The sequence below is a fragment of the Dyadobacter sp. AC419 genome, assembly GCF_979253085.1.
Map to the genome: position 1 here is coordinate 1 of NZ_CEEDCD010000003.1, position 57,671 is coordinate 57,671.

38 protein-coding genes and 4 pseudogenes are annotated in these 57,671 nt (G+C 46.9%); 28 read left to right on the forward strand and 14 right to left on the reverse strand.

The features are described from left to right. Positions 1-116: 116 nt before the first annotated feature. From AC0IYG_RS00330 to AC0IYG_RS00360, 7 genes and pseudogenes are all read left to right on the forward strand, one after another. A pseudogene (locus AC0IYG_RS00330) lies at positions 117-440 on the forward strand (hypothetical protein); the annotation flags it as partial. A gap of 51 nt (positions 441-491) precedes the next feature. Beyond that, positions 492-1,056, forward strand: a pseudogene (locus AC0IYG_RS00335) (DUF3748 domain-containing protein). A gap of 68 nt (positions 1,057-1,124) precedes the next feature. Then, entirely contained in the window at positions 1,125-1,817 is a 693-nt protein-coding gene (locus tag AC0IYG_RS00340) for a TolB family protein (protein WP_471709049.1), read from the forward strand. Between the two features lie 56 nt (positions 1,818-1,873). Next, positions 1,874-3,071, forward strand: a pseudogene (gene uxuA, locus AC0IYG_RS00345) (mannonate dehydratase). 41 nt (positions 3,072-3,112) lie between these two features. Next, positions 3,113-3,901, forward strand: coding sequence for an SDR family NAD(P)-dependent oxidoreductase (locus AC0IYG_RS00350; RefSeq protein WP_471709050.1), 789 nt, complete (start codon positions 3,113-3,115; stop codon positions 3,899-3,901). A 45-nt stretch (positions 3,902-3,946) separates the two neighbouring features. Continuing rightward, complete coding sequence (locus AC0IYG_RS00355; RefSeq protein WP_471709051.1) at positions 3,947-4,783, forward strand: ThuA domain-containing protein; 837 nt, start codon at positions 3,947-3,949, stop codon at positions 4,781-4,783. 27 nt (positions 4,784-4,810) lie between these two features. After that, positions 4,811-6,247 carry a Gfo/Idh/MocA family protein gene (locus AC0IYG_RS00360; RefSeq protein ID WP_471709052.1) on the forward strand — a complete coding sequence of 479 codons (1,437 nt, stop codon included), beginning with the start codon at positions 4,811-4,813 and terminating at the stop codon, positions 6,245-6,247. A 236-nt stretch (positions 6,248-6,483) separates the two neighbouring features. Here AC0IYG_RS00360 and AC0IYG_RS00365 read toward each other — a convergent pair whose 3' ends face one another. Further along, complete coding sequence (locus AC0IYG_RS00365) at positions 6,484-7,344, reverse strand: AraC family transcriptional regulator (RefSeq protein ID WP_471709053.1); 861 nt, start codon at positions 7,342-7,344, stop codon at positions 6,484-6,486. A 371-nt stretch (positions 7,345-7,715) separates the two neighbouring features. Here AC0IYG_RS00365 and AC0IYG_RS00370 point away from each other — a divergent pair, with 371 nt between their 5' ends. From AC0IYG_RS00370 to AC0IYG_RS00390, 5 genes are all read left to right on the forward strand, one after another. After that, positions 7,716-8,057, forward strand: a complete 342-nt coding sequence (locus tag AC0IYG_RS00370) for an META domain-containing protein (protein ID WP_471709054.1) — start codon at positions 7,716-7,718, stop codon at positions 8,055-8,057. A gap of 212 nt (positions 8,058-8,269) precedes the next feature. Continuing rightward, positions 8,270-9,097, forward strand: a complete 828-nt coding sequence (locus AC0IYG_RS00375; RefSeq protein ID WP_471709310.1) for a sugar phosphate isomerase/epimerase family protein — start codon at positions 8,270-8,272, stop codon at positions 9,095-9,097. Positions 9,098-9,278: 181 nt separating this feature from the next. Further along, the gene (locus tag AC0IYG_RS00380) at positions 9,279-11,753 is read left to right on the forward strand and encodes a TonB-dependent siderophore receptor (RefSeq protein ID WP_471709055.1); all 2,475 of its coding nucleotides are present in this window, start codon (positions 9,279-9,281) and stop codon (positions 11,751-11,753) included. A gap of 27 nt (positions 11,754-11,780) precedes the next feature. Beyond that, positions 11,781-12,032: a PepSY domain-containing protein gene (locus tag AC0IYG_RS00385; protein ID WP_471709056.1), complete on the forward strand. Its 252-nt coding sequence runs from the start codon at positions 11,781-11,783 to the stop codon at positions 12,030-12,032. Next, the gene (locus AC0IYG_RS00390; protein ID WP_471709057.1) at positions 11,983-12,957 is read left to right on the forward strand and encodes a PepSY-associated TM helix domain-containing protein; all 975 of its coding nucleotides are present in this window, start codon (positions 11,983-11,985) and stop codon (positions 12,955-12,957) included. Before AC0IYG_RS00385 ends, AC0IYG_RS00390 begins: the two co-directional genes overlap by 50 nt. Before the next feature lie 621 nt (positions 12,958-13,578). Here AC0IYG_RS00390 and AC0IYG_RS00395 read toward each other — a convergent pair. Together AC0IYG_RS00395 and AC0IYG_RS00400 are read right to left on the reverse strand one after the other, a co-directional pair. After that, complete coding sequence (locus AC0IYG_RS00395; protein WP_471709058.1) at positions 13,579-15,024, reverse strand: glycoside hydrolase family 125 protein; 1,446 nt, start codon at positions 15,022-15,024, stop codon at positions 13,579-13,581. 62 nt (positions 15,025-15,086) lie between these two features. Then, positions 15,087-15,638, reverse strand: a complete 552-nt coding sequence (locus AC0IYG_RS00400; RefSeq protein WP_471709059.1) for a GNAT family N-acetyltransferase — start codon at positions 15,636-15,638, stop codon at positions 15,087-15,089. A 162-nt stretch (positions 15,639-15,800) separates the two neighbouring features. Between AC0IYG_RS00400 and AC0IYG_RS00405 the strand changes: the two genes are divergently transcribed. From AC0IYG_RS00405 to AC0IYG_RS00480, 16 genes are all read left to right on the forward strand, one after another. Then, positions 15,801-16,928 (forward strand): Gfo/Idh/MocA family protein, encoded by a 1,128-nt coding sequence (locus AC0IYG_RS00405; protein ID WP_471709060.1) that lies wholly within the window; start codon positions 15,801-15,803, stop codon positions 16,926-16,928. Between the two features lie 28 nt (positions 16,929-16,956). Continuing rightward, the gene (locus AC0IYG_RS00410; RefSeq protein WP_471709061.1) at positions 16,957-20,721 is read left to right on the forward strand and encodes a PVC-type heme-binding CxxCH protein; all 3,765 of its coding nucleotides are present in this window, start codon (positions 16,957-16,959) and stop codon (positions 20,719-20,721) included. 10 nt (positions 20,722-20,731) lie between these two features. Then, positions 20,732-21,013 (forward strand): hypothetical protein, encoded by a 282-nt coding sequence (locus AC0IYG_RS00415; protein ID WP_471709062.1) that lies wholly within the window; start codon positions 20,732-20,734, stop codon positions 21,011-21,013. Further along, positions 20,901-21,704 (forward strand): family 43 glycosylhydrolase, encoded by an 804-nt coding sequence (locus AC0IYG_RS00420; protein WP_471709063.1) that lies wholly within the window; start codon positions 20,901-20,903, stop codon positions 21,702-21,704. Before AC0IYG_RS00415 ends, AC0IYG_RS00420 begins: the two co-directional genes overlap by 113 nt. 18 nt (positions 21,705-21,722) lie before the next feature. Next, on the forward strand, positions 21,723-22,601 hold the full coding sequence (locus tag AC0IYG_RS00425; RefSeq protein ID WP_471709064.1) for an AraC family transcriptional regulator: 879 nt from the start codon (positions 21,723-21,725) through the stop codon (positions 22,599-22,601). Positions 22,602-23,161: 560 nt separating this feature from the next. Continuing rightward, positions 23,162-27,010 (forward strand): hydantoinase B/oxoprolinase family protein, encoded by a 3,849-nt coding sequence (locus AC0IYG_RS00430; protein WP_471709065.1) that lies wholly within the window; start codon positions 23,162-23,164, stop codon positions 27,008-27,010. 13 nt (positions 27,011-27,023) lie between these two features. After that, a complete protein-coding gene (locus tag AC0IYG_RS00435) occupies positions 27,024-28,187 on the forward strand; it encodes an NRAMP family divalent metal transporter (RefSeq protein ID WP_471709066.1) in 1,164 nt (387 codons plus the stop codon). Between the two features lie 201 nt (positions 28,188-28,388). Continuing rightward, positions 28,389-30,710, forward strand: a complete 2,322-nt coding sequence (locus tag AC0IYG_RS00440; protein ID WP_471709067.1) for a S9 family peptidase — start codon at positions 28,389-28,391, stop codon at positions 30,708-30,710. An 84-nt stretch (positions 30,711-30,794) separates the two neighbouring features. Then, positions 30,795-34,313, forward strand: a complete 3,519-nt coding sequence (locus AC0IYG_RS00445) for a PVC-type heme-binding CxxCH protein (protein ID WP_471709068.1) — start codon at positions 30,795-30,797, stop codon at positions 34,311-34,313. A gap of 67 nt (positions 34,314-34,380) precedes the next feature. Continuing rightward, positions 34,381-37,371: a SusC/RagA family TonB-linked outer membrane protein gene (locus AC0IYG_RS00450; RefSeq protein ID WP_471709069.1), complete on the forward strand. Its 2,991-nt coding sequence runs from the start codon at positions 34,381-34,383 to the stop codon at positions 37,369-37,371. Positions 37,372-37,394: 23 nt separating this feature from the next. Further along, positions 37,395-38,978, forward strand: a complete 1,584-nt coding sequence (locus AC0IYG_RS00455) for a RagB/SusD family nutrient uptake outer membrane protein (protein ID WP_471709070.1) — start codon at positions 37,395-37,397, stop codon at positions 38,976-38,978. An 84-nt stretch (positions 38,979-39,062) separates the two neighbouring features. Then, positions 39,063-40,448 (forward strand): aminopeptidase P family protein, encoded by a 1,386-nt coding sequence (locus tag AC0IYG_RS00460; protein ID WP_471709071.1) that lies wholly within the window; start codon positions 39,063-39,065, stop codon positions 40,446-40,448. 65 nt (positions 40,449-40,513) lie between these two features. Then, positions 40,514-40,975 carry a DUF6934 family protein gene (locus AC0IYG_RS00465; RefSeq protein WP_471709072.1) on the forward strand — a complete coding sequence of 154 codons (462 nt, stop codon included), beginning with the start codon at positions 40,514-40,516 and terminating at the stop codon, positions 40,973-40,975. Next, positions 40,972-41,112 carry a hypothetical protein gene (locus AC0IYG_RS00470; RefSeq protein ID WP_471709073.1) on the forward strand — a complete coding sequence of 47 codons (141 nt, stop codon included), beginning with the start codon at positions 40,972-40,974 and terminating at the stop codon, positions 41,110-41,112. The genes AC0IYG_RS00465 and AC0IYG_RS00470 overlap by 4 nt, the downstream gene beginning before the upstream one ends. A gap of 674 nt (positions 41,113-41,786) precedes the next feature. Further along, positions 41,787-42,029, forward strand: a complete 243-nt coding sequence (locus AC0IYG_RS00475; RefSeq protein WP_471709074.1) for a type II toxin-antitoxin system TacA family antitoxin — start codon at positions 41,787-41,789, stop codon at positions 42,027-42,029. 61 nt (positions 42,030-42,090) lie between these two features. After that, positions 42,091-42,543 (forward strand): GNAT family N-acetyltransferase, encoded by a 453-nt coding sequence (locus AC0IYG_RS00480; protein WP_471709075.1) that lies wholly within the window; start codon positions 42,091-42,093, stop codon positions 42,541-42,543. A gap of 14 nt (positions 42,544-42,557) precedes the next feature. Here the strand turns inward: AC0IYG_RS00480 and AC0IYG_RS00485 are convergent, their stop codons facing one another. The 11 genes and pseudogenes from AC0IYG_RS00485 to AC0IYG_RS00535 form a co-directional block, all read right to left on the reverse strand. Continuing rightward, positions 42,558-43,511, reverse strand: a complete 954-nt coding sequence (locus AC0IYG_RS00485) for a M61 family metallopeptidase (protein ID WP_471709076.1) — start codon at positions 43,509-43,511, stop codon at positions 42,558-42,560. A 32-nt stretch (positions 43,512-43,543) separates the two neighbouring features. Beyond that, positions 43,544-44,104, reverse strand: coding sequence for a M61 family metallopeptidase (locus tag AC0IYG_RS00490; RefSeq protein ID WP_471709077.1), 561 nt, complete (start codon positions 44,102-44,104; stop codon positions 43,544-43,546). Positions 44,105-44,119: 15 nt separating this feature from the next. After that, positions 44,120-45,670 (reverse strand): M20/M25/M40 family metallo-hydrolase, encoded by a 1,551-nt coding sequence (locus AC0IYG_RS00495; protein ID WP_471709078.1) that lies wholly within the window; start codon positions 45,668-45,670, stop codon positions 44,120-44,122. A 177-nt stretch (positions 45,671-45,847) separates the two neighbouring features. Further along, complete coding sequence (locus tag AC0IYG_RS00500; RefSeq protein WP_471709079.1) at positions 45,848-47,275, reverse strand: APC family permease; 1,428 nt, start codon at positions 47,273-47,275, stop codon at positions 45,848-45,850. A gap of 50 nt (positions 47,276-47,325) precedes the next feature. After that, positions 47,326-49,113: a DUF885 family protein gene (locus AC0IYG_RS00505; RefSeq protein ID WP_471709080.1), complete on the reverse strand. Its 1,788-nt coding sequence runs from the start codon at positions 49,111-49,113 to the stop codon at positions 47,326-47,328. A gap of 59 nt (positions 49,114-49,172) precedes the next feature. Further along, on the reverse strand, positions 49,173-50,435 hold the full coding sequence (locus AC0IYG_RS00510; protein ID WP_471709081.1) for an NAD(P)/FAD-dependent oxidoreductase: 1,263 nt from the start codon (positions 50,433-50,435) through the stop codon (positions 49,173-49,175). A gap of 15 nt (positions 50,436-50,450) precedes the next feature. Next, positions 50,451-51,453 (reverse strand): annotated as a pseudogene (locus tag AC0IYG_RS00515) (4-hydroxyproline epimerase). Continuing rightward, on the reverse strand, positions 51,453-52,928 hold the full coding sequence (locus AC0IYG_RS00520; protein WP_471709082.1) for an aldehyde dehydrogenase (NADP(+)): 1,476 nt from the start codon (positions 52,926-52,928) through the stop codon (positions 51,453-51,455). The pseudogene AC0IYG_RS00515 and the gene AC0IYG_RS00520 overlap by 1 nt, the downstream one beginning before the upstream one ends. 91 nt (positions 52,929-53,019) lie before the next feature. Beyond that, positions 53,020-53,958 (reverse strand): dihydrodipicolinate synthase family protein, encoded by a 939-nt coding sequence (locus AC0IYG_RS00525; protein ID WP_082217070.1) that lies wholly within the window; start codon positions 53,956-53,958, stop codon positions 53,020-53,022. Positions 53,959-54,080: 122 nt separating this feature from the next. After that, positions 54,081-56,021 carry a DUF3857 domain-containing protein gene (locus AC0IYG_RS00530; protein ID WP_471709083.1) on the reverse strand — a complete coding sequence of 647 codons (1,941 nt, stop codon included), beginning with the start codon at positions 56,019-56,021 and terminating at the stop codon, positions 54,081-54,083. Positions 56,022-56,025: 4 nt separating this feature from the next. Then, the gene (locus AC0IYG_RS00535) at positions 56,026-57,648 is read right to left on the reverse strand and encodes a hypothetical protein (RefSeq protein ID WP_471709084.1); all 1,623 of its coding nucleotides are present in this window, start codon (positions 57,646-57,648) and stop codon (positions 56,026-56,028) included. Positions 57,649-57,671: the final 23 nt, after the last annotated feature.

Genomic DNA, 57,671 nt, shown 5'->3' on the forward strand with positions numbered 1-57,671 from the left:
ATGTTTTTTTACTTCGTTCAGTTATCAGAAGCCGATATTAACCAGAGCCTCTCATTGTCCGTTCTCTAGTTTTCGCATTTATCGTGAAACGCTTTCTCGCGTTTTTCGTGCGCCGCTTCACCGCATTGACAGGTGTTAAAGACTTTGATTTGAAAGAAGCGGTTTGGTATTCGCAAGAGCACCCGCTCGACCTCATCGATTGGAACATTAAGAACAGTCATCGGAAAGATATCGACTTCATCGCTCCGAATTTCCGCAGACAGACCACCAAAAAAGTGCTTCCTCCCGACGAGCGTCCGATTCAGCGTCATAATGCGAACATGTTCGGTCTCGACAGGGCTGAAAAAGAAGGTGATTCGGAATATAGTGCAGGTGATATCTGGCTTTTGCCTTACTGGATGGGACGCTATCTCGGCGTCATCAGTGGTTCTCAAAAGTAGCCATATGCACATTCAACGTTATTTTTACTTTTTCTATTAATGTTTTTGCCCATGCTTTCTTGCCAAGAAGAGTCTGTTCAGGAAAAACAGATCACGCACGATTACGATTACCATCACGATCTGGATAATAACGACAATTTTTCACCCGACGGAAAATGGCTCGTCTATGACACCAGAACCGATAGCGGAGGCATTGCAGCATCTGCAAAAATTGAGAAAGTAAACATTGAAACCGGCGAGAAAAAAGTACTTTTTGAGATAAAAAACAATCGGATCTGGGGACCCGGAGCGGGAGCGGTAAGCTTCAGTCCAACTGAAAATGCGGTCGTTTTTATTCATGGTCTGGCGAGCAGCACAAAGGAAAACCCTTACCAGCAATGGCGCCGAACGGGCGTAATTATCCAGGATAAGAATCCGAATGTGCCTATTTTCATGGATGCGCGGGATGTAACATTCCCATTTACGCCGGGGGCGTTACGGCGGAACGCACCGGCACGAATGGAGCGGCGATGGAAACTGGATTGGTTTTACTTATAATGATGCCGTTTTAAAAGCATTGGAAGATAAAACCGGGCAAAAACGAAACCTCCGCACAATCGGCGTTTCAGAAAAATAGAGCCCGTTATAGTTGATCAAAATGAGGAAAATATCTCCGGTGAATGGTTTAGCGCACTGGTCGTCCGCGTGGTTCCCAATCCTGAACCGGGAAGCGATGAGATCAGTCATGCGGCGGGTGACAGTTGGGTGGGAAGAGATGGCTATTTGCTCAAAAATGGTCAAAAACAGATTGCGAGGGCATTTATCGGCGTCGTGAAGGACAAAAACGGGAAAGATGTCAATGAAGTTTTTATTGTGGACATTCCCGAAGACATTACGCAACCCGGAGACGCTGGCCCGCTGGAAGGAACAAAAGACGACTTTCCGATGCCGCCAAAAGGTGCTGTTCAACGAAGGTTAACATTCACGTCAGAAACCAAATATCCCGGCTGCACAGGCATCGTGCGCGCATCGCCTGACGGAAACGCGCTCGCTTATTTTGGAAAAGACGGAAACGGCATTGAACAAATATTTCTGATTTCGCCATTCGGAGGCAAGCCGCAACAGCTTACGATGCACGATTCCAATGTTTCAGGGAACATTCGCTGGCGACCGGATGGGAAATCGGTGAGTTACGTGCACGAAGGCAGCATTACATTATGCAAAACCGGGGATGCGCCTTTTGAGCAAAGGATAACAAAACTCACGCAACCCACGAGCCCCGCTCCTACAAATACAGTTTGGTCACCAGACGGCAAGACATTAGCATTCAACCGTTTGATTCAAAAAGAAAGCAAAGCGCCGTCTCAGCAAATCTTTGTCATTGAAGTGAAGATGTAGGGGAAACCGTGAGCAATTGCGTCTGCATATTTATAACTTAATATGCAAATTTTCCTATGATTCATACCATGCGCTGGTTCGGGCCGAATGATCCGGTTTCGCTGATGGACATTCGTCAGGCCGGCTGCTCCGGAGTCGTCAGCGCGCTGCATCAGATTCCTGTCGGCGATGTCTGGTCGACCACGCAATTGCAGAACATAAAGCGCTTATCGAAGCTGGCAATGCACAATTCTCGAAGCTTGAATGGCTTGTGATTGAAAGTCTTCCGGTTCACGAACACATTAAAAAAGGCCTCCCTACCCGCGAACTTTACATTGAAAATTATAGGGAATCATTAAGGAATCTGGCCGCATGCGGAATAAAAACCGTTTGCTATAACTTCATGCCCGTTCTGGACTGGTCGCGCACGCAGCTCGACTACACCATGCCCGAAGGACAAAAAACCCTTCGCTTCGTTTGGGAAGATTTTGCCCTGTTCGACTTATACATTCTGCGCAGACCCAATGCTGCCTCGGATTATGAACCGGAAATCCAGCAATCGGCATTGGACAAATTTGAAAAAATGTCTAAGGATGAGCTTTCAGTTTTAACCAACACCGTTTTATTGGGCTTACCTGGCTCCGAAGAGGCTTTTGATCTCGCTCATTTTCAAAGTTATCTGGACGCATATGCGCACATTGACGACAAACAGCTGCGCGAAAACCTATATTATTTTATTAAAGAAGTCGCCCCGGTTGCCAGGATCTTGGCATCAATTTATGCATTCACCCCGATGATCCGCCGAGATCGTTGCTCGGTTTGCCAAGAGTTGTCAGCACCGAAGCTGATCTGGAAGAACTAATGCAAGCGAGTCCTGTGCGGGCAAATGGAATTACTTTTTGCACCGGATCCCTCGGCGTAAGGGCTGATAATGATCTGGTTAAAATTATAGACCGTTTCGGTGACCGCATTCATTTCGTGCATTTAAGAACGACCAAAAGGGAAGACGGAACGCGGAATTTCCATGAAGCGCCTCATTTGCATGGTGACGTGGACATGTACGCCGTAATAAAAGCATTACTAACCGAAGAAACGAAGCGAAAAGGAGCAGGTTATCCGGACAATGAGCTCCCGATGCGCCCGGATCACGGTTTCCAAATGCTCGACGACCTGCACAAACGGACTTATCCCGGATATTCAGGAATCGGCCGCTTAAAGGCATTAGCAGAATTACGCGGTCTTGAAATGGGCATTAAACGCGCATTAAACATTTAAAACGACATTATTTCCGTTAAAGAACTTACGATTATATAGCAATGCCTGAAATTGACAATAATAATATAGCTTCATTGAATGTCTTTTCACTTGAAGGAAAACGCGCGCTCATAACTGGCGGAGGAAGCGGAATTGGCTTTTACATTGCACAAAGCATGGTTCAGGCCGGTGCAAAAGTGGTGATTACCGGTCGTCGTGAAGCTGTTTTGCAAGAAGCAGTGGAGCAGCTCGGTGCGAATGTGAGTTATTTCGTAAACGACATTACGCAATTGAGCACCATTCCTGGCTTGATCGCAGACATTGAAACCGCACACGGCCCGATTGACATTCTGGTCAACAATGCTGGGATCAACATGAAAAAACATGCGATTGAAGTCACAGACGAGGATTTTGACCGTGTTATTCAAACAAATTTACATGCAGTTTTTGCCGTAACAAGAGAAGTCGGCAAACGCATGATCGAACGCAGGAAAGGCTCCATCATCATGATCACATCCATGGCCGCATTATACGGAATTGACCGCGTAGTGGCTTACACGGCTTCCAAATCCGCAGTCGGGGGCATGGTTAAGGCGCTCGCCACGGAATTTTCCCCCTACAATGTAAGGATAAATGCCGTTGCGCCGGGTTTTATAGAAACGCCCATGATGCTGACCGCCATGAACGGCGATCCGTCACGCCGCGACAAAGCCATGGACCGCACGCCCATGGGAACCTGGGGAAAACCCGACGACATCGGCTGGGCCGCCGTATTCCTTGCCTCCCCCGCCGCCAAATTCATCACCGGCGTCTCGCTGCCCGTGGACGGCGGGAATTCGATTGGGTTTTAAAAATTTAACAAATAGTAACCGACACATTCTCCAAATCCAAGATCCATGAAAAGCATCCGCTTGATTAAACCAATTTCCCTTCTTTTACTCCTGACATTCTTCCTGTTGGCGGAAACGCACGCCCAAAAAATCAAGTGGAACAAAGTGAAAATCCTTGTTTATACTAAAAATGGAAAGGGTTACGTGCATGATAACATTGCGGCTTCGGTGACGGCTATGCAGGCGCTGGGGAAGCAGCATGGATTTGGCGTTGATGTGAGCGATGATCCTGCGAAGTTTACGGATGAAAATCTGAAACAATATGATGCGCTGGTTTTTTCAAACACGAATAATGATGTGTTTGACACGGATGCACAACGCGTTGCATTGATGCGTTACATCCAGGCGGGCGGCAATTTCGTTGGCTTGCACTCGGCTTCCGGCACGGAGCGCAAATGGCGTTGGTTTAAGGATATGCTCGGCGGAACCTTTTTCTGGCATGAACCCGGACAGAGTTTTACGGTGAATATTTTGGATGCCAAAAATCCATCATTAGCACATTTGCCAGCCAAATGGGAGCGCAAAACGGATGAATTTTATTTTGTAAAAGAAATGGGCGTAAATCTGAATGTGTTGGCAGTTAATGATCATTCCACCATTCAAAAACCAGCTGGAAAAGCGCTGGACACATTTGGAACCGTGTTTCCTTCGGTTTGGTGGCACGAGTATGACGGCGGCCGTGCGTTTTACACTTCGCTGGGGCACCAGAAAGAAGATTACGAACAGGAAGATTTGAGAAAACACATTCTCGGAGCCATTGAATTCGCCATAGGCCCGCAAAAGGCCAGAAATTACAGTAAGGCTTATGCGACGAGCCCTAATGATGCAGTGCGTAAACAGTAACATTCAACATTACAAATCCGGGCTTCTATGAAAAATTTAACCGAAGAAAATAATCAGGACAGAAGATCTTTCCTGAAAAGTGCAGCCACCGGAACAGCAGGAATCATTGCAGCTTCAATGTTCCCCGCGATCGTTCCGGCAAGTGTTTTTGGCAAATATGCGCCGAGTAACCGCATTAATATTGGCCAGATCGGCATTGGCCGTATTGCAACCGGACATGATTTGCCGGAAGTTTTGAAAAACGAAGTTGCGCACGTTATGGCCGTTGCTGATCTGGATAAAAACAGATTGGCACAAGGTAAAAAATGGATTGAAAAAAAATACGCAGATAAAACGGGCAAAGCTAATTACGTCGATGTGAAGGCTTATGACGACTATAAAGAGCTTTTGGCCAACAAAGAAATTGATGCGGTGATCATTAGCACACCCGATCACTGGCATGCGCAGCCTGCGATGGAAGCGGCTGTTGCTGGTAAGCACATTTATATGCAAAAACCGACTTCGCTAACGATCAAAGAAGGCCGCATGATGGCTGAAATGATCAAAAAGAAGAAAGTGGTTTTCCAATTGGGCAGTCAGCAGCGGTCGATGAATCCTTGGCCGCAGTTTAAAAGAACTTGCGAACTCGTGCGTAATGGTCGCATTGGCCAGCTGAAAAAGGTTTACGTGGGCTTGCCCGGCGATCCGGCTGGTGGTAACACGGAGAAAATGCCTGTTCCGGCAAATCTGAACTACGATATGTGGCTCGGTTCAACGCCGGAAATCTATTATACATTGGACCGCGTGCACTCGCAAACCGACATTAACGACCGTCCGGGATGGCTGCGTTTAGAGCAGTTCGGTGCGGGAATGATCACGGGCTGGGGCTCCCACCACATCGACATTGCGCATTGGGGCATGGACACAGAGCTTACCGGGCCGATCGAAATCGATGGAAAAGCGACTTTCCCGGCTGCGGGCTCTGGCCTCTGGAATGTCCACGGCGACTTTTTGGTCAATGCAAAATATGCCAATGGCATTGAAATGGAAATCGGGGGCACCAATCCAAACGGGATCAAGTTTGAAGGAACCGACGGCTGGATCTTCGTGTCACGTGGCAATGTGGGCGTAACAGCCTCCGATCCGGTTGCTGCGGCTTCGGCAGCAGAAAATAAGGCGTTTTATGCGAGTGATGCCAAAATCCTGGGCTCCGTGATTCAGCCCAACGAAATTCACTTGTATGAAAGTCCCGAGCAGCATCAAAACTGGCTTGAAAGCATTCAAAATGGCAAACAAACAATCAGCCACGCTGAAATTGCGCAACGCTCCTGCTCAGCATGCCTCATCGCACATACGGCCATGAAACTCGGCCGCAAGCTGAAATGGGATCCAAAAAAAGAAGAATATATCGGCGACAAAGAAGCTAATGCAACCCTGTCAAGGCCGCAGCGCGGCCCATATGGAACTAATTATGTAAAAGGATAGCATCTCTTTTTCTCCTTTGCCCCGGGCTTAAGCCCGGGGCAATAGTTTTAAGATAGAATCTTATTTTATCATCAATTTCTAAGATTGCCCTGGGCTTAAGCCCAGGGCAAAATGATTTAAGATAGAATCTTATTTTTATCATCAATTTCTAAAATTGCCCCGGGCTGAAGCCCGGGGCAATTGATTTATCATTATATCTTGATTTTAGTTATGTCAATTTTCATCAGTCACTATAACTAATAATTCCCTTTATATTCTCTCGGAGTGTGCCCGATATATCTTTTAAAATTCCTGTTGAAATTGGATAAAGAATCAAATCCGCTGTCATAGGCAATCTGGGCGATCGTCCATTTATCTTCCAAAAGCAGCTTACACGCATGTCCAATGCGGATTTCGTTTACAAAATCAATAAAGGTTTTGTTAGATCTGGCTTTGAAATATCTGCAAAAAGCCGCCTCCGTCATGCCCGCCAGCGATGCCACATCGCCTAATCTGATCTCCTGAGAAAAATGCTGCAGCACATAATTATGGACTTTGTGCATCCGCTCCGTCTCGGAAACTTTATAAGTATTGACGTAGCCGTAACTCGAAATAGGCGAACCGCCGGTTTCATGCGCGAGCTTGTCCAATAGGGTAAGCAGTTGGAGAATGGTCTGAAAACCCTCTGAATGCATGATCGACATCAATTCCGAGCGGATATGGCTGCGCAATTCGCCTTTATATTCAATGCCCCGTTTGGAATCAATGAGCAACTGCTTCAATGCGAGCATTTCCGGTTTATCCAGAAAATCCTTTCCCAGAAAATCCTCCTGAAAGTACAAAACAACGCCATGCGTATGCAATGACGAACCGGTGTCGAAATACGCAGCATCACTTCGCCAGAGGTGGGGAACGTCGGGCCCGAGGAAAACCGTATCACCAGGACCGAACGTTTGCACGGAATCCCCGATCAGCCGCTTGCCGGTTCCTTCCAGCACGGTGAAAAGTTGGTAATGCGGATGAAAATGCCAGTTAGGATCAAAATGCGGTGCTTTCAGCTCTTGTATGGTCACCGTCCTGACCTGGCTTTCAATATTCTTATGGATTGGTGCCTTCATCGACTTGCCTAATTTTACCTTTCAAACATGTAAAAATAGGATATATGCGTCAAAATACGATCAATCACTGATTCTACTTATCTTTTTGACCTTTAAATTCAATTAGCAAACGGTGAAAGAAATGGCTGAACATGCCGTTGTATTAATGCAGAGCGGTAAACGCTAAGGGAAGAATGTATTGTAATTGGCATAATTTTTTAATAAAAAAGCGTTCCGGAAACCCATTCCAATCTTTTCAGTATAGTGCTGTTCTCAGTTATTAATAAAGAAGCATTTTAGCAATTATGAAGAATTTCGTCCCTCTATTAACCCTAATTTTTGCGCATTTTATGCTGTCGAGTTGTGGAAAAACGACCACAATCAACAGTAATATGGAATTGACCGGCAAATGGGAATTACAAAGTATAGTACAAAACGCTGACACCATCCAGAAGCCGGCCCTGGCCAAAGGACAAATGCCCGTTGTGCTCAATTTCAAGGACAAAGGTGAACTGGAAGGCACCTCGTCAACCAACATTCTCACAGGATTTTACGAAACCGCGCAGCAGAACACCATTCAAATGGGCGGCGGCGGAACAGAACGCGCAGAAACGCAATGGGGCAACCTGTTCGTGAACGCATTGCCTAACGTTAATCTTTACGACCTGAAAATGAACCGGTTGATCTTATATTATGAGAATAACAATCAGATGATTTTCAGCAGAGTGCAGTAATTTCATTTTTAAGAACATACAAAAGGCAGCTTGATTATCAGATCAGGCTGCCTTTTCTTTTGCCACATGTTTTGGCTTATTCTCCGCTTGAATCCTGGCGAAAGGTCAATATGTGGCTAATATTTGTCAAATCAGGTAAAATGGGAAGCGGTTTTTTATTGTAAAATTGTGTGCATCTTAGCAGCGCATAGCCTGACCAAACACCATTTTTGATGAAGTACAGTATGAATTTGCTCCTTTGGGGGCCTCAGATAGACGATAGCCTTTTCCCTACCCTCGAACTGATCAAAGAAATCGGGTTTGACGGCGTAGAAGTCCCCATTTTTAACACCAATCCTGCACATTGGTTTAACTTCCGCAAAAAGCTCGACGAGCTTGGACTAGCTTGTGAAACCGACACGATCTGCGGCCCCTCCGAACATTTGATCAGCCAGGACCCTGCGATGCGCAGACATACGATTGACCATTTAAAAAGTGCATTGGATTGCTCCCTAGTGCTTGGCGCAACCAAATTAATGGGCCCTTACCACTCTGCATTGGGCGTTTTCACCGGTCAGCCAGCCACGCAGGAAGAATGGCAATGGGCAATTGAAGGCATTCGCGAAGTGGCGGATTATGCCGAATCATTGGACATTACACTGGGTTTGGAATATTTAAACCGCTTTGAATTATATCTGACAAGCTGCGGCGACGAGCTGATCCGGTTTGTAGACCAAGTAAATCACCCGCATTGCAAGATCATGTTCGACACTTTCCACGCGAACATTGAAGAAAAGAACATTGGCGACACCATGCGCAAAGCCGGCGACCGCATTTCATTTATCCAACTTTCTGAAAATGACCGTTCTACGCCCGGAAAAGGCAATGTAGATTGGGATGGTGTTTTCAGGGCGATTAAGGATCTTAAATATGACGGCTGGATTAGCATTGAAGCATTTAGCCAGAAATTGCCGGTCGCTAACATTTGGAGAAAGATGTTTGAATCCGAAGAACAACTGATGCGCGACGGACTAGCATTTATCAAATCTAACTTGTCCTAAGCTCATTCCCGGCTACAACTGGCTGGAATCAAGTAGAATCGAAAGAAAAAATTGAACATTTAAAATGAATTTGCGCCTAAGCGTATATTGGTTAAAAATCTGACGCAGTATTATTTTGGATTGGTCTAAATAAGCCTACTTTTGCTTCCCAAATCGAAAGAGATCTTATTTATACAAATTTATGCGCTTATCATTTTTACTATTCTTGACGCTGATCTGCGCGGCTGCCAATGCCCAGACCGGCAATATAAAAGGCTCAGTTAAAACAAGTTCGGATCAGCCAGCTGAATCGGTTAACATTATTTTGAAAGGAACAGGCAAAGGAACCGTCACAGCTGCTGATGGTTCCTTTGAATTTTCAGGGCTGAACGAAGGCAATTATCAGTTGATCGGAACGGGCGTTGGCTTTAAGCGCATTGATAAAAATATTGCTGTAAAATCCGGTGAAACAACCACATTGGAACTGACGGTAACCGAAGATGCGCAGGAATTGCAAACCGTGGAAATCACCGGCCGCAAAGAAACCTCTTACAAAAATGACCTCTCATTCATCGCCAGCAAAACTGCAACACCGATTAAGGAAGTGCCGCAGGCGATCAGCTACATTACCAAAGAAGTGATGCGCGATCAGGGAACATTCCTGATGGGCGACGCTGTGAAAAACATGAGCGGCGTAAACCAATTCACTTTTTATGACGATTTGACCATCCGTGGTTTCCGCATGAACGGCGGCAGCACAACGCAATTGGTGAATGGGTTGAGGACATTTTCCGGGTTTTGGAAACAGCCGCCGGTGAATTATCTGGAAAGAGTGGAAGTGATTAAAGGCGCCGCCTCAGCACTTTACGGGAACACGTCGCCGGGCGGAACGATCAATCGCGTGACGAAAAAGCCATTGACCACGCCCCAGAAATCCCTGACGTTTACAACCGGAAGTTTCAACACATTGCGCACATTGGCAGATTTCACCGGCCCGATGAATGAGAGCAAAACATTGCTTTATCGTCTGAATCTGGGTTATGTGAATGCACAAGGTTTCCGGAACCTGCAATTTGACAAAAACATTATCGTCGCGCCGTCCATATCATTTCTGCCGACAGACAAAACGCGCATCAATTTTGACCTCGTATACAACCGCTCGAACAGCCGCCTGGATCGTGGGCAATCTGTAAAAGGAAATGACCTTTATTCCAGCTCGATCAAGACTTCGTTGAATGCAGTCAACGATTATTTGAATGAAGAAACCTATCTGATAACGACTTCATTAAATCACCAATTTACCCAAAACACTTCCTTCAACGTCGCTTACCTGCGCACGGGCTATTCCGAGGATCTTTTGGAACATAGAAGCAGCAATGTGAACGGAATCGATTCGGCTGGAAAGGCGATTGATAACCTCGTTGCTAGGCAAGTTTTTGTAAGAAAAACGAAGTCGTTTATGGACAATGTTTCGCTGTTCCTGAACCATAATTTCAATACGGGAATCGCTGAGCATAAGCTCGTTGTGGGTTATGATTACATTCAATCTGTGACACCGAAAGGCTCGGGCCAACAAACTGCAAGTGGCTATTTGCTGAAAGCAGGCGGTGCAGGAGCTTATAATGCCAAAACGCCAGAAAAATACGTTTTCTACGATTATACAGAGAACGGCGTGACGCGCAGCATTCCAAAACCGAACATTTCTCATTACGACCTTTCGGTGCAGAATAACAACATGGAAGATCCTTCCAAATACATTTATAATGTTGTTGCTAATGCCTCCACAACGCCTGTTTTCTACAAACTGCACGGCCTTTATTTGCAGGAACAACTAAAAATCAACCGTTTGCAAATTCTCCTAGGCTTGCGATACGACTCTTACATTGATAAAAAAGGCTACACAACCAGCAACGAAACGGATATAACGCAGCACGCCCTCTTGCCGCGTATCGGAGCTGTATATACGCTGACCAACAACATTAATGTGTACGGAACTTACACGAAAGGCTACAACCCGCAAGACGCCACCGTGCAAAGCGATCCTTTATCCGGCGGGCCGTTTGACCCGATCCGCAGCAGCTTGTACGAAGCCGGTTTGAAAACCGAATGGCTCGATGGCAGGTTGACAGCCAATGCGTCGGTTTACCAGATCGAGCAAAACAACACATTGTATTCGGCCAATGCGGCTGAAAACCCAAACTTAATGCAGCAAATTGGCGGCGAAATCGCAAAAGGCGTTGAATTTGACGTGACCGGAAACATTCTTCCAAACTGGAATTTGATCGTCGCTTACAGTTATAATGATGCAAAAATCACCGACGCCGGTTCAAGAGCAGCCGACCAGGTGCTGGTAAACAGGCAGAAACCGAATGCGCCAAAGAATCAGGGAAGCATCTGGACGAAATATACATTTGTCAATGAAGCATTAAGCGGATTTGGGATTGGCTTAGGAGGAAATTTCGTAACTGAGCGGAATGTGTCCATCAACAACACCCAGACATTGCCGGGTTACGAGTTGCTGAATGCGGCCATTTATTACAAAATCGACAAATTCCAGTTCCAGGTGAACCTGAACAATTTGGCTAACAAAACATATTGGGTTGGCGGCTACGATTATTTGCGACTGTTCCCCGGAGCACCGCGCAATTTCATGGCGACCATTTCCTACACCTTTTAAAATGTACTATTCCTAAATCCAAAACTTGTGAAAGGAACATTCAAAAAGATTGCGTCGCAACTGCATTTATGGCTGGGGGTTTCCTCCGGCCTTGTGGTTTTTATAGTCGCCCTCACCGGCTCCCTGCTCGTTTTCGAAGACGAACTCGAACCGGTTATTGACAAGCAATTTCACATTTCTGCCGCGCACGAAGGAAAACAGCGCCTGCCGCTCGACGTGCTGCAATCGAATGCTACTAGAAGCTTTTCCTGCCAAAAAACCTGTCAGAATAACCATTGAAAGTGAAGCGGACCGCAATGTTATTTTCGGTTTGAAAAATGGCAAAAAGGAAAAAGACATCTTGTCCGTGGCTGTTGATCCATACACAGGAATTATCGCAGCGTCCAGAATCGAGCAGAATGCTTTTTTCAGCGTTGTATTGAGGCTACACCGCTATTTATGTCTGGAAGAAACAGGAAAAACCATTACCGGAATCTCCTGCGTAATGTTTCTGATCATCATGATCACCGGACTCGTGCTATGGTGGCCAAACAGAAAAAACACAAAGCAACGCTTCACCATCAAGTGGAACGCCAAATTCAAACGCCTTAACTGGGATCTACACGCCGTTTTCGGCTTTTACGTGCTGCCTTTCGTCTTCATAATCGCCCTCACCGGCTTAGTATGGAGCTACAAATGGGTCAACAACATCATTTTCATGACCTTCGACGGCAAGCCCCAGCAAAAACGCGAAGCACCAGCCAACCTATCCACATTCAAAACACCAATTTCCGGCACCCTCGAAAAAATATACAACGCAACAAACCAAACATTACCCAACCCCGGCAAGATCCTCGTAACCCTCCCCGCGTCCGACAGCCTATCCATCACCATATCCAAAGCCGACGACAACGCCCCCATCGCCAACATCGTCAACTTCCTGTATTTCGACAAAAACAACGGCAACCTCGTCAAAACCCGCCTGTATGCCGAAGAAACCAAAGGCATGCAAGTCAGGAGGCTCATTTACCCGATTCACACTGGAAGCCTGCTCGGCTGGCCGACTAAGATTATTGCGTTTTTGACAGCGCTCATTGCCGCTAGTTTGCCGGTTACGGGGGTTGTGATTTGGTTGGGGAGGAAATTTAAGAGTAAGAAAGTGAAAAACCAGGCGGCCACGCTTGGAAGTAACAAATCAACGACAAAACCGGTGATTGCGAATTGATTGACGGAAAAAATGCGTCGTGCAGGTTGTTACATGCCTCCGGCATTTCCAGACTTGTCCAATTCCTCTTTTCTACCAGTATTGCATGCCTCCGGCATTTAAAAATTTGCCCATCGTTGCTTTTCTTATGCGCGTCGGGCGCCAAAATTCCATCGCTCCGCGATTTAACATTTAGCATTCCCAGCAAGCTCTTTCCTGCCACCGCAAAAATGCCAGAGGCATGAAATATTGGTAGCCGCAACGCGGTAAAAAGCCAACGACCCAGACGCAAATCCCAGAGGGATGTAACAAAACGTGTGACGTTACCGACTCGGATCAAACCTCATCAACAGCGCGTTTCAACCCACTGTTCACGCAATCATGCCGGGTTGAAACCCGGTCTGGAAAATCGGTCGAGCCTACGGCTCTTTCTCGTCGATCGTTCGCTTACCTAACAAGAGCCAGAGGCTCGGACCATTTTTTACCAGCGGGTTTCAACCCGCTGGTAACCCAATCATCCCGGGTTGAAACCCGGTCTGGAAAATCGGTCGAGCCTACGGCTCTTTCAGTCGATGGTTCGCCACCTAACAAGAGCCAGAGGCTCGAACCATTTTTAACAGCGGGTTTCAACCCGCTGGTCGCTCAATAAACCTTCGCCAGCAAATGCGGCCGCTCCTTCTCTAACTTTAAAATCAACTCCCCAAACAACGTATTAACCCAGGCAAACCACTTCCTCGTAAACTTGCTTTGATCATCTTTATCAAAGGATTCGTGCATGAAGCCGGTGTTATTGTGCGTGGTTTTCAGAAGTTTTAGTTGGGCTTCAATTTCTTTGTCGTCGGTGGATGTGATGGCTCTCGCGATGATTCCCATGGGCCAGATCTGGTTTACCAATGTGTGCGGGCTGCCTAAGCCTTCGCCTGCTTTTCCTTTGAAGAAATAAGGATTGGAATCGCTTAGAACGAATTTTCTTGTGTTAATGTAGATCGGATCTTTAACTGACATGGCACCTAAATATGGCATGCTAATCAAGCCAGGAATGCCTGCGTCGTCCATAAGCAGATAGTTTCCAAAACCATCCACTTCAAATGCATAGATCTTGCCAAATTCCGGATGTGGATAAACGGCGTATTTCTTCAATGCAGTTTCGACTTCTGTTGCCAACGCTTTGAAATCACCTGCCATTTTCGCGCCTTCGCCGCCTACTTTTTCCAGCATTTCAGCCACTTCACGGAAGGAAACGACTGCGAAGAAATTGGAAGGGACGAAGAATGGATACATCGCCGCGTCATCAGAAGGACGGAATGTGCTTGCTATCAGGCCGTTTGGCTTAATGGGATTACCATAACCGTTGCCTGGGACCGTGTCCGTAGACCACGATGTTACGCGACCAAATTTGTATGGGCCGGGGCCGTCTTTGCGTTGCTGCTCTTTGCAGGTTTTGAGGATTAACCCCATTGCCTTTGTCCAGTCGGCGTCGAAAGGCTTGGTGTCCCCGGTTATTTTCCAGTAATTATAAGCAAGGCGAATGGTGTAACAAAGTGAATCCAGCTCCCATTTGCGTTCGTGGAGCATGGGTTTCATGTCGGTCACATCCTTGGTCCATTCGCTTTCTTTCGGTCGGTCGTAAAATGCGTTGGCGTAAGGGTCAATAATGATGCATTTGGTCTGGCGGTTGATGAGGCCGGCGACCATATCCTTTAACTTGTTGTCTTCTTTGAGCAACGGCAAATACGGCCAAACCTGCGCTGTGCTGTCTCGGAGCCACATGGCGTCGATGTCGCCGGTGATGACGAACGTGTCGGGCTTGCCGTCGATGGGTTTGTAATGAACGGTTGTATCAATGGTGTTAGGAAAGCAATTTTCGAAAAGCCATGCCAATTCGGGGTCCTTAATTACCTTTTTCATGCGGGTAATCGTCGCTTCCACGGCTGGACTGGTAAAACTCCGCTTGTCGGCAGGAATGCGAACGACGGGAAAATCAGCAGCATTTTTGGCAAATGACCAATTGGAAACGGCCATCCCGGCCACAGCCATCGCGCTGGCTTTTATAAATGTTCTCCGGTGAGAACTGCTCGGTTGAGACATGGATTTAGGAAAAATGATTTATTAAAATATTTTAAAGAAGCAATTTAGGCAAAAATATCCTTTCACACCTCCCGCACCATATGATCGTACGTGTGCCCCAGAAATTCCTTTTCGCCAGCCACCTGAAAACCTACTTTTTCATAGATCTTCCTGGCATCCGGATTCACCTTATCCACGATCAATCCAACGCGATTAAAATGCTTTGCAGCGGCCAATTCACAAAATGCGTTCAGCAGCTTTTTGCCAATTCCCTTTCCCTGATGCGCCGGATCGACATTGACACAATCGACATAATACTCGCCAGCCTCCGTTTCGTCACCTGGTGAAAAATCGGGATCGGATGCTCGGAGGACTTTCAGAACGGGCCCGCGGAGTTCGTGCAAGCGGGCGCCATCGTAGCCGACTATAGAGCCGATTACGCCGTTTTCATCTTCGTAAACCAATGTATTTTCATAACTATATTGATTGCCTTTGTCTGCAATAAACTTTTTCATCAGCGGAATTGCGTCAGTTGGATCGTCGGATTTTGCGAAGAGGCAGGCAATGTGGCCCAGGGCAAGAATAATGAGGGGAGCGAGCTTTGGAGCGTCTTCGGATGTGGCTGGTCGGATCATAAAATTTAATAATTTCTATCTATATTTTGCAAGAATTTGTCGCTGCGCCAAAAAGCAGGTCAAAATCGAGTCAGTACTAATCAAAAGACGTAAAGTTTTTAGCACTATTTTGTTTTAAAATTGTATTGCCTAAAACCGGATCATTAACCTACCAAAATAAATATGTCTCAAAAAATTAATGTTGCAATCGTTGGTCTTGGCTTCGGAGCCGAATTTATCCCCATTTACCAGCAACATCCCAATGCAAATATGTACGCAATTTGCCAGCGTACAGAGTCCAAACTGAATGAAATTGGTGACCAATATGGCATCGACGTGCGCTACACAAGTTACGACGACCTTTTGAATGATCCGAATGTAGACGCCGTACACATTAACTCCCCTATTCCCAACCACGCCGAGCAGACTTTGAAGGCATTGCGCGCCGGAAAACACGTGGCCTGCACCGTGCCGATGGCGACGAGCGTGGAGGATTGCATCGAGATCGTGAAAGCGACCAAAGAATCGGGCAAAAAATACATGATGATGGAAACCGTGGTTTATGCGCGAGAATTCCTGTTTGTAAAAGAATTGTATGAAAAAGGTGAATTGGGAAAAGTGCAGTTCCTGAAAGCAAGTCACCAGCAGGATATGGAAGGCTGGCCTGATTACTGGCCTGGATTGCCTCCTATGCATTACGCAACGCATTGCGTAGGCCCGGTTGCGGGACTTTTGAAGCTGGAAGCGGAATATGTTTCCTGCTTCGGTTCAGGCACGATCAGCGAAGATCTGGCCAAAATCCACAACTCTCCTTTTGCAGTTGAATCCGCGCATATTAAATTTAAGGACAGCGACTTATCTGCTTATGTATATCGCTCGTTATTTGACGTGGCGCGTCAATACAGAGAAAGTTTTGAGGTTTACGGAAGCAAAAAATCATTCGAATGGCCATTGATCGAAGGCGAAGATCCTGTGATCCACACGGCGAAAAAACCGGAACACGAAATCGCTGAGAAAGTGGCAACACCAGATTACGCACATTATCTGCCAGAAGAAATCCGTCATTTCACCGGAAAAGGCGTTTATAACCTGGACGAAAACGCGCATTTGTCATTTGTACAAGGAGGCGGCCACGGCGGCTCACACCCGCATTTGGCCCACGAGTTCATCACTGCATTAATTGAAGACCGCGAGCCTTTCCCGAATGCATGGCAATCGGCTAACTGGACGAGCGTTGGGATTCTGGCGCATGAGTCGGCATTACAGGGAGGCGCGTTAATTCAGCTGCCTGATTTTAAGGAGTTATCGTAAGACAACAATCAAGACACAAAACAACTCAATGAAAACCAAAGCGTTATCCTTTATCCTTGGTATTGTCCTGCTGGGCTGTGCCTCTCAGCCTTCATCGCAGAACGCGTCGGTGAAGAGCTCCTCGGCCAAGAGCGAGGCCGGAAAGGCGCGGCGTCTGGAAATCCTGTTTTTGGGAGATAACGGACACCATAAGCCTGCTGAACGTGTGCCGCAGATCATGGCTGCATTAGGCCCGAAAGGTTTCAACTTTACCTACACGGATAACCTGAATGACCTTAATTCTGAGACACTTAACAAATACGATGCCCTGATGCTTTATGCAAACTGGGATTCCATCGCACCGCAGCAAGCGAAAGCATTGCTGGATTACGTGGCGAGCGGAAAAGGCTTTATCCCCATCCACTGCGCTTCGTATTGTTTCCGCAACAATCCGGAAGTGGTGAAGCTGATCGGCGGCCAGTTCTGGAGACATACGTGGGACACGATCCAGCCTGTTTGGACAAAACCCGATCACCCTGCAATTGCTGGTGTGAAGGAGTTCAAAACGGTGGATGAAACCTATTTGCACGAAAAATTACAGCCTGATAACATTGTTCTGACGGAGCGTTTGATCCAAAAAGATCAGGAAAAAGACAGACCGGGACAGCAAAAAGAGCCTTACACATGGGTGAGAACACACGGAAAAGGCCGCATTTTCTATACGGCTTATGGCCACGACGAACGCACCTGGTCGGTTCCTGGATTCCAGGATATGTTGGAAAAAGGGATTCTTTGGGCGGTTAACGATGATGCAAGAAAATCTTTGGCAGCTTTGGCGCCAAAACCTTTTGAATATCGTGCAGCCAAACTTCCTAATTACGAGCAGCGCCCTGGCCCGCAAATGCAGCAATTGCCTTTGTCGCCTGAGGAATCTGTAAAGCACATTCAAATCCCGGTTGACTTCACATTGGACGTTTTCGCGCACGAGCCAGACGTAATGCACCCGATCGCGATGACTTGGGATGAGCGTGGCAGATTGTTTGTTTTGATCACAAAAGATTATCCAAACGAGCGCAAAGACACGGGCGGAAGCGACTACATTCTGATCTGCGAAGACACGAATAAAGATGGTAAGGCTGACAAATTCACGAAATTCTCGGACGATCTAAGCATTCCGACAGGCCTTGTTTTTGCGAACGGCGGAATCATTGTTTCGCAGGCACCGCATATGCTGTTTTTGCAAGATACAAATGGCGATGATAAAGCTGATGTGAAGAAAATCTTGTTCTCAGGCTTTGGAACGGGTGATACGCACGCCGGACCTTCTAACCTGCATTATGGATTCGATAACTGGGTTTACGGATCGGTTGGTTACTCAGGCTTCAAAGGCAAATTCGGAAACGCCGATTCTTTGAACTTTGGCCAAGCACTTTTCCGCTTCAAACCGGACGGAACAGATATGGAAATTGTTGCAAAAACCTCTAATAACACGTGGGGACTTGGTTTCAACGAAGCAGGCGACCTTTTTGGCTCAACGGCTAATAACTCGCACGGCTGGTATAGCGCCATTCCAAACCGTTATTTTGGTCAAAGCAAAGTGGATAACGGAAGCCGCAGCACGGATACGCATAAAGACATGCAGCCGATCACGCCGAAAGTGCGTCAGGTGGACGTTTTTGGCGGATTTACTGCCGCAGCCGGACATAACTTTTACACGGCAAGAGCATTTCCAAAAAAATATTGGAACAATGTTGCCTTCGTTTCTGAGCCTACGGGACACATTTTGCACCAAAACATCATGAAACCGAAAGGAACAGATTTTGAGGATGCATTAGGCTTCAACTTGCTTGCCGGAGCAGACGAATGGGTTGCCCCTGTGTTTGCAGAAGTTGGCCCGGATGGCGCTGTTTGGGTGGCTGACTGGTATAGCTACATTATCCAGCATAACCCGACGCCGAAAGGATCTGAAAACGGAAAAGGAAATGCATATGAGACTGATTTGCGTGATTTTACACACGGTCGTTTGTATCGCATTGCCTGGAAAGATGCACCAAAATATACACCGATCGTTTTGAGCAAAGACCGTCCGGACGAGCTGGTTGCGACATTGAAAAACACCAACATGCTATGGCGTCGTCACGCGCAACGCCTTTTGGTGGAACGCGGAAACAAAGATGTTGCTGGTAAATTGGTTGAGCTGGTTAAGGACAAAACCGTTGACGAAGTTGGCCTTAACACGGCTGCGATCCACGCATTATGGACATTGCACGGTCTGAAAGCGATCGAAGATCCGGCGGTTTTGGCTGCCGTAACGGAAGCATTGAAACACCCATCTGCTGACGTGCGCAAAACAGCCGTTCAGGTGTTGCCACGCAATCCTGCCACCGCGCAGACATTGCTGACAGCCGATGCATTGCACGACAAAGCGCCGCTTGTGGTTTTAAACTCGCTGCTTGCATTCTCCGAAATTCCTTACACGCCGGAAGTTGAGACTGCGGTTTTGGGATTGATGGACACCTATGCTATGCCGGAAGATCGCTGGATGCCGGATGCTTTTGCAGCAGTTTTGAATGCTCAAAATGGCAAATTGCGTGAGAAATATCTTGCACAACGTGTAAGCAAATCATCTGCAACTGCCGCTTCAACGCAGAAAACAAGTGCAGATAAAGCCATGGACCACAGCAACATGGATCACAGCGGGCACACGGCCACTGCGAAACCAACCGTGGAAGGCTCAGCTGAACTGGCTATTACGAACATTACGATTGAGCCAAAAACACCTTACGTTCGTGAATATGCGCGTGTGGTGATTGAAATTACAAACCAAGGTTCAGTTGCAGTTCCAAAAGAGCTTGTTCCGGTTGTGAATGTGGGCATCAGAAGTCGCTCATTGAACACGAATTACATTAGCCGCCAGCTTAACAGCGGCATAGCGCCGGGTGAAACTGTGAAACTGACGGAGGGAAATAATGGCCCCTGGAAATCAGGTTTCGGATTTACATCGGACGAGTCGGGAAAAGTGAACATTACAGCGACGGTGGACGTGGACAATGTTGTTCCAGAAAAAGATGAGAACAAAAACAACACCATGAGCAAAAGCTTCGAAGTGAAGCGTATGGATAAGCTTTCTGACTTTGCTTTGGAGCGCGCGACACGCGGTTACACTTCCTATGCAAGCGGTGACGATGTTTTGAAAATGATCAAAACAGCACAAACGCTTGATCCGCAAGGACGAAATGCCATCATGAAAGGAATCGTTGGCGCTTGGAATCCAAAACGCAAAGAAACCGCAAATGAAGATGGCAAAACATTGCTTGCTTCGATCAAGGGAGACCTTCCGGACGATTTGAGCACGCGTTTCACCACGTTGATGGAATCTTACGGCATTAAGGAAGATGTCGCAGTTGACCCGAATGTGCAGGTGGTTCAGATCAAAGCGATCCGTGAGGAAATGAAGTTTAGCTTAACCGAATTCACTGCCGTTGCGGGAAAAACGATTGAGCTTGTTTTTGAAAACCCGGATGCAATGCAGCATAATGTGGTCGTTGGAAAACCAAAATCGACTGAAATAATCGGCGCAGCCGCTGACAAAATGATCACTGCGAAAGACGGCGCAGAGAAAAACTACGTTCCGAACATTCCGCAAGTTTTGGCCGCAACGCCGCTTGTGAACCCGGGACAAACTTTCCGCCTGAAATTCGTAGTGCCTGACGTGGTTGGCGACTATCCTTACGTCTGCACATTCCCCGGTCACTGGAGATTGATGAAAGGCAACATGAAAGTCATCAAAGAGCAGGCGGTTTTGAGTAAATAACCTGAAATCAATGAAGCACATTGCTTTTCTGATACTAATCCTGGGCGCTAAAATATCCTGCGCCCAGGATTCTTTGTTTAAAAACATTCCTGCGCACGATCCCGTCATGATCCGCCAGGATGGAACTTACTACGTTTTTACTTACAGGACGGGGCATAACAGTCTGGTCGTCAAAGGATATGGAAAACTGGAAGAAGGAAAAGCCCGTTTTTGCGTCCCCGCCCGAGTGGGCGGTAAAAGCAGTTCCCGGTTTCAAAGGGCACATTTGGGCACCGGACATTGCGTTTCATAATGGCCTGTATTATCTCTATTATTCTATTTCAACTTTTGGTAAAAACCGCTCGTGCATCGGCCTGGCAACCAATAAAACACTGGATCCGAAAAGTCCGGATTACCGCTGGAGCGACCACCAGCAAGTCATTGAATCTGTGCCTGGCCGGGATGAATGGAATGCGATTGATCCCAATTTTATTTTAGACGAAAACCAGCAGCCCTGGTTATCATTCGGCTCATTTTGGAATGGCATTAAGCTGGTTAAGCTCAATCAGGATGCAATGTCCATTGCGACCGATCCGCAGCAATGGCATACATTAGCAAGTGTTCCAAAGACCGTTTCCAATTCAGAATCTGGCAATGGAGCCATTGAAGCGCCTTTTATCTTCAAAAAAAATAACTATTATTACCTTTTCGCCTCTTACGACTATTGCTGCCGCGGCGAAAAAAGCACTTACAAAATGCGCGTAGGCCGCTCGGAAAAACTGACCGGTCCTTACATGGACAAGGCCGGAACGCCGATGAAAAATGGGGGCGGAACATTGCTGCTTGAAGGCGATAAAGATTGGCACGGCGTAGGCCACAATGCGGTTTGCACCTTCGACAGCACGGATTATCTGATATTTCATGGATACGACGCCAAAGACAAGGGCCGCTCGAAGCTGCGGGTTGAGAAGTTGCGCTGGGAAGACGGCTGGCCATTGTTATAATATGTTTAAAAAACGCAAATGAAAGTCGTCCAATTCACCATTCCGGTTTCCAAGGAGCATACCATTGTGGTGCAGGAAGACTTGTTGCCGCATTATTACAATCATTTGCACCGGCATCGGGAGGTTCAGATTGAATGGGTTGTGGAAGGTTCGGGAATTCTCATCGCCGGGAATTATATGCAGCGTTTTGAGTCGGGCGAGGTTTACATTATTGGTGCCAATCAGTCGCATATTTTCAAAAACGACGAAGCCTATTTCAATCCCGAAGAGAAAAAGCAAGTCCATTCCGTTTCCATTTTCTTCAACCCGATGCAGCTCCACCAGAACATTCTAAGCCTGCCCGAAATGGCAAGTATCCGCAAATTTGTCGACGGCCTGCACAACGGTTACCAGATTCCCGAATCCGCATTGCCCCTTGTCCAGAAAACGATTTCAGAATTAAAACAGAACAAAGACAGCATGCGGGTGGCGTCATTCATTTCGCTGCTGCATTTGTTCTCCACCATCCGCGACATTAAGCCGCTGGCCACCAACAACAGCGAGCAGATCATTTCCGAAGTCGAAGGAATCCGCATGGACCAGATTTTCCAATATCTGGTCAGCAATTACAAAAGGCACATTTCACTAGCCGAAATCTCAGAAATCTCCAACCTTACACCCCAAGCATTCTGCCGTTATTTCAAAAAACACACCGACAAAACTTTCATCAGCTTCCTCAACGAAGTCCGCGTCAACGAAGCCTGCAAAATCATCATTTCCGGCAAATTCGACAGTTTTTCAGACGTCAGTTACCAGACCGGCTTCGATAATGTGACCAATTTCAACCGCGTTTTTAAAAAGATCATGGGAAAAAGCCCGCGGGAATTTCATAAGGACTTTCGCGAGCGGGTTGGGTAAATTTGTTGAAAGAGACGCTAGGCGGCCACTTTCCCAATTTCTATCCCATATTTCATGATTTCATGGGCAACCAGATTGGAGCTTTGAAGAGGGATATAATATTGGTAGCAAATTTCACGTGCGTGTAAAACGCCAATCCCAGAGGGATATAATATTGGTAGCAAATTTGAAATCAGTGCAAAAACAATCCCGGAGGGATGTAATATCGGTAACAAAAACCGTTCGCAATCGCATCAAATCCCGGAGGGATGTAATATTGTACACGACGTTGCATCCCTCCGGGATTGGCGTTTTACGTTGATTTCTCTTTTTCTACCAATCTTGCATCCCTCCGGGATTGGCGTTTTTGCGCGCATGTTGACTTTGCTACTGATCTTAAATCCCTTTGGGATTTTCCCTTGCTTACTTCATTTTCTCAAACCATTCACTCGTGTATTCCTCCTCCAAACTTACATAAAAATCAAAGCGAAGCCATTTTTCTCGTAACCATAGGTTTTATTTCAAATCTCCCCTATTTTGGAGCTTAACATTTCTTTTTTGGTTTGGCTGGATTGGGAAAAATGGGTGGTTCTTTTTGGAAGATTTGGGTGGATACGGGCGGGACTTTTACGGATTGTCTGGCTGTTGATCTGGTGGGAAATAAAACGAGGTTGAAAGTGCTGAGCTCTGGCTGCGTGCGGGGACGGATTGTTGGGAAGTTGGCCGATAACACTTTTCAATATGCAGCTTCCTGGGCGTTTGACGCTGGTTTGCTAGAAGGTTATACATTGCGGTTGCTGGAAAATGGTTTGATCAGCAAAGTCATTTCTTTTGATTCTTCCAATCAAACATTTACGCTCGAAAATGATCTTCCATTTGCTCAAAGCACCGATTTTGAAATATTCAGTGGCGAAGAAGCGCCTGTTCTGGCAGCGCGATTACTGACCCAAACCAAACTGACCGAAACTCTGCCACCGCTCGAAATGCGCCTCGGCACCACGAGAGGAACCAATGCATTACTAGAAAGAAAAGGAGCCAAGACGCTATTAGTAGTCACCAAAGGTTTTAAAGACCTGCTTTACATTGGCAACCAGCAACGCCCTTCCCTATTTCAACTAGATATTCCTGAACCAAGATTACTTTATTCAGAAGTTTTGGAAATTGATGAGCGATTGGATGCTTCGGGAAATGTGATCCGGGATTTGAACGCGGCAGATTTAACAACATTAGCATCTGCGGCAAACGCAGATTCCATTGCCATTTCGCTGCTGCATTCGTACCAAAACAATGCACACGAGCTCCTGGCTGAAAAAGCATTTATAGAGAACGGGGCTAAATACATTTCCGTTTCTTCCAAGCTTTTCCCCTTCTCCCATTATCTCCGCCGCACGCAAACGGCCGTAGTGAATGCTTATCTCGATCCCGTTTTAGATCAATATTTGACTAACATTAAAAATTCGTTGGGCGGCACTCCGCTGGGTGGCAATTCGCTGGGCGGCAATTCGTTGGGCGATAACTCGTTGGGCGGCAATCCGCTCGGCCCTAGCGGCCTAAAAGTTATGACCAGCACGGGCAGCCTTTCCGAAGTCAGCGGTTTCCGGGCCAAAGACAGCTTATTAAGTGGCCCGGCTGGTGGCATGGTGGCGGCAGCCAATGCTGGGAAACGCCTTGGATTCCCCAAATTGATCACATTCGATATGGGCGGAACGAGCACGGATACGGCGCTGATCGATGGGCGCCCGGAGCTGAAATACATTACCGAAATTGATGGCATTGAATTCCACAACCCGACATTGGCGATTGAAACTGTTGCCGCGGGTGGCGGTTCGGTTTGCTGGTTTGATGGATTTTCGTTGCAAGTCGGGCCGGAAAGTGCGGGGGCTTCGCCGGGGCCGGCGTGTTATGGCGTGGGCGGGCCGCTTACGATTACGGATGTGAATCTGCTCTTGGGCAAACTGGATGCTTCGAAATTTGGCATTCCCGTTCGTGCGGATGCAGCGCTGGCGGCGCTTCATGATTTGCAAAAAAGCATTAAATCGCATACAGGCAATGTGCTTTCGTTTTCGGAACTGCTAACCGGGCTGGAAAGAATTGCAAATGAGAAAATGGCTGATGCGATCCGAAAAATCTCAGTTGAAAAAGGCATTAATCCGGCTGATTTTGCATTAATTACGTTTGGCGGCGCCGGCGGATTGCACAGTTGCCAGCTGGCCGAATTGCTGGATATTCAAACGGTTATCATTCCTTACGACGCCGGACTTTTCAGCGCCGTGGGCATGGGCGAGGCGCTGATCAGCACCATTGTTTCCAAACAAATCCTGCTTCCCTGGAAAGACTCGGCGGAGAAAATCGAAGATTGGAAAAACGAATTGTTGCAGGAAGGCGTTGCAAAACTGCAAAATCAGGGCGTTAATGTATTCGAAACTGCCTTTTGCTACGTTTTTCTCCGTTTTGCCGGACAGGAAAATACAATTGAAGTCAGCTATGAAGGCGCTGAAACATTGAATGTTTTCGAGAAACTTTACACGGCGCAATTCGGCTATTTTCCAGCAAACCTGATCATTGAATTGGAAAGTTTGAAACTGATGATTCAGGAGAAAATGGCTCCTATTGCGCTGGAAATGATCATTAAGGACGGAAATTCAGCGGATGCAATAAGAAGTGTAACGCCTTTATTTGAAACAAAATCTTTTAAAACGGAAAAACCTGACGCTAATAATGCTGCTAGCCTCTTTGAATGGGACAAACTTGCAGCGGGCGACCAACTCACCGGCCCAGCGATTTTATTAAACGACACTTCCACCGCCTACATCCCGAGAAACTGGAAACTGATCATTCAAAGCAGCAAAGACGCGATTGCTTTTAAAATTTCGGAAACCAACGTTACTGCCGAAAAACAAAGCGAGGAAGTTGCATTGCAGCTTTTCACCAATCGTTTCAAATCCATTGCGGACGAAATGGGCGTGCAATTGCAGCGGACTGCGTTTTCGGTGAATGTGAAAGAACGGCTCGATTTTTCATGTGCTTTGCTGGACCAGGATGGCGAGTTGCTGGTGAATGCGCAGCATATTCCGGTGCATTTGGGCAGCATGGGCATTTGCGGGAGATTGGTGAAAGAAGCGATTGAGATCGGTCCCGGCGATGTGATTATTACGAATCATCCCAAATATGGCGGCTCGCATTTGCCTGATATTACATTGATTTCGGGCATTTTTACGGATGATAAAGCTTGCATTGGTTACGTCATTAACCGTGCGCATCATGCCGAAGTTGGAGGAAAAACGCCTGGTTCCATGCCGCCGGATGCCACTTGTCTGGCTGAGGAAGGCGTCGTTATTTTGCCTCAATATTTGATTAAAAACAATGTATTTCAATGGGGAACCATCCGCGCACTTTTCACGGAAGGCGCCTATCCTACGCGGCATTTCCTGTCCAATGAAGCCGACATTATCGCCGCATTGTCTGCTTTAAGAAAAGGCAGCGAGCAAATGTTACGGCTCGTGGACTTGCACGGATTGGAAACCGTCCGCAAATACATGCGGTTACTGAAAGAAAATGCCGTGGCGCAGCTGCAAACCGCATTAATTCCGTTGCAAGACAAAACTTTCGAAGCAACCGAATTTCTCGATGACGGCCATCGCATTCAGGTGAAAGTCTCTATAACCGTCGAAAAGCAGGTTTTTGACTTTACAGGCACTTCGGATGTGCATCCCAACAACCTGAATGCAAACATTTCGATCCTGTACAGCGCGATTTTGTATGTGTTAAGGCTTTTGGTAAACAAAGAAATTCCGCTGAATGATGGCCTGATGAAGCATGTGGACATTATTTTGCCGGATAACAGCTTCCTGCATCCCAATTTTTCCGATGATCCCTTCCAATGTCCGGCCGTGGTTGGCGGGAACACGGAAGTGAGCCAGCGGCTGGTGGATACATTGCTTAAAGCATTCGGATTGGCGGCTTGCAGCCAAGGAACGATGAATAATTTCCTTTTTGGCGACGAACAATTTGGCTATTACGAGACCATAGGCGGTGGAACCGGCGCCGGGCCGGGCTTCCACGGTCGTTCTGCCGTGCACCAGCACATGACCAACACGCGCATTACCGACCCTGAGCAGCTGGAACGCAAGTATCCGGTGCGTTTGCTGGAATTCGGCATCCGAATAAATTCCGGTGGAAAAGGAACATTCAACGGCGGCGATGGCATCGTGCGAAAATTCGAATTTGTCAAACCATTGCAGCTCACATTATTGGGACAACACAGAAAATACGCACCTTACGGACTGAATGGCGGCGAAGACGGAAAATGCGGTGTGCACACACTGATAAGCAATGGTGAAACTTCATTGTTACCCGGAATATGCAGCCTGGAAGCTCAGAAGGGTGATATTTTAATAATAGAAACGCCCGGTGGCGGAGGATTTGGTTAAAAATTAATATAAAATGGCGAGTTCAAAATCCTCCAAAGCGCTCTTAGGCGCAGCATTCCTGATGGCGACCTCGGCAGTCGGCCCGGGTTTTCTGACGCAAACGACGGTTTTTACACAGCAGCTCGCCACGAGTTTTGGCTTCATCATTCTCCTCACGGTCATTATCGACCTTTGTGCGCAATTCAATATCTGGCAAATCATCACCGTTTCAGGCAAGCGCGCTCAGGAACTGGCCAATGCATTGTTTCCGGGATTAGGCTTCCTATTAGCGTTTCTGATCGTCCTCGGCGGATTTGCATTCAACATTGGCAATGTCGCCGGAGCCGGTTTGGGCCTGGAAGCAATGACAGGTTTGAACGTAAAAGTTGGCGCGGTGCTGAGCGCAGGCATGGCGATCGGGATTTTCCTGTTCAAAGAAGCGGGAAAAGCGATGGATATTTTCAGCCGCGTACTCGGCACATTAATGATCGTTTTGATCTTATATGTTGCTTTTACGTCGCATCCACCGCTGGTTGCGGCTCTGCATCACACGATTTTGCCCGAAAAATTTGATGCGATGGCCGCAGTAACATTGGTCGGCGGGACGGTTGGCGGATACATTTCGTTTGCGGGAGCGCATAGGTTGCTCGATAGCGGGATCAGGGGCGAAGCGTCGCTGCCGGAAGTGAACAGAAGCGCCGCAACGGGCATTCTGATTACAACGGTGATTCGTTATTTGCTCTTCCTGGCATCTTTGGGCGTGGTGATGTCCGGCGCGACCATTAATCCCGATAATCCCACCGCTTCCATCTTCGAACAAGCCGCTGGGTCAGCCGGACGGCAGATTTTTGGTCTCGTGATTTGGAGCGCGGCCGTCACTTCTGTGGTTGGCGCTGCTTACACTTCCATTTCTTTTGTCCGTTCGTTTCATCCGTTTTTGGAAAAACACCACGCTCCACTGACCATTATTTTCATTGCCACGTCCACTGCTGTATTTACAGTTATTGGCAAACCGGTGAAAGTGCTCGTCTTTGTCGGCACGCTGAATGGCTTTGTGCTTCCCGTTGCGCTGGCTATCCTGCTGATTGCAAGCGGAAAATCGCGCCTGATGGGAACGTATAAACATTCGCGCGCGCTGCTCGTGATGGGCTGGCTTGTGGTTGCGGCCATGACGGCCTTAGCAATCGGAATCTATTAACCTAGCGAGCCGGTGGGCCTACCGTCGTTTATTTTACACTTCTGCACATATCCCGAATTAAATCTGCTGTTTTAACCCAAAAGCAAAATCTAACATCGAAATAAGTTAATATCGGTAAAAAAGGAGCTAAATACCACGAAGTTTATTGCTTGCCATAAAGGTAATTTTACCCATACGAAATTGAAGATAATCATTCCTAGTATGGCGCAATTTACCAGTCAAAAGCTTCAACTGCTGACCGTCTTTGCCGGCTCCCTGCTTTCCTTACTTTCTCACAAAAGTATGGCTCAGCAGCCTGCATTGGCACCTTATCATCCTGATGCTTCTGAAATCAGTGCTTCATACAAGCACATGGAGCGCATGGACTCGGTGACGAAAGGCACAGTTTTGAAAGCCTCGATCCAGCCAACATGGCAGGCCGACGGACATTCATTTTGGTATAGAAATGTATTAAAAGACAGCCTTACCGAGTACATTTTTGTCAATACGTTAACGGGTAAAAAGACGAGTCCGCTCGATAAAAAAGAACTCGCAGGCGCACTTTCAAAAGCACTGGATTCTACCTTATCGGCTGACAAATTGCTGCTCAGCGAAATTTATTCAGATCCAAAAAACCAGACGCTTTTTGTACAGACAACGGGCAAATGGTTTGCATTTAATACCAAAACAAAAACCGCAAAAAAGCTTGAAAAACTGCCTCTCGAACGTCCCAAAGAAATAGGCTGGACGCGGGCAAGAAGTCGTTGGAGGCCATTCCGGGCGGACAGCATTTCGCCGGATAAAAAATTGACCGCTATCATTAGAAACGGGAATATTTATTTAACCAAAAAAGAAGAAAAAGACGCTCAGCAGCTCACATTCGAGGAAAATCCGCTGAAACCTTTTGGCGAACTGAGCTGGTCGCCGGATGGAAAATATCTGGTTGCTTACCGCATTACGCCGCATGAAGAGCGGCAGATCAGCATCATTATGTCGTCCTTGCCAAACACGACGCGTGGCGAGGTTAAAACGCGCGGTTATGCGCAACCCGGCGATGAATTTACGTCTTACGAAATGTTTGTGGTGAATGTTGAGAACAAACAGGTTACGAAAGTAAAATCAGACATTATCGACTTTTTCGAAGCGCCGGTTATTCGCTGGCGACATGGCGATAACACGCATTTTACTTACGAAAAAGTGGACCGCGGGCACCAGCGTTTCCGGGTGATTGATGTGGATGTGGCGACGGGTGAAACGCGGAATGTGATTGATGAAAAAACGGAGACATTTATTTACCAAAACCTCATTTACACGCATTACCAACCTGAAAAGCACGAAATTATCTGGTCATCGGAAAAAGACGGCTGGCGGCATTTGTATCTGGTGGACGAGCTTTCGGGCAAGATCAAAAACCCGATTACAAAGGGCAATTGGGTGGTTCGCGACATTGACAGCATTGATACACAAAAACGCGAAGTCTGGTTTCGGGCGAGCGGCATGAATGCGGATGAAGATCCTTATCACATTCATTATTACAGAATCAAATTCGACGGCAGCGGCCTTGTAAAATTGACCGATCATGCCAAAGCAACGCATCAACTCACATTTTCGCCTGACCGCACTTACTACATTGATACATACTCAACGATGATGAGCCCGCCGGTTTCCGAGCTGCGGAAAACGGCGGACGGCTCATTGGTTACCAAACTGGAAGAGGCCGACATTTCGCAATATTTGTCGCTGGGCTTCAAGTTACCGGAGATTTTTAAGGCAAAAGGCCGCGATGGTCAAACCGATATTTGGGGCATCGTGTATCGCCCGAGCAAGTTTGATCCGACGAAGAAATATCCGATCATCGAGAACATTTATGCGGGTCCGCAGGATTCGTTTGTGCCCAAAGCATTCCGTTATTATGGTGAAATGCAGAGCCTTGCCGAGCTTGGATTTATCGTCGTGCAAATGGACGGCATGGGCACGGCTAACCGCTCGAAAGCATTCCACGATATGTGCTGGAAAAACCTTGCAGACGCCGGTTTTCCTGACCGCATTGCGTGGATGAAGGCATTAGCGGCACAATATGCTTATGTGGATTCGTCTCGCGTGGGCGTTTATGGCACATCAGCGGGTGGCCAGAATTCACTCGGTGCATTGCTTTTTCACCCTAGTTTTTACGATGCAGCGGTTTCAGCTTGTGGCTGTCATGACAACCGAGTGGACAAACAATGGTGGAACGAGCAATGGATGGGTTACCCGGTTGGCAAGCATTACGACGAGCAATCCAACATTACCAATGCCGCAAAATTACAGGGCGACTTGCTGCTGATAGTGGGTGAAGCCGACACGAATGTGCCGCCGGAATCGACTTACCGCGTGGCGGATGCATTGATTAAATCAAATAAAGATTTTGAATTGCTGGTGGTGCCGGGCATGGGCCACAGCGACGGCGGAACTTACGGAAGAAGGAAAAAGAGGGACTTTTTTGTGAACAAATTATTGGGGGTAACGCCTCCGAGCAGGAATAAAACAGACCTAACGCCACAGTAACACATAACAGACGTCAGCCCGGAAACGGTGTAATGGATTGCAAAAATTGCAATAATCCAAACAGGAAAACTTTGCCCTTTTATAATGAGAAAATTACTGCTTTTACTAACCTGCTTCATCTTCATCAACAGCTGTACACTGAAATCTGGAACGGCCGTTCAAGTAAAGTCCAGCGAAGGGCGGCGCATTGAAATCCTGTTTCTGGGGCATGACAGCAAGCACCATTATTCGGAAAAATTCTTCTCGATGCTGGCGCATCCGCTGTTCCAAAAAGGCATTAACCTGACCTACACTTCGGACTTGAATGCTTTGAATGCAGAGAATCTGGCAAAATACGATGGCTTAATGATCTATGCGAACCATAATGTGATCTCACCGGCGCAGGAAACGGCAATGAAAGATTTTGTGGAAGGTGGGAAAGCATTGATCCCTTTGCATGCAGCTTCTTTTTGTTTTCAAAATTCTGATTGGTATATCAAAGCAGTCGGTGCGCAGTTCAGCACGCATAAATACGGCACATTCACAGCGCCAATTACGCAGCCAAACCATCCGGTGATGGCGGGTTTGAAGGAGTTTGAGACCTGGGATGAAACTTATGTTCATGCGAAGATTAATCCGGACATTAACATTTTGCAGGAACGTGTGGAAGGGACGCACCGCGAGCCTTGGACCTGGGTGCGGACGCAGGGAAAAGGCCGCGTGTTTTACACCGCATATGGCCACGACGAACGCACCTGGAAGCAAAAAGGATTTCACGATCTGGTGCTGAATGGTGTGTTATGGGCTGTCAATGATGATGCAAAAGCTGCCTATGCGAGCTTAAAACTGCCCACACCAGAATTCAAAGATGCCGACGTTCCGAATTACGAAAAACGCGATCCTGCCCCAAAGTTCCAGCTGCCGCTTTCCCCTGCGGAATCTGCAAAATTGATCCAGGTTCCGGTTGATTTTGATTTACAATTATTCGCTTCCGAACCCGACATTGTGAAACCTATCGCCATGGCCTGGGACGAAAAAGGCCGCTTATGGATCATTGAAACAGAAGATTATCCCAACGAGATCAGAACGGAAGACGGAACCGGAAAGGACCGGATCAAGATTTGCGAAGACACCAACGGCGATGGCAAGGCAGATAAGTTTACCGTTTTTGCAGACGGGCTGAACATTCCGACCAGCATTACATTTGCCAACGGCGGCGTGATCGTAGCCCAAGCACCACATTTCATTTTCCTCAAAGACACCAACGGCGACGACAAAGCCGACATTCGCGAAAACATTATCAGCGGCTGGGGCAAAAGCGATACGCACGCCGGACCGTCCAATTTGAAATATGGCCTCGATAACAAGATTTGGGGCGTGCTGGGTTATGCGGGTTATCGCGGGACGGTGAACGACAAGCCGGTGAATTTCAGTCAGGGCATTTATACATTTGATGTCGATGGCAAAAACCTGGAATACATTGGCCGGACATCCAATAACACGTGGGGATTGGGCTTTTCGGAGGATTTTGAAGTATTTGTTTCAACGGCTAACGGCAATTACAGCGGACATTTCGCGATGCCATTGGAATATGTCAAACGCTCCGTTGCCGACGGCTCGGGCAACACCGTTTACAAGCTGGATTCGCATTATGATATGAATTATATGACGCCTGCATTGCGTCAGGTGGATTTTCACGGCGGCTTCACGGCGGCGGCGGGACATAATCTTTACACGGCTAGGAATTTCCCGAAACAATATTGGAATGCAACCGCATTTGTCTGCGAACCGACGGGCCGCTTGCTTTACCAGGCCATGTTAAAACCAAATGGCGCGGGTTATAAGGAGAAAAACGGTTTCAATTTGCTGGCCAGCTCGGACGAATGGTTTTCGCCCGTTCATGCGGAAGTGGGCCCGGATGGGGCAGTTTGGGTGGCGGATTGGTATAGTTTCATCATTCAGCATAACCCTACGCCGCGTGGTTTTGAAAATGGAAAAGGCAATGCTTACATTAATCCGTTGCGGGATAACAAGCATGGACGTATATACAGGGTCGTTTATAAAAATGCAAAACCTTATCAACCGGTAAAACTGGATAAAAATGATCCCGCGGGGCTTTTAGCAGCATTGAAAAACGACAACATGTTCTGGCGCACCACGGCACAGCGATTGATCGTAGAAGCGAAGCACAAAACACTGGTTCCTGAGCTGATTAAGCTGGTTAATGATCAGTCTGTGGATGAAATTGGCTTGAACAGTCCTGCCGTGCATGCGCTTTGGACATTGCAGGGATTGGGCGCGCTGGATGGTTCAAACGAGGAGGCATATCACACGCTGGTTCGTGCGGTGCGGCATCCGGCTGCGGGCGTTCGCAAGAATGCGGTGAAGCTCTTGCCAAGAAACGATAAAACGCTTTCTGCATTGAAATGGACGAATTCTTTGAACGATCCGGATCTGAAAGTGCGCCTCGCAGCGATTCAAGCATTAACTGATTTGCCGGCTTCCGAGGAAATTGGCAAAATGCTCTATCTGGCCGGTCAGGATTCGGAAAATGCGGCGGATGAATATTTGCAGCAGGCGATTTTCTCAGGTGTCATTAAGCACGAAGCAGGGTTTAAAAATGCAGCTGCTAAGCTGAAAGACTCCACATTAACCGCCCGCATTGAGCGCGGATTGGTGCAGGAAACTTATGTGCTCAATCTCTGGTCGCCACCGATTTTCCCACCGGACATTACCAACAAAGAAATCACCATTAAGGCCATTATTACCAAAGCCGACGAAGCATTATCGGGCGTTGTGGCCTCGCAAGGCAACAAGGAGAACGGTTACAGTCTTTATATGAATGAGGGAAAATTGCATTGGCTGATCAAACAGGACGGCAAAGCTTATGACATTCATTCCAACCAAACATTGCCTGCTGAGCGCTTCAATGCCGTTGCAACATTGTCCGAAGGCGGTGAAATGACATTGGCCATTGAAGATGAAACGCCAGTTAAGGGCAAAGCAGCATCGCTTTTTACCAAACCATTCAACCCCGATGACATCCGCCTCGGCCGCGACTTGCGCGACGAAAACCGTGTGGGCGATTATCCAGAAAATTTCAGGTTAAGAGGCTGGCTGGATGTGAAAAGCACAATGCAGCTGAACCAGGTTTCGAAAGATAAATCAGAGAAAAAAGTGGCCGCAACAGCGCCGGTTAGCAAGCCGGAAACGATTGGAAAAGGCAAAGGCACGCCCGTGACGATCAACCTGAAAGTGATTGAGCATGAAATGAAATTTGATAAAAAGATATTTACCGTAAAACCCGGCCAAAAAGTCTCCATACGCTTCACTAATCCTGATTTTATGCAGCATAACCTGCTTATTGCTGCTCCGGGAAGTCTGGAAAAAGTGGGCGCGGCTGCGGATTTGCTGGCGCGTGAGAGCAATGCCATTGAACTGAATTACATTCCAAAAATGCCCGAAATCCTTCATTCCACTGAATTGATCAGTCCGGAAGGAAGCACGACGCTTGTTTTCATTGCCCCCGAAAAACCCGGCGATTATCCTTTTTTATGCACCGTCCCGGGCCATTGGCGGATTATGAATGGAATTATGAAAGTTGAGTCGAACGGGTCACGTTGACCCCGTCCAATAAAGAAGCCAAGTAACCCAGCTAACTAAAATTTTATCACCATCTAACTTTTGACACATGAATAAACAATTATCTAGACTTATTCAGGAAGTGGCCTGTTACCTGCTTTGCAGCGTAGCGATGCTGCTCGTCCTGCCGGCCCATGCACAGGCAGCCGATCGCCAGATTACCGGAAAAGTGGTTTCAGCGGAAGACAAAAATCCGCTCCCGGGTGTGACCATTATTGTAAAAGGAAATAACACGATAGGAACTGCAACGGACGCCGAAGGAAAATTCAAAATGACCGTTCCTGAGGATGCAACGCTGATTTTGAGCTACATTGGCTACACCAGCCAAGAAGTTGTGGTGGGCACCCAAAACGATTTCAACATTGAAATGGCTTCGGACCAGAAGCAGCTTACGGAAGTGGTCGTGATCGGTTATGGAACCCAGAAAAAGGGCGACATTACGAGTTCGGTTGCGAGCATTAAGCGCGAGGATTTTATCAAAGGAACGGTTCGCGATGCTGCACAGTTGATCCAGGGAAAAGTGGCCGGCTTGCGCATCACCACGCCGAGCGGCTCGCCAACTTCCAACACCCAGATCAACCTGAGAGGAATCAACTCAATCAACGGAACTTCAAACCCGTTGATTTTAATCGATGGAATTCCCGGCGGCCTGAACACGGTTGCGCCCGAAGACATTGAATCTGTGGACGTTTTGAAAGATGGTTCTGCTGCTGCGATTTATGGAACACGCGCAACCGGCGGTGTAATCCTGATCACAACCCGGAAGAACCGCGGCAACAACACGCGCTCGACGGTGGAATATTCCAATTACGTGAACATTCAGACCATTGCGCGCAGACCAAAGTTGCTGACCGGTGACGATTACCGTCAGAAAATCAGCGAAGGCATTGATTACACGGATTACGGCGGCAACACCGACTGGCTGGACGAAATCATGCAAAAACCCGTCAGCCATAACCATAATCTGACATTCTTCGGTGGCAACAGCACGACAAACTTCACGGGTTCTGTGAATTACAGGAACTGGGAAGGGATCTTTTTGAGATCAGGTCAAAACCGTTTTACAGGCCGTGCCGATTTGAATCACGCAATGTTTGATAATAAGTTGAAAACCAACATTCAGATCATTAACCGCATTACGTCGTCCAACGGAGCCGTTTCGCCAGCCGATAATGATGCCGCTTATGGTTACGCTTACCGGCAGGCCATGATCCGCAACCCGACGGACAATGTGAGAACCGAAACAGGCGCTTGGCAGGAAAGGGACGGTTATTTTTATGAAAACCCGGTTTCCCTTTTGAATGAATCCAACTATGAAGCGAAGTTTAAAGAAATGCGGATGAGCGGAAGTCTGGATTACGCGCCGATTACCGATTTGAATTTCAAATTATTGGTTTCTAATGTTCAAAACAGCAATCTGGAAGGCGGCTCTACGACGTTCAACCACACGGCAACACGCCTTAGCAACCAAAATGCAACTGCATTCAGAAGCACGAGTGCGAACAACGAAAACCTGCTGGAATTTACCGGAAATTATGCTAAATCATTTGGCAAACACCGTTTTACATTACTCGGCGGATATAGCTGGCAGGACGCAACTTATGAGGATTTCAGCGCCAGCAACTGGGATTTCCCAACGGATGCTTACGATTGGAATAACCTCGGCGCGGGCGGCGCTTTGCAAAAAGGACAAGCAGGCATGTCGAGCACGAAGAACAAGTGGCAGCTTGCCGGTTTCTTCGGCCGGTTGACTTACAGCATGGATGAGAAATATCTGTTCATGGCCAGCGTGCGTCGCGAAGGTTCTTCGCGTTTTGGGATTAACAATCAATGGGGAACATTCCCGGCCGCTTCTGTGGGTTGGAGAATCAGCAAAGAGCGCTTTATGGAAGGACTTTCAGGCGTTTCTGAAATTAAGTTGAGAGCGGGAATCGGTGTGACGGGAACCATTGCGGGTGATCCTTATTTGTCACAGATCAGCTACAATTTTACGCGTACAGAAGGTGCATTTATCGGTGGAAAATGGGTTCCGGGATTCGTGCCGGCGCGTAACTTCAACCCGGACTTGCGTTGGGAGAAAAAAGAAGAGGTTAATGCGGGTGTGGACTTTGGTTTCCTGAAAAACAGGATCAATGGTTCGGTCGATTTTTACAGTCGTAAAGTGAAGGATTTGCTTTACAATTTCCCCGTTCCCGTGCCTCCTTACCTGATCGGTTCGATGTTAATCAATGCAGGAACGATGAAAAACGAGGGTATGGAAGTGCTTTTGAACATTGTGCCTGTTCAGACTGCTAATTTCCAATGGAACACCGGATTCACTTATTCTACAAACCGGAACAAGCTCGTAAGTCTTTCCAACGACCAGTTTGAAGCGGATAATGACTTTTTTGACGCAGGTTACACAGGCGAGCCAATCCAGGTTTCGACGCACCGCGTGAAAGTGGGCGAGCCTATCGGACGGTTTTTTGTTTGGAAAAGTGTAGGCATTGATGAAAAAGGTGCCTGGCTGGTTGAAAACAAAGATGGCGAGGTGATTCCTATTGCTAATGCGACACCGGAAGACCGCCAGTATTATGGAAATGGAATTCCAAAGCACAATGTAGGCTGGAACAACTCGGTTCGTTACAAAAACTTTGACCTGGCTGTAAACATGCGCGGCGCGTTTGGATTCGACATTCTGAACTTTCAGAGCATGTTTTATAACAACACAAGAAACAAGGCTTATAATATGCTGAAAACGGCGTACGATCCGATCGACGGCAAAGTGCTTAATAATGAGCTTGTTTATGTTTCCAATTACATTGAAAAAGGCGATTACTGGAAAATCGACAACGTCACATTTGGCTACACGCTGCCCACTTTGAAAGGCTTGAAAAACGCCCGCATCTTCGTTTCGGGCCTTAACCTGGCGACGATCACCGGCTACACCGGCGTTGACCCGGAAGGCGTAGACATGACGGGTTTTGCCCCGGGAAGTGACCAGCGCGACAAATATCCGACGACCCGGACATTCACAGCAGGCCTTAGTGTAACATTCTGATCCACAGCAAACTTTTTGAAAAAATGATCAATAAAAGTAAAATATACATCGTCCTCGCATCCATGATGGGTGCGGCCACGCTCTACTCCTGCACCGACCTCGAAGAACAGGTTTATTCAGAAGTGTTGTCGAGCACTTACCAGCCAACCGAAAAAGACCTTCCAGCGATCGTAGCGCCCGTATATTCGTCCCTTCGCGGGTTAATGCTGGGCTGGCAGGGCTATTTTGACTTGCAGGAAGAAGCAGCCGATGCCATCGTTACGCCCGTTCGCCCGAATGGCTGGGACGACGGCGGAACCTATCGCCGGATGCACCAGCACACCTGGACTTCCCTGCAATGGCAACCCGAAAACGCATGGCAAAGCTCATTCCGCAGCATTACCACGGCAAACAGGGTTTTATCTCAAATTGCAGAAGGCGAAATTCCTTTGACCGCAGGCAAAGTGGAAGTGGAAGCTGAGTTGAGAGCCGTGCGCGCATTGGCTTACTATCTTTTACTCGATAACCACGGCAATGTGCCCATTGTGACTGATTTCAAGGACATTAATTTACCAAAACAAAACACACGTAAGGAAGTGTATGATTTTGTGGTAAAAGAATTGCTTGAAGTGATGCCTAACCTGAGTGAAAATGCGTCGACGACTTACGGTCAGCTCAACCGCTGGGGTGCGAAAGCGCTTTTGGCAAAAATATATTTGAACGCGCAAGTTTACACCGGCACGCCGGAATGGGAAAAAGCCATTCAGCAAGCGGATGATGTGATCAAAAGCGGTAAATATGTGCTGGATGCGAATTATTCGGATGTTTTCACGTGGACTAATTTCAATTCCAAAGAGATCATTTTCGCGATTCCTTACGATGAAATTTACGGAACCGGCAACCAGATCCACATGAAAACGCTCGACCCACTGAGCCGCACTGTGTATCCGATGAATGCAGGTCCATGGGGCGGAAACTGCGCCGTGCCACAATTTATCGATACTTACGACGCCGAAGACAGCCGCCTGGCCGACACCTGGGTAATGGGCCCGCAAAAGAACGCAACAACCGGCGCAGTCGTCATCACTTATTCCAAAACTGTCCCAAGCATTGAAAAAACGGCTTCAACAGACGGTTACCGCATTGGAAAATACAAAATCAAGCCTAATGCAACCGGCAGTCTGGACAACGACTTCCCATTGCTTCGCTATGCCGATGTCATGATGATCAAAGCAGAAGCACTTTTGCGCACCGGCAAAGCCGCCGAAGCAGCGACCATCGTAACCGAAGTCCGCAAACGCGCATTCAAAGCCAACCCTGCAAAAGCAACCGTAACTGCGGCAGATCTGGCAAAAGGCAGTCGTTATAATTACGGTTACCAAGCCACAGACGGCACGATTACAGAGCGCCAGGGCGGAGACGATGTGAAATTCGGACGCTTTTTGGATGAGCTCGGCTGGGAATTCGCAGCAGAAGCGCACCGCCGCCAGGACTTGATACGGTTTGGTATATACGAAACCAAAAAATGGTTCAACCATCGCCCCAACGCCCAGCAACGCGCCCTGTTCCCGATCCCGCAAACAGAGCTGGACAAAAACACAAACCTGAAACAAAACCCAGGCTATTAACAAAAACTTTAAACAAGGTTAGGTAATAAGCTCCTGCTCCCGACACTGTTGGTGAGCAGGATTTTTTTGTTTAACATTATGACCATGTTCTCAAAAGAAACCTACATACAACGCCGCCAGACTTTGAAACAGAAAGTGGGGAGCGGCCTTATTCTTCTGCTCGGCAATGATGAGTCGGGGATGAATTACAAGGATAATGTTTATCCATTTCGCCAGGATAGCACTTTTCTTTATTATTTCGGGCTGGATACGGCTTCCATTCATGCGGTTATTGACATTGATAATGATCAGGAAATCATTTTTGGCGATGAACTGACGATTGATGACATTGTCTGGACCGGTTACCAGGAACCGCTTGTTGAAAAGGCTGCCAAAATTGGCGTGACGCAAGTGAAACCACTTTCGTCGATTTCTAGCTATTTGCGTGATGTTCAGAACCGGAAACAGGAAGTGCATTTTCTGCCTCCCTACCGCGGTGAGCATACATTGCAGTTGCAGGAATGGTTGCAAATTAACCCTGCCGAGGCGCCGCAACGCGCTTCCGGGAAGCTGATCAAAGCCATTGTTTCAATGCGTTCTTACAAATCGCCTGAGGAAATTGCCGAGATCGAAAAAGCCGTCAACACGTCCATTGACATGCACCTGGAATTCATCCGCACCACGCGTCCGGGCATGACCGAAAAAGCCATTGCAGGAAGATTACAAAGCATCGCCATTGCCCAAGGCGGCGACATCTCCTACCCGATCATCCTGACAGTTAACGGAGAAACGTTGCACACACACGCCCGTGACCGCATTATCAACGACGGACAAATGGCATTATGCGACGCCGGAGCCGAAACTGCCATGCATTACTGCGGCGACCTCACGCGCACCATTCCGGCCGGAAAGCAATTCAGCAGCATTCAAAAAGAAATGTACGAAATCGTGCTCCATGCACAGGTTTCAGCGATTGAAGCCTGCAAACCAGGCGTTTTGTTCAAAGACGTCCACGCACTAGCATCAATGAAATTGTTGGAAGGCCTGAAATCCGTAGACATCATCAAAGGCGACCCACAAGAAGCCCTTGCCAACGACGTCCACACACTATTCTTCCAATGCGGCCTCGGCCACATGATGGGCCTCGACGTCCACGACATGGAAAACCTCGGCGAACAATACGTAGGCTACACCGAAGACCTCATCAAAGGCACCACCTTCGGCTGGAAATCCCTTCGCCTAGGCCGCGCGTTAGAACCTGGTTTTGTAATCACCGTCGAGCCAGGGCTATATTTTATCCCTACACTAATTGATCGCTGGAAGGCTGAGAATAAGCTTTCTGACTTTATTGATTATGGGAAGTTGGAGCAGTTCAGGGATTTTACGGGGATTAGGGTGGAGGACAATTTGGTGATTACGGAAGGTGGCAATCGGGTGTTGGGGAAGGAATTGGTGAAGGATGTGAAAGGGATTGAGGCTTTGCGGGGGTGATCAAGATGTTATAATTATTCCGGAAACCTGATAGCTTTGCGGAATAATTATAACACACTATTAAAATGAAACATTCTAAATATGTCTGCAAAACAGAAGATTCCTTCTGGGTTTTTAAGTTTAAAAGTGAAGGGTCGAAAGGTTTAGTTCAAAAAATTGTCCTGTATACAGAAACTGGTTCCGAAAATGTTTACAATCTAGGGTTCGGCGATTATGATCCTGAAACTGGCAGCATGAACGACATATCTGTAACAAATAATGGAGATAGTGCCAAAATTTTAGCGACTGTTGCTGCCACAGTATACACGTTTACGGAAATACATCCAGCAGCATGGATCATGGCTTCTGGAAGTACCGCTGCCAGAACAAGGCTATATAGAATGGGAATCACCAATAACCTATCAGAAATCTCTGAGCATTTTGCTATATTTGGTTATAACTATCAAGGAAACTGGGAATATTTTGTAGTTGGAAAGACATATGAAGCATTTATGATAACGAGAAAAGAAAACGACGACACATTATGAAAACACATACAACAAGTAAGGGGGTAACTGTCATTATAGACAACTCATTGAAAAAATTCAAGGGGCAGAATTTCTTCCCAGAAAAGCTAAAAAGGGCAAACGAGATTTTAGCCCAAGCGGGTGTACCAGATTTTTAAAAAGCTTAAAAACAAATAATAAAGTAAATCAAAAAGACGCACCACATTGATGCGTCTTTTTTGATTACCCTAGCTTACTCCTCTTCCCATAATCCCCAATCTCCTTCAACAACCGCGTAAGCACCTCGCTCGTATCCAGTGCGAGCAACGCATACTTACGGCTAAGATTCCATTCATCTGTTGGGCGGAGATAATGTCGGAGCATTTCATTGAGCATCCGTTCGATTTCGATCAGGTCAACATCTTGGTTAAGATAGTTGCTCGGCGGCTCCTCGGCTGCACTCTGGCGGATTTTTCGATTTTTGATGTGTGCATCTTACTCTTTATTGGACGTTTTGTGTTGCAAAAAACAGTGCCGCACTTGCCGTTGTCCAACCCGAGTAAGGCAATGGTGTTCAAACCATTACGGTAGTTACGACACCGTTCATTGGTGTACGCAGCATTATAAGTGCCGACGAATGTTGACGACGCATTAACAGCTTACTCGGGAAATTGGACGCTGTAAACTTACTGGGTTTGGTGGAAAAAGCAAAAAGAGTGCTTCTTTTCGCTTATCGAGAGATTCGGATCATTGCGATAAAACTTGCATGTGTACGTACAATTCCCGTACATTTACAGCACCATACTAAATGACCTCACGCAAATGAAAACTCCCATTTAAAGATCGAATTGATGTGCGAATTAGTAAAGAACATAAGGAATTGATCAAATACGCTTCTGAATTAAGCGGATTTAAAAGCTTGTCTGAGTTTATCGTATTTTGTGTGAAGACAGAAGCGAACAAAATTATTATGGAAAACAACAACATTCTTCGAACTATTGAGAGATACGAAGATTTTTGTCAATGCCATACTGAATCCTCCGGCCCCCAATGCAAACCTGATAAAAGACGATGCAGAATTATCAAAAATTCATAAATGATAATGAGATATCTGATCACCAGGTTGCTGAATGAGCATATAAAGAAAGATTTTGACTGTGGAAATTCGCTGCTTCAATAACTATCTAAAAACGCAAGCAAAGCAAGATGTAAATAGGGATTTGTCTGCGTGTTTTGTTCTGATTGATGATAACAATGTGGTTAAAGGTTTTTATACACTTTCAGCAAGTGCAGTAAATAAAGAAATGCTCCCCGTAGAGTTAGCAAAAAAGCTACCTCCATCTTACCAGAAACGCTGCCGACAATCTGTACTGGGACGATTAGCTTGCGATAATAGTATCAAGGGTCAGGGTTATGGTGAAGCTCTGTTGATGAATGCGCTTAGAAGAAGTGTTGAAACCTCCGAATCAGTCGGTTCACTGGCCTTGGTTGTAGATCCGATTGACGATCAATCAAAAAGTTTTTATAAGCGATACGGATTTATCCTGCTTTCAGGCACTGGCAAAATGTTGCTACCAATGAAAACAATCAAATCCTCCTACATAAATTAGGTTTTTTATCTACTCTAAAATCCTGCTCTACTCCACCCTTCAAACACCTTCTTTTGAAACTTCGTAGGATTCTTCATCGGCATAATGGTGAACAACTTCACCGTCTTATCACTTCCTGCAACTTGTTTAGGCTCTGTTTCAATGTCCAATCCCGCATAGCCAAAATACTTCTTATAATCCGGTTCAGCGGTTGTGTAAATGTAAGTGAATAGCTCGTCCAGCGGCTTCCCTGCTACTTTTGTGATCGTTTCTCGGAGTTCGTTTTCGGTGAAGCCTCGTTTTTTGGATTTGTAGAAATCTTTGTAAAGTTTCCGCATGACGTCGTCGAGGGACTTTTTGTTTTGGGTTTCGTGGCGGATGGCGAAGTCGAAGAGGAGGCCGACGATGGGGCCTTTTCGGTAAACGGAAATGGTTTGATCGGCTCCTTCGCCGGTTCGGCCGAATGGGCCGTCGGACCAGGTTTGGGCACTGGCCTGGGACAGGGATTGGTGCAGGCGGCCGGGTTTGTTTTCTACTTCGGCAATGTGGCTTCTGTAAGATTCCAGCATTTTTTCGGTGGTGATGAGGCCGGCTTCTTTCATGATAATAGGCTCATAGTAAACCGTTAAGCCTTCCGAAACCCAGAGCATATTCGTGCGACTTCCGTTTTCATAATCAAATGGTCCGAGCTCTATCGGACGGATTCTTTTTACGTTATAATGATGAAAATATTCGTGCGTAATGAAGCCCAACATTCCTTCCCAACCCCGCGAATTCAACTGATCTCCGCTGAAACTGATTGTGGTAGAATTCAAATGCTCAATGCCGCCCTGCCCGGGGCCGATGGCGATGAATGTGTAATGTTTGTAGGGAATATCGCCGATTAAAGCGGAAGCCTTTTCGACGACTTTCTTGATGTCGGTCATGAATTTGGCTTTATCAAAATCACCTAATTTATAGCCAATAAACCGGTGTGGAATGCCCTTCACTTTGAATGCAGGCAGTTCTTCGAGGTTTCCGATCAGGAACGGGCTGTCGTATAGAATGTCGAAGATCCGGTGCGGAATAGGTGAATTGCTTTTTCAGGAATGGAATCCAGGCCAGTTGCTACATTGTGCCAATCCTTATAAGGAATGATCGCCACTTCTGCCCGCGTATCAATCTTTTGATCCGGATACATAAACATGCTCGCAGGCGTAATGTAAGCATGTGCGCTGTCGAGATAGCTGGTGGCGACGAATTTCCGGGTGGTTTTTACGTCGTAATCGATGGTTAATGTGCTTGCTTTTTTGGTGTAAATCACCCAGCCGGTTTTGCCCGAACGCTTCCAATCTATGGCATTGCCATTGGAATCTTTAACTTTGAACTCATTGACATTAGATGCGTAATCCATTAACTGATAATACCCTGGCGTCCAATCGGGCAATTTTAAAACCAGACTATCTGCCTTTTCCGGCTCGTAGTTTAAAGTTACGTGAAACGTGTGGCTGGATGGGTTATCCATTGACACGGCGTATTTCATCGGCTTCTGGGCAAAAGCGAGGCTGGTTGCTATGGAGAGATAGCAGATTAGTAATTTCATCGGTGTTTTTTGAGGTTATCGGCCGACTCCCGCTGCTGTCTTTGCTTTGGGAAGATCTTTTCTTGGAATTTTCTGATCCAGTTGTGCAGTGTTATAGACGAATGCGGCAACAACGACGGCCATTTGCTTCAAATCATCCATGACAAGTCGCTCGTACGTGTCCATATTGGTGTGGTGCGTTCGAGAACCGTATTCAATGCCATCCTGAATGAATTGGAAACCGGGCAATCCCAAGGCGTCGAAACTCTGGTGATCCGTTCCGCCGGTGTTGCGGAAAGTGACGGTCGGATGATCGATAATGTCGGAAAACGGTGCCAGCCATTTTTCAAAAATCGCTCTTGGGCCTTCGTTTCCTTGCAGATAAATTCCGCGGATTCGTCCCGTGCCATTATCAATGTTATAGTAAGCCGAAAGCTTTTCGTGTGCCGGCAAAAATTTCATGGTCTGCGGATCGCCAAACGTGTTTTTGACATAAGCACGTGAGCCGTGTAATCCCTGCTCCTCACCCGACCAAAGCGCAATGCGAATGGTTCTTTTGGGTTTCAAGCCGGATGCCTGCAAAATCCGCACGGCTTCGAGCATGACCGTGCAACCCGCAGCATTATCCGTCGCGCCGGTTGCTGAATGCCATGAATCCAGGTGACCGCCGAGCATAACCACCTCGTCTTTTAGTTTGGGATCAGTGCCGGGAATTTCGGCGATTACATTGCCGGTTGTAAGTTTTTTGTCAAAAAATGAAGTCTTTGATTCCGCTTCTAATGTTACCGGAACGCCACTTTCAATGAGTCTTGCCACCAGTCCTGCATGCTCAGGTGCCATTTCAAATGCGGGCCCGGCTAAGGGTGCATCCCCTTTGTAGGATGCGCCGTTGCTGGTGAAGAATGTGCCGTGCTTTCCTGATCTCCCTGCGAGTTCGAGGCTGATATTTTGGGCTTTCATGGTGCTGACTACCCGGCTGCGGAAACTGCGCATGGTGCGCATGCGTTCGGCTTGTTCGGGTGTGAAGTTGCTTTGACCGAACGGCTGTGAGTTGGTCATTTTATCCAAATCTTCCGTTGTATAGCGCACTGCGTCAGGCTTGAAAGATGGATCGGTGTCGGCATTGCCTTTTACCAAAACGATCTTTCCCGTCAGTTTTCCGTCCGCATATTTTTTGAGATCTTCTTCATTCTGAATGTTCACGACCACAACCTCGCCTGTTATCGTCCCTTTTGTGCCGGAAGTCCAGGCTTTTGGAATAGCTATAAAGGGCATATAATAAGGCTTGGTCATCGCCAGATAGCTTTTTTCAACCTGCCAGCCTTTTCCAAATTCGCCCCAATCTTCAATGCGCGAGTTTTGCAAACCCCACTTTTTCAACTCACTCACCGACCATTCCGCAGCTCTTTGAAAGCCGGGAGAATTGGTAAGGCGCGGGCCGGAAACATCAGTCAGCTGATGTGCAATTTCTTTCACTTTGGAATTTTCCATGCCCTCCTTTCGGATTTTGGCGATGGCAGCCTGATCCATTTCCTGAGCAAGAAGAAGCCCAGGACAGAATAGCAATGAATAAAATATCTTTTTCATAGGAGCTGATTATATTTTTGCCGGGGGCCTAAGCCCCCGGCAATCAATTGAGATAGATTTCTTTAATTTATTTTTTCAATTCTTCATTTCTCTTTTGCCGGGGGCTTAAGCCCCCGGCAAGCTATAAGAATTAGAATACAGAGCTTAGATTGCTTTTAATTCTGGCAATCTTAAATTCTAAGCTTTAATCTCTTTTTTAGCAATGATATAATAAACTGGAATCCCCAGCAGCACTATAATCAATCCTGGCCATGTATATTCTGGCTTGTAAATGATGAGCAGAATGCAGAATGCGAGGCCCATTATAATGTAAATGATTGGCAGAAATGGATAGCCAAATGCTTTGTAAGGCCTCTCCGCATCGGGTCTCTTTTTTCTTAGGATGAAAATCCCGACGATGGTTAGCATGTAAAATACAACCACTACGAACGAAATCATATCCAGCAGATTACCATATTTTCCGCTCAAGGCCCAGAGCGATGCGATCACACATTGAATCCAAAGGCCGAATTCAGGAACGGAGTTCTTGTTAAGCTGTCCTACTTTGCTGAAAAACAGTCCGTCTTTGGCCATTGAATAGTAAACCCGAGCGCCTGACATGATCAGACCGTTGTTACAGCCAAATGTTGAAATCATAATCATTACTGCAATAATGATCGTTCCCGAAGTGCCAAAAATGACGTGGGAAGCGGTTACGGCGACGCGGTCCTTGTCCGAGGCTGCGATTTCCTGCAAGGACAAAACGCCAGTGTACATGACATTGGTTAGCAAATAAATCACCGTCACAATGATGGTTCCCAGCGCAAGGCTGAGTCCGATATTACGCTGCGGATTCTTGATTTCGCCAGCAATGAAAGTTACATTATTCCAGGAATCACTGCTGAAAATCGAGCCCACCATGGATGCGGCTATGGCTCCGAAAGCTGCGATCGTGGTGTAGGATGCAATGCTTCCGTCGACGTTCAGTTTATGCATGTCCCACATGGTGGCTGAGTCCCAGTTGGCAGCCCAGATCTCAGGTTTCATAAATAGTAAGCCGAAAACGATCAATCCCAATAAGCTTAAAAGCTTAGTTAACGTGAATGTAGTCTGGATAATTTTGCCGCTGTTGACGCCGCGTGTATTGATGAACGTTAACAACACAATGACGACAATGGACAGTAACTGGGCGGGCGTTATTTGTAAAAATCCGAGATCGACGGCCACAATGTCTTCGCTGAACTGGGGCAATAAGTAAGCTGTGAATTTGGCAAAAGCCACGGCAACGGCTGCAATTGTAGCGGTTTGTATAACGGTGAAAAAACTCCAACCATACAGGAAGCTGATCAGCGGATTATAGGCTTCTTTGAGATAAATATACTGGCCGCCGGCTTTGGGAAACATGGCGCTTAACTCGCCGTAACTCAGTGCCGCCGTGAGCGTCATAAAACCGGTGATTAACCACACAAACATGAGCCAGCCCACGCTCCCGGTGTTGCGCGTAATGTCCGCGCTTACGATGAAAATACCCGATCCGATCATACTGCCGGCAACGAGCATGGTTGCGTCTACAAGACCTAATGAGGGTTTAAATGCGGTTTTTTCCGGGACGGATTCTACTGACATAAAAGATTTTTAGGTTAAAAAAGGCAGGTTTCAACTCTTAAAGTACGCTTTTATTTGAAACTATAAAATTTCCACTTTGTTTTGAAGTCGCGCGTCACGGGCTGATTGATTAATGTGGCCCTTACCATCTCAATGGGCATATTATTTTCCTTCATAATGGCGTCGTGGAAATCCTTGTATGTCATTTTTCCGCTGTCGACGAGTTCATTTTTGAGGCTCAGGATCTGCAAGCCGCCGATGAGATAAGCCACCTGGTAAAGCGGACTGTAACTGCCTTCGAACGACCGGCGCACTTCGCCTTCTGCATTCGCGCGTTCGTGACCCACCCGATCCACCAGAAAATCAATGCATTGCTGCGGGCTCCATTTGCCTAAATGATAATTGAGCGAGAAAATAATCCGTGCACAACGGTGCATCCGCCAGAATAACATCCCGATCCGCTCCTCAGGCGTTTTGGCAAAACCTTTGTCATACAGCAGCAATTCCCAGTAAAGCGACCAGCCTTCCGTCCAAAACGGCGTCCTGAATTCGCTGCGGTAAGCCTTGTAACGGCTGTTCATATAATATTGCAAATGATGCCCCGGCACGAGTTCGTGATGCACAGTGGCTCTTGAAAAATAAGGGTTGTTACCGCGCATGCTCATGAGCTTATCCTCGTGCTGCATGGTGTTGGTGGGATAGGAAATGATAATGTCGCGACCGCCCAGGAAAAACGGGTTAATGAGCTGTCGTTCAGGCGTCATCATTTGCATTCCCCAGGTTTCGTCAGCGATTTCTGGATAATCGATCAGGTTGTTGGCGGTGATGAATGTTTTAGCGTCGTCGTAGAGTTTCAGGATCAGTTCTGGCTGGGTTCCAGCTTTTACGTAACTGTTTTTAACCTTTTCCTGCGCCTTTTTCCAATCATTCCCAAAACCCATTTCCTGCGATGCTTTCAGTAATTCCTTGTCACACCATGCAAATTCTTTGTTGGCCAAATCGATCAATTCATCCGGCGTATAACTGATCATTTCTGCATCCAGCTGGCGGATCAGCTCATCGCGGCCGATGGGAACGCCCTTAATGCCGCTGTTGTCGTCCTTTTGCGTTGTGGTAAGCTTGCCTTTGCTTTTGATTGTTTTGGCATAAGCATTCAAAGCGCTGTCCAAGGCTTCGTAAGGCTCTGGAACCCACCATGAAAACATCGGATCATAACCTTTGTAAAAATCGTAAGTGCTCTTTAACCTGGATTTTAATCCAGTTACCGCCTCTTGGCCGCGTTCTGCCAGCGGCATATCAATGCTTTCTGTTTTTTTGAATGCGTCGGATGCTGTTTTTACTTCTTTCAAAATATCATTCAGCTGACCCGCAACTGCTTGTCCGTCAACGGTTGCGCCGCGTCTCCGGCCTTTTTCCAATGCGTAGATTTTATCCGCAAAAGGAAAATAGGTTTTTACCGCACTGTATTCTTTCTCTTCTTTGGATAATGTCAGCAAATCATCCTCAATGCTTCTTTTTAGCAAGATATAATCCACTTTTCCATAAATGCTCATCGTATTGAAATCGAGCTTGGTGAGCTTATCCAGATAACTTTGATCGACTTCGCGAAGGCGCTTCCGTTGTTCGGGTGAATTCAGGACACTGCTAGGCGCGCCGAAACCGCCTCGTCCGCGCTCCATAGGCGAGTAAAAAGAGCGGATCGCTCGGGTGTCCTGCCCGTATTGAATGATGAGGCCGGCTGTTTCGCTGGTTTGTTCGTAGAGGTTAAATTTGCTTTGGGCAAAAGTTTTTGGACTAAAAATCGCTGCGCTTATCAGGAAAATAAGGCACAAGAAAGTTCTGTGGTTGAAAAGTTTCATCCAGGTCTGATTAAGGTTTAGAAAAAGTCTTTTAAACAAAAAACCCGGACAGTTCCGGGTTAATTATATCGTTCAGGATTGTAAAGTTTGATGTCGGCCGACAATGCAGATTCGTTGGCCAGTTCCGCCACCATTTTGCCAGTTGCCGGTCCGAGGCTGATGCCCATCATGCCATGACCACCGGCGACGATGAGGTTTTTCAGTTTTTTGCTGTAACCCAGATAAGGCAGCCCATCCGGCGAGCAAGGCCGGAAACCATACCAGATTCTTTCTTTGCCGGGAACAGCCACATTCAGCTCCGGATAATATTGCGGAATGGAGTTTACGATCCCTTCCACGCGATTCATATTAATGTTGTCGTTCACCGCCGCAAGTTCCATCGTGCCGCCGAACCGCACTTGTCCATTCATCGGCGTAACCGCAACGCGGGCTTCGATCAGCAATGCAGGATGTTCGATTTTATGCTCAGCATTAGGCTCCATGAAGGAATAACCCTTCCCAGGCATGACGGGAATTGACAAACCTGCCAACTTCGAAAGCTCAGGAAGCCAGGTTCCGCCGGTCATAATAACCAGGTCGCCTTCCACCGTTTTGGTTTCGGTTTGAACGCCTTTTATTTCTCCGTTTTTTATATCAAAACCCTTAACCTTCGCATTCAAAATCAACTCCGCGCCTTGTGCTTTAATGTATTTCAAAAGCTGCGAAAACAATGCGGTCGGGTATAAATGTGCGTCGCAATGATAATGCACTGCGCCTATCACGTCCAGCTGAATGTTGGGTTCGATGGCCTGAACTTGCTCCTTAGTAAGCATTTCAATGTCCAAACCGAGCTTTTGACCGTCCTTGGCCACATGGATTTCTTCTTCTCCGGCTTTCTCCGTTTTGTAAAGCATGAGAATGCCTTTTTCTTCCAGTCCAAAATCAAAACCTTCCTCTTTGGCCAGATCTTCGTAAAGCTGCTTACTCAGCAAATGATAATCACGCAGATAAGGCGCGGCGCGTTCCACATTGGCAGGCGTGGCGCTTTTCATGAATTTCAAACCCCATGAAACCAGCGACCAGTCGAGCGAAGGTTTTACATAAAACGGACTGCGGCTGTCGAACATCCATTTGATGCCTTTGGAGATCATGCCGGGAGCAGCCAGCGGAATAAAATGACTTGGAACGATCATTCCAGCATTGCCTTGCGAGCAATTATCCGCCAGATCGCCCTTATCGATCAACGTCACTTTCCAGCCACTTTTTAACAAATAGTAAGCCGAGGTCAACCCCATAATCCCGCCGCCGATTATCGTGGCTTTTCCCTTATTCGTCACATCCATATTGATAAAACTGCCCTAAATAACCTGGAATCCAAATGCATATGGATCTTCCTCGTCGTCGATGATGATTGTATTGTAACCCGTCACAACCGCCCAGCCTTCGATGCCGGGAATGATTGCGGGCTTATCTCCTATGGTCACTTCGTCTTCAACGGTTCCGGTGAATTTGGAACCGATAATGCTTTCGTGAATGAATTTGTCGCCTTTTTTGAGCTTTCCTTTTGGCATGCCATTGCGCCATCCGCGCCGAAGTTCCGGTTCCGCAGGGAGATCTGTCAATAGCTTTATCCCCGTAGAACACGGCATTGCGGGCAGTGGAAGTTTCGTCCAAAACGGCACCAGCCCAAAGGAAATGGCTTAATCCATTGATATGCTCGTTTTCCGGATGGACGAATTTGTATTTTTCATTCATCCGCTGACGGCAAACGCGGCTCCAACTAATCAGCTGATCGGCCGTGTAATGTTCGATGCCTTTGAAATTTTCCTGCGGGTCTACGATGGCGTAAAAGTTGCCGCCGTAGGACACATCCACTTTCAATGCGCCTAGTTCAGGACATTCCACTTCCAGATTTTCAGCTGCCAAAAATGATTTTATATTGATCAATTTAACAGATTTCACCCTTTTGCCTTCCTCCACATATTCCACTAAAACCAAACCGGCCGGCGTTTCAAGGCGCAGCTTACCGGGCACTTTTGGGGTTACTAACCCTTCCTGAATGGCAATGGTGACGGTTCCAATGGTCCCGTGGCCGCACATTGGGAGGCAGCCGCTGGTTTCAATGTAAAGCACGCCAATGTCATTTTCGGGATCGACGGGCGGATACAGAATGCTGCCGCTCATCATGTCGTGGCCGCGTGGCTCGAACATTAACCCTTTTCTGATCCAGTCAAATTCTTTCAAAAAGTGAAGCCTGCGCTCCATCATACTATTGCCCTGCAAAAGCGGGCCGCCACCGGCCACCACCCGAACGGGATTCCCACAAGTGTGCGCGTCGATGCAGAAAAACGTTTTTCTCATTACAAAGCCTCCTTCGTTAGCTCATTATTAACCGTCCGCCAGATTCCGAGTGGGTTGGCATTTTTTAATTCTTCGGGTAAAAACTCATCCGGCCAGTTTTGAAAGCTCATGGGACGTACGAAACGCTTGATCGCGTCCGAGCCAACTGATGTAAACTGACTGTTGCTTGATGACGGAAATGGTCCGCCGTGGTGCATGGATTTGCAAACTTCAACGCCGGTCGGGAAGTTGTTGAACAAAATCCGGCCGCATTTGTCGGTCACCAAGCCGATCAGCTCTTCATTTTCAGCCAAATCTTCGTTGGTTGCCAGCAATGTGGCTGTCAATTGTCCGTGCAGTTTTCCGCCGACGGAAATCACTTCATCGATGTTCTCACATTTAATGATCAATGCAAACGGGCCGAAAACTTCTTCCTGCAATGCATCATTGTTCAGGAATGTTTGCGCGCTTACCGTGGCAACCGTCGCGCCGCCTTGTCCTTCCAAGACTTCCGTTTCGGTGACCGCAAGAATTTCAACGCCGGGTTGTGTGGTTAGTTTTTTGCATCCTTTTTCATAGCTTTCTGCAATGCCTGCGTGCAGCATATGGGAAGGGGCAATCTTTATAATTTCTTCTTCCAATGCATTTTCAAATGTTTCCAATGCAGGACTTTCGATGGCAATGACAATGCCCGGATTGGTGCAAAACTGGCCTACGCCCAATGTTAATGATCCTGCATATTGTTTTGCCAATTCAGCCGCCGAAGCTTCCAATTTATTTGGCAATAAAAACACAGGGTTAACACTGCCCATTTCGGCAAAAACCGGAATTGGATCAGGCCTTTTTGCAGAAATCTCAGCCAATGCAGTTCCGGCGCGGTAAGAACCTGTAAATCCAACCGCCTTAATGATCGGGTGGCTTACCAGAAACTGCGATTCCTCATTGGTTTCGAAATAAACATGCGAAAAAGTGCCTTCCGGGAAACCGCTTTTCTCAACACCTCTCGCGATGGCCTCAGCCATGATCCACGAAGTTTCGGGATGGCCGGGATGCGCTTTTACCACAACCGGACAACCTGCCGCCATGGCGCTGGCCGTGTCACCGCCCGCCGTTGAGAATGCAAATGGGAAATTGCTCGCACCAAAAACAGCTACGGGCCCTAATGCAATGCTCGTTTTACGAATATCAGGCTTAGGAGGCGTTCTCTCTGCGTTCGCCGTGTCAATGCTGGCATCAAGCGGAGCACCTTTTTCCAATGCATCGGCATAACTTCTCCATTGAAAAATAGTCCGTGCTTTTTCGCCGGTTAAGCGTGCTTCGGGCAGGTTTGACTCTGCTTTTGCGGTTGCAATGAGTTCAGGACCAATGGCTTCTATCTCGTCTGCAATCGTCCGCATTAATGCCACGCGCTGTTGGATCGAATGTTTTTTTATGATCACAAAAGCCTCAAGAGACTTTTGCAAGATGGCTTCCAGTTGTTCTTTTGAAGTTGTCATGGGCTGGTTAGGATAATTTCTGTTTGTAAAAGTCGCAAAACGAATGCGAATCCAGCTTTAAAGTAAAGCCGGATTGCGCAATGCGACAATGTTATGCAACAGAAACTTCCGAAGACAAATTCAAATAATCCGGCAAAGCAGGCTGAGTTGCAATGGCTTGATCAATGATCGCAAGCACTTTTTCACGCTCTGCGCCTTCCAGAACCAATCTTGGTGCGCGAACGAATTCTGAGCCTATGCCTGCTTTTGTAGCGGCAAGTTTGATGTTTTGAACCAGTTTTGGATGAATGTCCAGTTCAAGCAAAGGCAAATACCAACGGTAAACGGCCAATGCTTCTTTGTATAATCCGGCTTTTACCAGGTTGAAAATCGCAACGGTTTCTTTCGGGAATGCATCCACCAAACCGCCTACAACGCCGTCGCAGCCTAGCATTACTTCTTCCATAATCAATGTATCCACACCGCAGAAAACCTTGAAACGGTCTCCGAAACGGTTATAAAGGCGGGTAACATTGCTTACGTCGCGCGTTGATTCTTTGATGGCATGCACATTCGGAACCTTTGCAAGCTCTTCAAACATGGCCAGCGTCACTTCAATTTTGTAATCCACCGGATTGTTGTAGATCATCAATGGCAATGAGGTGCTTTGCGCGATGGTTTTGAAATAAACAACCGTTTCGTGGTCGTCTGCTTTGTAACGCATCGGAGGCAACACCATCAGACCGTCTGCACCAGCAGCTTCGGCTTCTTTGGCAAGACTTACCGCTTCGGCAGTCGACTGCTCGGCGATACACACAACGATCGGGAAATCCTGGGCAACAATGCTTTTTGCATATTTTACCAATTCCACTTTTTCCGCTTTGGTCAATGTGCTTGCTTCGCCCAGTGAGCCAGAAACGATCGCGCCGGTCACGCCTGCTTCGATCTGCACTTCCAGATTTTTACGGAAAAGATCAAAATCAATGCTGTCGTCTGATTTGAAAGGCGTTAGCAACGCCGGAAATACACCTTGCCAGGATTCCTTGTTCATATATTGATTGTGTTAACTATGAAAGATCTGATTTTTTGTCAAAGTTAATTGTTGGTCACCCGCTAAACATTTCAGGTATTAATCAATAATATACGAATTTTAACATAAAACCGAATCCGGCTTCAAGGTTTGTTTTCTACGAATACGACTTGCGCTCGATCGGCTTTTCTCACCTTTTTCAGGAAGTCGATCCAGGCAGGAAAATCCTTGGCATTGTAGCGACCGCCGTTCATAACGACCTTCCGGGAGCACAGGAGCTTGTTGTTTTCCAAAATCGTTTTGGATTCATAAGTTCCGAAAACCGAATTGATCTGAAAAGAAGGCAATGTGGTTTCCAGTTTATAATTCGCGGGAATGACGTAAGACACCGTGTCAGAATCGGTAAAGTCGTAGACAGAGCCGGGCAGATAAAAGTCCGTAGTCCGCTCCGAAGTTGCAGGCAATTCAAATCCGCGGCTTAATAATGTGGGTTTGATAAAAAGTCGTGAGCCCGTTTTGGTGGCGCAGTTGCGCACATTCAGGGATAATTTCTCGGTAATAGTCGGTTCTGCTTCCCGGCCTTCGAGAAGTTCGAAACGCTGTAAATCCAGACTTGGTAAATTGATCTGGTTCATGAGCCATTTCTTTTGCTCTTCTTTATTCCCGTTGTGAAAAACACTGTTGCGCGATTCCTGCTGCAAGCCTGCATATAATGTATGCACTTCCACTTGTCCGTTTCCGCCTTCGTCCAGATTCACATTCGCGCGACTTTTCCGTGTGTTTTGATGTGATTTGTAAACAGGCGTTTGCACCAGCTTCCCGCCTTCGGGCGTGACGAGCAATGCATAGCGGCTGCCTGTGAATGTGCCCATGAAGTTGGGCGTCGTGGTCTGGCTGGTGCATTCGAGCCACATCGTGTCTTTTGCAACTACGGCGCAGGCGATGACGTGGTTGAATTGGCTGCTTGGGAAGTCTGATTTGATTGTTAGGTCGTCCCCAGCTTTTATCAGTGCCGTATAGGAAGCAATTCCAACTTGCCGCAACGCTGCGACAGTAAAGTTGCTCAATGCTTTGCAATCTCCAAAACCTTTGCTAGCAACAGTCTTCGCATCTATTGTCTGCCAGCCGCCGATTCCAAGCTGAATGCTTACATAACGGGACCTCGTCTGCATCCATTTGTATATTTTTTCAACTTTCTCCCGATCAGACTTTGCGTTTGCTACAAGCGACATAATCTCGGCAATGGTAGCAGGCGGAAGCACGTCGCGTCCTGAATTTAAGGTGTAGTAGAATTTACCTAAATCTTGCCAGGTGTCGAAATTTCCTGTGTAGTCCTGCACTTCGAATTCGGATGGCGCCGCCATGACCATTGGAGTGGATTCCTCCAATGGCAGAGGATAAAAATCGACTTCTTTTGGCCTGAAATAATTTTTGACGGTCCATTGATAAACGTCTGCTCCTTTCGCAGTTTTGGACTTTACAACAGGCGGAATGTTATTGTATTCACGATAACGAAGGTTATAACCCGCAGGCTTTTTTATTGTGTATTGCGCCTGCTCCACCGCAACATTCACATCGCTAACAGGCGCCCAGGCAGGAAATGACATTAAATTTCTATCTCTCGTTTCAAAAACAAACTGGACGGTGTAGGGATATGAATAATTTTTTTTACCAAAATCAGCAAGTTTCAGCCTTGAATCGGAAATAATGTCTTCCGCCACTCCGTAACCATAGTCAACCATTTCTGATGTCTTCATCTTTTTTAGCTGAACACCCTTGGAGTCAAATATTTTTGCTTCAAAATCAATGATTTTAGTGAACTTGTCATAGGCGACAACCATGTGCGCCAGTGCATCCTCCCCTTTTTCATTCAGGATCGTGATCACTTTGTTTCTGGAATAACGCGCTTCCCCTTTTGATTCCAAATCCCAAAAAGTTTCATCTAATCTGACAACGGCATCTGCTTTTTTGAGCATTTCGGCGTCGACCCTGGCAATGTCAAAATCGCTCTGTGCAAAGACATTAGCAGCCAGCAAATTGAGTAAAACCAAAAAGCCCAGAATCCGGATTCGATTTGTCTTCATCAACTCAACCATTTACTTTCTTTTTGATAACCAATTGTTGCGAATGCTTCTTTACGATGCGCTCGAAGAACTCTCGCAGATCAGCATATTCTTCTCGCGAAAATTTATACTTGTTGAGCATGACTTTGCTACTTACCTGAATAACATTTCCATCCTGCTTTATCTGAAACAGAAATTTAGCGGCATTACCCGGTAATGTTATCGACTCTGCTTTGGGAATCTCCTCAACAGTGTAGCCATCGGGAAGCTTGTATTTCCCTAAAAACGAAGTGGTAAGGCTTGTTGCAAAGTCGAGCGGATAAATTCTCTCTGATGATTTCAAGGGGTTTTCCCGCATCCCAGCCGCCATCATAGGGTTGAAATACAGCGTTCCAGGAGTCAAACTTTCGTTTTCTGCCTCGAAATCGCATTTCGCATTAACTGCCGCTTCCAGCTTTTCTGATTTATTTGAAACGATCAGATTTTGAATTTTCCACTCTGGAAAGTTGGTCTTGAAATCGTCTGTATACGTTTGTTCAGATTCTTGTAAATACTTATCTCGCCAGTCAAGCGCATTGTACCCGCCCATGGAAACATTATATTGACCTTTGACTATTCCTTCCTCAGGTTCGATCTCAGCATCAATGATTTGCAGCTCGCTTCGTGAATCTTTGGGAACTAAGTCCAAAAAATAGCCAGGTTTTGATTTAGGAATTACCCGGCCAAATCCATTTAGCGCATCTTCGGGAATCGTGCCAGCCCGGGTGTATTTTTGAGTTGCGTCGAGCAAATAATCTACGCTATCTATTTTGACCAGACAAATTACGTAGTTAAAGCCCTGGAATGAGGGGAATTCCTTAATAACCCGCCCATTTGATCGCGTGCTCAAAATGACCGGATGCGATTCAAGACCAATTTCCCTCATTAGGTTAATTAGTAAAAGATTAATTTCTGCCGCGCCACCCTTTTTATTTTCGTAGGCACTTTTTACGCTTGGTGCTGTCGAAAGGCTGCTTGTTTTATCCCATTTCATAGTCTTTTGAACATGAGAAAAGGCAAGATTCATTTTTTCGGCTGCATTGATCTTATCAGACATTAGTGAATCCAAAGTCTGTTTGTCAAAGATTTTAAGACTCATTTCTTTGCCAAACCAGGGTGCACTTTTTAGCAAGTCATCCACCTCATCCCAGGTTTCCGCAAAACTTTCTTTAAAAAGACCTGGAATTCTGTAACCAAAAAGTTCAAAGCTAACTTTCGAAACATAATCCATAGCGGTGGTGATGTAGGGCTCATCAAGGAAGGCGGGGGCATTTCTAACAACGAAGCGATATGCATTTCCAGTCCCGTTAAATGCCGTGTTATTAAATAATAGATCAACTTTCTTCGACTCATTAATGTACAATGGCAGATAGCCGCCCATTGTTATGTGATATTCGAGAAAATGCGGGATAGTCAGTTTATATTCACTCCACTTGGTTGGCACTGAGCCCTGGAATGCCCATGGCTCAGGTGTATTGCGAACGGATAGCGGGGTGGTCAGGGTGTAAGCATACTCGAACACAGAACCCTTTTTAACATTAGGCAAATTGAATTTTTTCACCCACATGGCGTCAGCAAGCTTTTCATTCCGGACTGACTTCTTGTCCAAACTGCTTACTATAATTTCATTAT

What these genes read in the sequence shown, in the direction of transcription:
- AC0IYG_RS00350 (WP_471709050.1), top strand. Translation starts at nt 3,113, where the DNA reads ATGCCTGAAATTGACAATAATAATATAGCTTCATTGAATGTCTTTTCA.
- AC0IYG_RS00355 (WP_471709051.1), top strand. Translation starts at nt 3,947, where the DNA reads ATGAAAAGCATCCGCTTGATTAAACCAATTTCCCTTCTTTTACTCCTG.
- AC0IYG_RS00360 (WP_471709052.1), top strand. Translation starts at nt 4,811, where the DNA reads ATGAAAAATTTAACCGAAGAAAATAATCAGGACAGAAGATCTTTCCTG.
- AC0IYG_RS00365 (WP_471709053.1), bottom strand. Translation starts at nt 7,344, where the DNA reads ATGAAGGCACCAATCCATAAGAATATTGAAAGCCAGGTCAGGACGGTG.
- AC0IYG_RS00370 (WP_471709054.1), top strand. Translation starts at nt 7,716, where the DNA reads ATGGAATTGACCGGCAAATGGGAATTACAAAGTATAGTACAAAACGCT.
- AC0IYG_RS00375 (WP_471709310.1), top strand. Translation starts at nt 8,270, where the DNA reads ATGAAGTACAGTATGAATTTGCTCCTTTGGGGGCCTCAGATAGACGAT.
- AC0IYG_RS00380 (WP_471709055.1), top strand. Translation starts at nt 9,279, where the DNA reads ATGCGCTTATCATTTTTACTATTCTTGACGCTGATCTGCGCGGCTGCC.
- AC0IYG_RS00390 (WP_471709057.1), top strand. Translation starts at nt 11,983, where the DNA reads ATGCTACTAGAAGCTTTTCCTGCCAAAAAACCTGTCAGAATAACCATT.
- AC0IYG_RS00395 (WP_471709058.1), bottom strand. Translation starts at nt 15,024, where the DNA reads ATGTCTCAACCGAGCAGTTCTCACCGGAGAACATTTATAAAAGCCAGC.
- AC0IYG_RS00400 (WP_471709059.1), bottom strand. Translation starts at nt 15,638, where the DNA reads ATGATCCGACCAGCCACATCCGAAGACGCTCCAAAGCTCGCTCCCCTC.
- AC0IYG_RS00405 (WP_471709060.1), top strand. Translation starts at nt 15,801, where the DNA reads ATGTCTCAAAAAATTAATGTTGCAATCGTTGGTCTTGGCTTCGGAGCC.
- AC0IYG_RS00410 (WP_471709061.1), top strand. Translation starts at nt 16,957, where the DNA reads ATGAAAACCAAAGCGTTATCCTTTATCCTTGGTATTGTCCTGCTGGGC.
- AC0IYG_RS00415 (WP_471709062.1), top strand. Translation starts at nt 20,732, where the DNA reads ATGAAGCACATTGCTTTTCTGATACTAATCCTGGGCGCTAAAATATCC.
- AC0IYG_RS00420 (WP_471709063.1), top strand. Translation starts at nt 20,901, where the DNA reads ATGGAAAACTGGAAGAAGGAAAAGCCCGTTTTTGCGTCCCCGCCCGAG.
- AC0IYG_RS00425 (WP_471709064.1), top strand. Translation starts at nt 21,723, where the DNA reads ATGAAAGTCGTCCAATTCACCATTCCGGTTTCCAAGGAGCATACCATT.
- AC0IYG_RS00430 (WP_471709065.1), top strand. Translation starts at nt 23,162, where the DNA reads ATGGGTGGTTCTTTTTGGAAGATTTGGGTGGATACGGGCGGGACTTTT.
- AC0IYG_RS00435 (WP_471709066.1), top strand. Translation starts at nt 27,024, where the DNA reads ATGGCGAGTTCAAAATCCTCCAAAGCGCTCTTAGGCGCAGCATTCCTG.
- AC0IYG_RS00440 (WP_471709067.1), top strand. Translation starts at nt 28,389, where the DNA reads ATGGCGCAATTTACCAGTCAAAAGCTTCAACTGCTGACCGTCTTTGCC.
- AC0IYG_RS00445 (WP_471709068.1), top strand. Translation starts at nt 30,795, where the DNA reads ATGAGAAAATTACTGCTTTTACTAACCTGCTTCATCTTCATCAACAGC.
- AC0IYG_RS00450 (WP_471709069.1), top strand. Translation starts at nt 34,381, where the DNA reads ATGAATAAACAATTATCTAGACTTATTCAGGAAGTGGCCTGTTACCTG.
- AC0IYG_RS00455 (WP_471709070.1), top strand. Translation starts at nt 37,395, where the DNA reads ATGATCAATAAAAGTAAAATATACATCGTCCTCGCATCCATGATGGGT.
- AC0IYG_RS00460 (WP_471709071.1), top strand. Translation starts at nt 39,063, where the DNA reads ATGTTCTCAAAAGAAACCTACATACAACGCCGCCAGACTTTGAAACAG.
- AC0IYG_RS00465 (WP_471709072.1), top strand. Translation starts at nt 40,514, where the DNA reads ATGAAACATTCTAAATATGTCTGCAAAACAGAAGATTCCTTCTGGGTT.
- AC0IYG_RS00470 (WP_471709073.1), top strand. Translation starts at nt 40,972, where the DNA reads ATGAAAACACATACAACAAGTAAGGGGGTAACTGTCATTATAGACAAC.
- AC0IYG_RS00490 (WP_471709077.1), bottom strand. Translation starts at nt 44,104, where the DNA reads ATGAAATTACTAATCTGCTATCTCTCCATAGCAACCAGCCTCGCTTTT.
- AC0IYG_RS00495 (WP_471709078.1), bottom strand. Translation starts at nt 45,670, where the DNA reads ATGAAAAAGATATTTTATTCATTGCTATTCTGTCCTGGGCTTCTTCTT.
- AC0IYG_RS00500 (WP_471709079.1), bottom strand. Translation starts at nt 47,275, where the DNA reads ATGTCAGTAGAATCCGTCCCGGAAAAAACCGCATTTAAACCCTCATTA.
- AC0IYG_RS00505 (WP_471709080.1), bottom strand. Translation starts at nt 49,113, where the DNA reads ATGAAACTTTTCAACCACAGAACTTTCTTGTGCCTTATTTTCCTGATA.
- AC0IYG_RS00510 (WP_471709081.1), bottom strand. Translation starts at nt 50,435, where the DNA reads ATGGATGTGACGAATAAGGGAAAAGCCACGATAATCGGCGGCGGGATT.
- AC0IYG_RS00520 (WP_471709082.1), bottom strand. Translation starts at nt 52,928, where the DNA reads ATGACAACTTCAAAAGAACAACTGGAAGCCATCTTGCAAAAGTCTCTT.
- AC0IYG_RS00525 (WP_082217070.1), bottom strand. Translation starts at nt 53,958, where the DNA reads ATGAACAAGGAATCCTGGCAAGGTGTATTTCCGGCGTTGCTAACGCCT.
- AC0IYG_RS00530 (WP_471709083.1), bottom strand. Translation starts at nt 56,021, where the DNA reads ATGAAGACAAATCGAATCCGGATTCTGGGCTTTTTGGTTTTACTCAAT.